This window comes from Blautia sp. DFI.9.10 (assembly GCF_024461705.1).
Lineage (GTDB): Bacteria > Bacillota > Clostridia > Lachnospirales > Lachnospiraceae > Blautia_A > Blautia_A fusiformis.
Genome location: NZ_JANGAA010000019.1, coordinates 1 through 57,671, shown reverse-complemented (window position 1 = coordinate 57,671; position 57,671 = coordinate 1). Strand labels below are relative to the sequence as shown.

Annotated in this window: 54 protein-coding genes, 1 tRNA gene, 4 pseudogenes and 2 riboswitches (1 of these 61 running past the window's edge); of the genes and pseudogenes, 15 read left to right on the top strand and 44 right to left on the bottom strand. The window is 44.6% G+C overall.

Features of this window, described 5'->3' with window-relative positions:
- On the top strand, positions 1-687 hold the end of the coding sequence (locus NE671_RS11850) for an amylosucrase (RefSeq protein ID WP_114002676.1). Its footprint begins 1,149 nt before the window's first position; only the last 687 of its 1,836 coding nucleotides appear in the window; the start codon falls outside the window, past its left edge; the stop codon is at positions 685-687.
- A 101-nt stretch (positions 688-788) separates the two neighbouring features.
- Here the strand turns inward: NE671_RS11850 and NE671_RS11845 are convergent.
- A pseudogene (locus NE671_RS11845) lies at positions 789-1,943 on the bottom strand (FprA family A-type flavoprotein); the annotation flags it as partial.
- Between the two features lie 238 nt (positions 1,944-2,181).
- On the opposite strand from NE671_RS11845, the gene NE671_RS11840 reads away from it, so the two are divergent.
- Together NE671_RS11840 and sstT are read left to right on the top strand one after the other, a co-directional pair.
- Positions 2,182-3,537, top strand: a complete 1,356-nt coding sequence (locus NE671_RS11840; protein WP_021652900.1) for an MATE family efflux transporter — start codon at positions 2,182-2,184, stop codon at positions 3,535-3,537.
- A 235-nt stretch (positions 3,538-3,772) separates the two neighbouring features.
- The gene (sstT, locus tag NE671_RS11835) at positions 3,773-4,981 is read left to right on the top strand and encodes a serine/threonine transporter SstT (RefSeq protein WP_118753261.1); all 1,209 of its coding nucleotides are present in this window, start codon (positions 3,773-3,775) and stop codon (positions 4,979-4,981) included.
- A gap of 61 nt (positions 4,982-5,042) precedes the next feature.
- On the opposite strand, the pseudogene NE671_RS16080 reads toward sstT, so the two are convergent.
- A pseudogene (locus tag NE671_RS16080) lies at positions 5,043-5,186 on the bottom strand (DUF6783 domain-containing protein); the annotation flags it as partial.
- Here NE671_RS16080 and NE671_RS16075 point away from each other — a divergent pair.
- A pseudogene (locus NE671_RS16075) lies at positions 5,124-5,312 on the top strand (DUF6783 domain-containing protein). The pseudogenes NE671_RS16080 and NE671_RS16075 sit on opposite strands and share 63 nt — an antisense overlap.
- A gap of 8 nt (positions 5,313-5,320) precedes the next feature.
- Here NE671_RS16075 and NE671_RS11830 read toward each other — a convergent pair.
- The gene (locus NE671_RS11830; protein WP_092071602.1) at positions 5,321-5,950 is read right to left on the bottom strand and encodes a metal-dependent hydrolase; all 630 of its coding nucleotides are present in this window, start codon (positions 5,948-5,950) and stop codon (positions 5,321-5,323) included.
- Positions 5,951-6,226: 276 nt separating this feature from the next.
- The gene (gene malQ, locus NE671_RS11825; RefSeq protein WP_256164011.1) at positions 6,227-7,735 is read right to left on the bottom strand and encodes a 4-alpha-glucanotransferase; all 1,509 of its coding nucleotides are present in this window, start codon (positions 7,733-7,735) and stop codon (positions 6,227-6,229) included.
- A gap of 393 nt (positions 7,736-8,128) precedes the next feature.
- Here malQ and NE671_RS11820 point away from each other — a divergent pair, with 393 nt between their 5' ends.
- Positions 8,129-9,148, top strand: coding sequence for a LacI family DNA-binding transcriptional regulator (locus NE671_RS11820; protein ID WP_256164009.1), 1,020 nt, complete (start codon positions 8,129-8,131; stop codon positions 9,146-9,148).
- Positions 9,149-9,266: 118 nt separating this feature from the next.
- On the opposite strand, the gene NE671_RS11815 is transcribed toward NE671_RS11820, so the two are convergent.
- The 4 genes from NE671_RS11815 to NE671_RS11800 all read right to left on the bottom strand — a co-directional run bounded on the left by NE671_RS11815 (position 9,267) and on the right by NE671_RS11800 (position 13,430).
- The gene (locus NE671_RS11815; protein WP_015526660.1) at positions 9,267-9,749 is read right to left on the bottom strand and encodes a GNAT family N-acetyltransferase; all 483 of its coding nucleotides are present in this window, start codon (positions 9,747-9,749) and stop codon (positions 9,267-9,269) included.
- A gap of 241 nt (positions 9,750-9,990) precedes the next feature.
- Positions 9,991-11,061, bottom strand: coding sequence for a U32 family peptidase (locus NE671_RS11810; protein ID WP_256164008.1), 1,071 nt, complete (start codon positions 11,059-11,061; stop codon positions 9,991-9,993).
- A gap of 23 nt (positions 11,062-11,084) precedes the next feature.
- The gene (locus NE671_RS11805; RefSeq protein ID WP_256164007.1) at positions 11,085-12,467 is read right to left on the bottom strand and encodes a hypothetical protein; all 1,383 of its coding nucleotides are present in this window, start codon (positions 12,465-12,467) and stop codon (positions 11,085-11,087) included.
- Between the two features lie 87 nt (positions 12,468-12,554).
- Complete coding sequence (locus NE671_RS11800) at positions 12,555-13,430, bottom strand: NifB/NifX family molybdenum-iron cluster-binding protein (protein ID WP_118516071.1); 876 nt, start codon at positions 13,428-13,430, stop codon at positions 12,555-12,557.
- Positions 13,431-13,601: 171 nt separating this feature from the next.
- Here NE671_RS11800 and NE671_RS11795 point away from each other — a divergent pair, with 171 nt between their 5' ends.
- Positions 13,602-14,375 carry an alpha/beta hydrolase gene (locus tag NE671_RS11795; RefSeq protein ID WP_256164005.1) on the top strand — a complete coding sequence of 258 codons (774 nt, stop codon included), beginning with the start codon at positions 13,602-13,604 and terminating at the stop codon, positions 14,373-14,375.
- An 11-nt stretch (positions 14,376-14,386) separates the two neighbouring features.
- Here NE671_RS11795 and NE671_RS11790 read toward each other — a convergent pair whose 3' ends face one another.
- The 11 genes from NE671_RS11790 to NE671_RS11740 form a co-directional block, all read right to left on the bottom strand.
- On the bottom strand, positions 14,387-15,133 hold the full coding sequence (locus tag NE671_RS11790) for a class I SAM-dependent methyltransferase (protein ID WP_015526666.1): 747 nt from the start codon (positions 15,131-15,133) through the stop codon (positions 14,387-14,389).
- A gap of 1 nt (position 15,134) precedes the next feature.
- A complete protein-coding gene (locus NE671_RS11785; RefSeq protein WP_022426108.1) occupies positions 15,135-15,887 on the bottom strand; it encodes a class I SAM-dependent methyltransferase in 753 nt (250 codons plus the stop codon).
- A 3-nt stretch (positions 15,888-15,890) separates the two neighbouring features.
- Complete coding sequence (locus NE671_RS11780) at positions 15,891-17,459, bottom strand: nickel ABC transporter substrate-binding protein (protein ID WP_256164004.1); 1,569 nt, start codon at positions 17,457-17,459, stop codon at positions 15,891-15,893.
- 29 nt (positions 17,460-17,488) lie between these two features.
- Positions 17,489-18,427 (bottom strand): oligopeptide/dipeptide ABC transporter ATP-binding protein, encoded by a 939-nt coding sequence (locus NE671_RS11775; RefSeq protein ID WP_059086421.1) that lies wholly within the window; start codon positions 18,425-18,427, stop codon positions 17,489-17,491.
- 9 nt (positions 18,428-18,436) lie between these two features.
- A complete protein-coding gene (locus tag NE671_RS11770) occupies positions 18,437-19,228 on the bottom strand; it encodes an ABC transporter ATP-binding protein (RefSeq protein ID WP_015526669.1) in 792 nt (263 codons plus the stop codon).
- Entirely contained in the window at positions 19,209-20,072 is an 864-nt protein-coding gene (nikC, locus tag NE671_RS11765) for a nickel transporter permease (RefSeq protein ID WP_021650926.1), read from the bottom strand. The genes NE671_RS11770 and nikC overlap by 20 nt, the downstream gene beginning before the upstream one ends.
- A 15-nt stretch (positions 20,073-20,087) precedes the next feature.
- On the bottom strand, positions 20,088-21,017 hold the full coding sequence (locus NE671_RS11760; protein ID WP_015526672.1) for an ABC transporter permease: 930 nt from the start codon (positions 21,015-21,017) through the stop codon (positions 20,088-20,090).
- A 137-nt stretch (positions 21,018-21,154) separates the two neighbouring features.
- Positions 21,155-21,328: riboswitch (cobalamin riboswitch) on the bottom strand.
- 147 nt (positions 21,329-21,475) lie between these two features.
- Entirely contained in the window at positions 21,476-22,834 is a 1,359-nt protein-coding gene (locus tag NE671_RS11755; RefSeq protein ID WP_195274674.1) for an MATE family efflux transporter, read from the bottom strand.
- A gap of 155 nt (positions 22,835-22,989) precedes the next feature.
- Positions 22,990-23,664, bottom strand: a complete 675-nt coding sequence (locus tag NE671_RS11750) for an ABC-2 transporter permease (protein WP_173761334.1) — start codon at positions 23,662-23,664, stop codon at positions 22,990-22,992.
- Positions 23,661-24,509 (bottom strand): ABC transporter ATP-binding protein, encoded by an 849-nt coding sequence (locus tag NE671_RS11745; RefSeq protein WP_161210077.1) that lies wholly within the window; start codon positions 24,507-24,509, stop codon positions 23,661-23,663. Before NE671_RS11745 ends, NE671_RS11750 begins: the two co-directional genes overlap by 4 nt.
- 2 nt (positions 24,510-24,511) lie before the next feature.
- A complete protein-coding gene (locus tag NE671_RS11740; RefSeq protein WP_015526677.1) occupies positions 24,512-24,886 on the bottom strand; it encodes a GntR family transcriptional regulator in 375 nt (124 codons plus the stop codon).
- Between the two features lie 238 nt (positions 24,887-25,124).
- Between NE671_RS11740 and NE671_RS11735 the strand changes: the two genes are divergently transcribed.
- Together NE671_RS11735 and NE671_RS11730 are read left to right on the top strand one after the other, a co-directional pair.
- On the top strand, positions 25,125-25,763 hold the full coding sequence (locus tag NE671_RS11735; protein ID WP_119239792.1) for a DUF3786 domain-containing protein: 639 nt from the start codon (positions 25,125-25,127) through the stop codon (positions 25,761-25,763).
- Complete coding sequence (locus NE671_RS11730) at positions 25,750-26,331, top strand: TetR/AcrR family transcriptional regulator (RefSeq protein ID WP_021650919.1); 582 nt, start codon at positions 25,750-25,752, stop codon at positions 26,329-26,331. Before NE671_RS11735 ends, NE671_RS11730 begins: the two co-directional genes overlap by 14 nt.
- Positions 26,332-26,419: 88 nt before the next feature.
- On the opposite strand, the gene NE671_RS11725 is transcribed toward NE671_RS11730, so the two are convergent.
- Entirely contained in the window at positions 26,420-26,689 is a 270-nt protein-coding gene (locus NE671_RS11725; RefSeq protein WP_173758432.1) for a DUF6462 family protein, read from the bottom strand.
- 282 nt (positions 26,690-26,971) lie between these two features.
- Positions 26,972-27,073: pseudogene (locus NE671_RS16190) on the bottom strand (methionine--tRNA ligase subunit beta); the annotation flags it as partial.
- On the opposite strand from NE671_RS16190, the gene NE671_RS11720 reads away from it, so the two are divergent.
- The 4 genes from NE671_RS11720 (at position 27,047) to NE671_RS11705 (ending at position 30,022) form a co-directional block, all read left to right on the top strand.
- On the top strand, positions 27,047-27,547 hold the full coding sequence (locus NE671_RS11720; protein ID WP_442863823.1) for a S24 family peptidase: 501 nt from the start codon (positions 27,047-27,049) through the stop codon (positions 27,545-27,547). The pseudogene NE671_RS16190 and the gene NE671_RS11720 sit on opposite strands and share 27 nt — an antisense overlap.
- 98 nt (positions 27,548-27,645) lie before the next feature.
- Positions 27,646-27,846: a helix-turn-helix transcriptional regulator gene (locus NE671_RS11715; RefSeq protein WP_004611564.1), complete on the top strand. Its 201-nt coding sequence runs from the start codon at positions 27,646-27,648 to the stop codon at positions 27,844-27,846.
- Between the two features lie 149 nt (positions 27,847-27,995).
- On the top strand, positions 27,996-28,841 hold the full coding sequence (locus NE671_RS11710) for a MerR family transcriptional regulator (protein ID WP_015530080.1): 846 nt from the start codon (positions 27,996-27,998) through the stop codon (positions 28,839-28,841).
- A gap of 542 nt (positions 28,842-29,383) precedes the next feature.
- A complete protein-coding gene (locus NE671_RS11705; RefSeq protein WP_256164001.1) occupies positions 29,384-30,022 on the top strand; it encodes a DUF1847 domain-containing protein in 639 nt (212 codons plus the stop codon).
- A 124-nt stretch (positions 30,023-30,146) separates the two neighbouring features.
- Here NE671_RS11705 and NE671_RS11700 read toward each other — a convergent pair whose 3' ends face one another.
- From NE671_RS11700 to NE671_RS11595, 22 genes are all read right to left on the bottom strand, one after another.
- Positions 30,147-31,169 (bottom strand): site-specific integrase, encoded by a 1,023-nt coding sequence (locus NE671_RS11700; RefSeq protein WP_330383275.1) that lies wholly within the window; start codon positions 31,167-31,169, stop codon positions 30,147-30,149.
- A gap of 215 nt (positions 31,170-31,384) precedes the next feature.
- Positions 31,385-31,837 (bottom strand): VOC family protein, encoded by a 453-nt coding sequence (locus tag NE671_RS11695; RefSeq protein WP_059086449.1) that lies wholly within the window; start codon positions 31,835-31,837, stop codon positions 31,385-31,387.
- A 224-nt stretch (positions 31,838-32,061) separates the two neighbouring features.
- Entirely contained in the window at positions 32,062-34,101 is a 2,040-nt protein-coding gene (lysS, locus tag NE671_RS11690) for a lysine--tRNA ligase (protein ID WP_118609127.1), read from the bottom strand.
- A 64-nt stretch (positions 34,102-34,165) separates the two neighbouring features.
- Complete coding sequence (greA, locus tag NE671_RS11685; protein WP_015526720.1) at positions 34,166-34,651, bottom strand: transcription elongation factor GreA; 486 nt, start codon at positions 34,649-34,651, stop codon at positions 34,166-34,168.
- A 269-nt stretch (positions 34,652-34,920) separates the two neighbouring features.
- Complete coding sequence (locus NE671_RS11680; protein WP_015526721.1) at positions 34,921-35,871, bottom strand: glycosyltransferase family 2 protein; 951 nt, start codon at positions 35,869-35,871, stop codon at positions 34,921-34,923.
- Between the two features lie 114 nt (positions 35,872-35,985).
- Entirely contained in the window at positions 35,986-36,954 is a 969-nt protein-coding gene (dusB, locus tag NE671_RS11675; protein WP_059086948.1) for a tRNA dihydrouridine synthase DusB, read from the bottom strand.
- Positions 36,955-36,963: 9 nt separating this feature from the next.
- Positions 36,964-37,332, bottom strand: coding sequence for a DUF6145 family protein (locus tag NE671_RS11670; RefSeq protein WP_015526724.1), 369 nt, complete (start codon positions 37,330-37,332; stop codon positions 36,964-36,966).
- A gap of 131 nt (positions 37,333-37,463) precedes the next feature.
- A complete protein-coding gene (locus tag NE671_RS11665) occupies positions 37,464-38,270 on the bottom strand; it encodes a biotin--[acetyl-CoA-carboxylase] ligase (RefSeq protein WP_059086451.1) in 807 nt (268 codons plus the stop codon).
- Positions 38,270-39,268 carry an ornithine carbamoyltransferase gene (gene argF / locus NE671_RS11660; RefSeq protein WP_256164000.1) on the bottom strand — a complete coding sequence of 333 codons (999 nt, stop codon included), beginning with the start codon at positions 39,266-39,268 and terminating at the stop codon, positions 38,270-38,272. The genes NE671_RS11665 and argF overlap by 1 nt, the downstream gene beginning before the upstream one ends.
- A gap of 26 nt (positions 39,269-39,294) precedes the next feature.
- On the bottom strand, positions 39,295-40,236 hold the full coding sequence (locus NE671_RS11655) for an SPFH domain-containing protein (protein ID WP_015526727.1): 942 nt from the start codon (positions 40,234-40,236) through the stop codon (positions 39,295-39,297).
- Between the two features lie 3 nt (positions 40,237-40,239).
- Positions 40,240-40,680, bottom strand: a complete 441-nt coding sequence (locus NE671_RS11650) for an NfeD family protein (RefSeq protein WP_021652591.1) — start codon at positions 40,678-40,680, stop codon at positions 40,240-40,242.
- Positions 40,681-40,696: 16 nt separating this feature from the next.
- Positions 40,697-41,473 (bottom strand): TrmH family RNA methyltransferase, encoded by a 777-nt coding sequence (locus NE671_RS11645; RefSeq protein ID WP_256163998.1) that lies wholly within the window; start codon positions 41,471-41,473, stop codon positions 40,697-40,699.
- A gap of 36 nt (positions 41,474-41,509) precedes the next feature.
- Complete coding sequence (locus NE671_RS11640) at positions 41,510-42,169, bottom strand: potassium channel family protein (RefSeq protein WP_129975155.1); 660 nt, start codon at positions 42,167-42,169, stop codon at positions 41,510-41,512.
- 13 nt (positions 42,170-42,182) lie between these two features.
- Complete coding sequence (locus tag NE671_RS11635) at positions 42,183-43,577, bottom strand: TrkH family potassium uptake protein (protein WP_256163996.1); 1,395 nt, start codon at positions 43,575-43,577, stop codon at positions 42,183-42,185.
- Between the two features lie 8 nt (positions 43,578-43,585).
- A complete protein-coding gene (pfkA, locus tag NE671_RS11630; RefSeq protein WP_059086454.1) occupies positions 43,586-44,575 on the bottom strand; it encodes a 6-phosphofructokinase in 990 nt (329 codons plus the stop codon).
- 68 nt (positions 44,576-44,643) lie between these two features.
- Positions 44,644-48,111 (bottom strand): DNA polymerase III subunit alpha, encoded by a 3,468-nt coding sequence (locus NE671_RS11625; RefSeq protein ID WP_022426228.1) that lies wholly within the window; start codon positions 48,109-48,111, stop codon positions 44,644-44,646.
- A gap of 105 nt (positions 48,112-48,216) precedes the next feature.
- Positions 48,217-49,059 carry a CvfB family protein gene (locus NE671_RS11620; RefSeq protein WP_021652585.1) on the bottom strand — a complete coding sequence of 281 codons (843 nt, stop codon included), beginning with the start codon at positions 49,057-49,059 and terminating at the stop codon, positions 48,217-48,219.
- 178 nt (positions 49,060-49,237) lie between these two features.
- A complete protein-coding gene (locus NE671_RS11615) occupies positions 49,238-50,824 on the bottom strand; it encodes a Na+/H+ antiporter NhaC family protein (protein ID WP_373152707.1) in 1,587 nt (528 codons plus the stop codon).
- 185 nt (positions 50,825-51,009) lie between these two features.
- A riboswitch (Lysine riboswitch) is annotated at positions 51,010-51,180 on the bottom strand.
- 193 nt (positions 51,181-51,373) lie between these two features.
- Complete coding sequence (locus tag NE671_RS11610; RefSeq protein ID WP_015526736.1) at positions 51,374-51,616, bottom strand: helix-turn-helix domain-containing protein; 243 nt, start codon at positions 51,614-51,616, stop codon at positions 51,374-51,376.
- 204 nt (positions 51,617-51,820) lie between these two features.
- Positions 51,821-52,522 carry an L-ribulose-5-phosphate 4-epimerase gene (gene araD, locus NE671_RS11605; RefSeq protein WP_015526737.1) on the bottom strand — a complete coding sequence of 234 codons (702 nt, stop codon included), beginning with the start codon at positions 52,520-52,522 and terminating at the stop codon, positions 51,821-51,823.
- Between the two features lie 64 nt (positions 52,523-52,586).
- Positions 52,587-53,294: an acyl-[acyl-carrier-protein] thioesterase gene (locus NE671_RS11600; RefSeq protein ID WP_015526738.1), complete on the bottom strand. Its 708-nt coding sequence runs from the start codon at positions 53,292-53,294 to the stop codon at positions 52,587-52,589.
- A 146-nt stretch (positions 53,295-53,440) separates the two neighbouring features.
- Positions 53,441-53,512: transfer RNA gene (locus NE671_RS11595), tRNA-Gln, on the bottom strand.
- Between the two features lie 275 nt (positions 53,513-53,787).
- Between NE671_RS11595 and NE671_RS11590 the strand changes: the two genes are divergently transcribed.
- Together NE671_RS11590 and NE671_RS11585 are read left to right on the top strand one after the other, a co-directional pair.
- Positions 53,788-55,248, top strand: coding sequence for a nicotinate phosphoribosyltransferase (locus tag NE671_RS11590; RefSeq protein ID WP_015526739.1), 1,461 nt, complete (start codon positions 53,788-53,790; stop codon positions 55,246-55,248).
- A 72-nt stretch (positions 55,249-55,320) separates the two neighbouring features.
- Complete coding sequence (locus NE671_RS11585) at positions 55,321-55,884, top strand: M15 family metallopeptidase (RefSeq protein ID WP_173761328.1); 564 nt, start codon at positions 55,321-55,323, stop codon at positions 55,882-55,884.
- A 75-nt stretch (positions 55,885-55,959) separates the two neighbouring features.
- Here NE671_RS11585 and NE671_RS11580 read toward each other — a convergent pair whose 3' ends face one another.
- Positions 55,960-56,508, bottom strand: a complete 549-nt coding sequence (locus NE671_RS11580; protein ID WP_015526740.1) for a stage V sporulation T C-terminal domain-containing protein — start codon at positions 56,506-56,508, stop codon at positions 55,960-55,962.
- Between the two features lie 383 nt (positions 56,509-56,891).
- Between NE671_RS11580 and trhA the strand changes: the two genes are divergently transcribed.
- On the top strand, positions 56,892-57,557 hold the full coding sequence (gene trhA, locus NE671_RS11575; RefSeq protein ID WP_110103161.1) for a PAQR family membrane homeostasis protein TrhA: 666 nt from the start codon (positions 56,892-56,894) through the stop codon (positions 57,555-57,557).
- Positions 57,558-57,671: the final 114 nt, after the last annotated feature.

The following is a 57,671-nucleotide window of genomic DNA, read 5'->3' as shown; positions in this document are numbered from 1 at the left end:
GGCATGGATGAGCCATCTCATAAGCGTTACCTGAATGATTTCTTTACAGGAAAGCATCCGGGAAGCGACAGCCGCGGAGAGCTCTATAATGATGACCCGGTAACTCAGGATGCCCGTTTCTGCGGAACTACTGCTTCCATGTGCGGGATCGAGGCTGCTCTTTTTGAAAAAGATGACGAGAAGCTGAAAAGGGGTATCCGCGAGGATCTGATGCTTCACGCATATATGCTTACCCAGTCCGGAATCCCGATGCTTTACAGCTCCGATGAAATCGGACGTCTCAATGATTATTCCTATAAAGAGGATCCGGATAAGGCTGCAGATTCCCGCTATATCCACCGTGGTGCTTTCCAGTGGGAGCTTGCCGGAAAAAGAAACTCCAAATCCTCCGTTGAGGGACAGATCTTCCAGACTCTTAGCCGCATGGAGCAGATCCGCAGCCAGGAATCTGTTTTTGATAAGGACTGTGATGTATATACATACGATGTTCATGATGACAGCATTCTCTGCATCCTCCGCCAGAAAGGAAACGAACGTTTCATCGGAATCTTCAATTTCAGTGACAGCGAAAAAACTGCCTGGATGCAGGAGGAAGGAACCTTCCGCGATCTGATCACTGACCAGACACTGGAGCTTAAGGATGTGGAGCTTCCGGCTTATGGATTTATGTGGTGTAAGAGGATGTAACTGTTACTTGGTAAATAAAAAAGACGTGGCCTTACGGATCCACGTCTTTTTATTATGTTATATCTTTATTTTTTATAAGCTGTTCTGGTATTCAGAAATTACTTGCAGAGCTCCTCTGCCATTGCATCGATCTCTGCCACATTCTCATCGCTGAGGGAAGATATGATCTTTACATTGTTCTCAAGCCATGTGATATTTTTACTCTTCTCGAACATTCCTTTCATGACTTTAGCTGCAGTCGGTGCCCAGCTTCCGTTCTCAATGAGGCCGATGGTGCGGTTCTGGTAATTACGCTCTGTCAGGTTCTCGATGAATGTACGCATAAACGGGAATGCTTCTCCGTTGTATGTAATGCTGGCCAGTACCAGCTTGCCGTAGCGGAAAGCATCCTCCACTGCCTCTGCCATGTCTTCTCTTGCAAGATCGCAGACAACAACCTTCGGGCAGCCCTTTTCCTCCAGCTTCTGTGCAAGAAGCTCTGCTGCTTTCTTTGTATGTCCGTATACAGATGTGTAGGCGATCATTACTCCTTCACTCTCTACTTTATAAGAAGACCAGATATCATATTTCTCCAGATAATGTCCAAGATTTTCGGTAAGGATCGGTCCGTGAAGCGGGCAGATGGTCTGGATATCAAGAGTTGCTGCTGCCTTGAGAAGCTTCTGTACCTGCGGACCGTATTTTCCGACGATTCCGATATAGTAGCGACGTGCTTCGCAGTCCCAGTCCTCTTCTACATCAAGAGCTCCGAATTTACCAAAGCCGTCTGCGGAAAACAGAACTTTGTCTGTGCTGTCATATGTAACCATAACCTCCGGCCAGTGAACCATCGGTGCAAATACGAAGGTAAGGACGTGTTTTCCAAGTGTCAGGGTGTCACCGTTGGCTACAATATGTTTCTTTCCTTCCAGATCCATTCCACGGAAGAAATTCTCCATCATGGTAAAGGTCTTTGTGTTGGCAACAACAGTTGTATCCGGGTATGCTTTCATGAAATTCTCAATATTTGCTGCATGGTCCGGCTCCATATGCTGGACTACAAGATAATCCGGTTTCGCACCATCCAGAACCTCTGCAACTTTTCCAAGCCACTCTTCTGTGAAGCCGGCATCTACAGTGTCCATAACTGCGATCTTCTCATCTTTGATCACATAGGAGTTGTAGGACATTCCGTTTGGCACTACATACTGTCCCTCAAACAGGTCTACCTGATGATCGTTTACTCCTACATAATAAATATCATTTCCGATTTTCATTGTATTGAGTTCCTCCTTAGTCTGCTGTATTTTATATTTCCAATATTTCTGAAAATACTTTCTTATTGCTCTCATTTATTATATCATTGTTCGTACTGAAATCAATGTAGAATCTATAAATAAAAACAAACCTCTGCGCCTGGTAAAAGAGCTATTTTCCCCTCTTTACAAACCTATTCCAACATAGTATTGTATACCTTGGATGAAGGAATTTTTTATAATTTTTATGAGGTAAACTATGTGTGAAAATGAAAAAAAGAAAACGTCTTCCATTGAGATGACCTCCGGCTCTCTCTGGAAAAATATCCTCCTCTTTAGCCTTCCCCTGATGGGGTCCCAGGTGTTGGAGGTTCTTTTTAATTTAAGTGATGTTGCGGTTGTAGGGCGATTTGCAGATTACATGGCACTTGGAGCTGTGGGTTCCACAACTCTGCTGGTCACTTTATTTACCGGAATCCTGATCGGCATGGGCGCCGGAGTCAATGTTCGTGTAGCACACGAGCTTGGTGCCGAAAACAGAAAAGGAACCGAAGAAACGATCCATACATCTCTTCTTCTCTGTGCCATCGCAGGACTTCTGGTCTGTGTCGTCTGTCTTTTGTTTTCCGGACAGATGCTGTCCATGATGAATACGAAACCGGAGCTGATGGACCAGGCTGTTTTATATATGAAGATTTATGCTCTGGGTATGCCGGCCATGGCTGTATACAATTTCGGTAACGGCGTATTAAGTGCCCGCGGCGATACGAAGCGACCGCTGATCTATCTTTCCATTGCCGGAGTGATCAACGTTCTTCTGAACCTGTTTTTCGTTATCGTCTGTCATATGGCCGCCGCAGGTGTGGCAACTGCCAGCGCGATCGCACTGTATATCTCCGCAGCGCTGGTAATGATCCACCTCCTTCGGAGAAAAGACGAATGCAGGGTATCCCTGCGTAAGCTCCGTCTTCACCCGAAGGCCTGTAAAGCAGTACTGCTTCTTGGTATTCCCACAGGTCTGCAGAACGGAATTTTTGCCATTGCAAATCTGTTCGTACAGACCGGTGTCAACTCCTTCGATGCAGTCACGGTTTCCGGAAATGCCGCTGCCGCAAATGCAGACTCTCTGATCTACAACGTCATGTTTGCTTTCTATACTGCATGCGCGAGCTTCATCGGTCAGAACTGGGGTGCCGGAAATAAAAAACGTATGCTGAAGACTTATGGGATCAGCCTTACCTATGCCTTCATCGCAGGTGCGATCCTTGGTGGACTGCTTCTTGTTTTCGGTCCGCAGTTTCTGTCACTGTTTGCCACAGAACCGGCAGTCATCGATGCCGGCATGGAGAGGATCCGGATCATGGGCTTCAGCTATGCCTTCAGCTGTTTTATGGATTGCAGTATCGCCGCTTCCCGTGGCATCGGAAAAAGTATCCCACCGACCATCATCATCATTCTGGGATCCTGTGTATTCCGTGTCATCTGGTTCTATACAGTGTTTGCACACTTCCAGACCATTTCCTCACTTTATCTCCTGTATATTTTCTCATGGGGAATTACAGGCTTTGCGGAGGTTCTGTTCTTTGCTGTAAGCTTCCGGAAAATTCGGACCTGATACTTCAAATATATAGCGCCAGACGAAGCATTGATCTGGCGCTTTTTATATCTTTCTCGCGTTTTATGTACATTTGTCTTTACAAGGCGGACATAATTGTATATAATTATCCTGTTGTGCTTTTACGCGATGCAGTAATACCGGCTTAGAACGATCCGCCCTTTACACTGGATCGTTGCTTTGCAGCTCAGCATTTTTTTAGCACACTCACACAATAGGAAAGAGGAAACTAGTTATGAAAAACCTGATTCAAAAATGGAACAGCATCAACCTGATCAAGCGTATCATCTGTGGTCTGATCGTTGGTATCATTCTCGGACTTGCGATCCCTCAGGCATCTGTGATCTCCATTCTCGGTGATCTGTTCGTCGGTGCTCTTCGTGGAATTGCTCCGCTTCTGGTGTTCTTCCTGGTAATGAGCTCTCTGTGCCACATGGGAAAAGGCCAGAAAACAAACATGAAATTCGTTGTTGTACTTTATCTTCTGGGAAATATACTCTCAGCACTGGCAGCTGTGATCTCCAGCCGCCTGTTCCCGATCATGCTGACTTTTTCCGAAAATACAAATACTTCCGACGTCACTCCGCCAAGCGGTGTTGCAGAGGTCCTCAAAAACCTTCTGATGAACATTGTTTCCAACCCGGTTGACGCACTTGTCAACGCCAACTATATCGGTATCCTTGCATGGGCCATCATCTTCGGTATCGCACTGAAGGCCGCAAGTGAAACTACCAAGACTGTCATCGAAAACATTTCCGATGCAACCTCCACAGCCGTAAGATGGATCATCAGCCTTGCTCCATTTGGTATCATGGGCCTGATCTTCACAACCATCTCCGAGCAGGGGCTTGGCGTACTGTTAAGCTATGGCCGTCTGATCTGTATACTGGTGGGAACCATGCTCTTTGTTGCACTGGTGATCAACCCGATCATTACTTTCATCTGCACACGCCAGAATCCGTATCCGCTGGTTCTGCGCTGCCTGAAGGACAGTGGTATCACAGCATTCTTCACAAGAAGCTCTGCCGCCAACATTCCGGTAAACATGGAGCTGTGCAAGGATCTCGGACTTGATGAGGATACCTACTCCATCTCCATCCCTCTTGGTGCGACCATCAACATGGGTGGTGCAGCGATCACCATTTCCATCATGGCTCTGGCAGCTGCACATACACTCGGTATCAGCGTAGACTTCCCGACCGCTCTGATCCTCTGCATCCTGGCTGCTGCAAGTGCGGCTGGTGCTTCCGGAGTTGCCGGCGGTTCTCTTCTTCTGATCCCGATGGCCTGCAGCCTTTTCGGAATCCCCAATGATGTTGCCATGCAGGTAGTTGGTGTCGGTTTCATCGTAGGCGTGATCCAGGATTCCTGTGAGACAGCACTGAACTCTTCCACAGACGTACTTTACACAGCATGCGCCTGCAGGATCAGAAAGAATAAATGATCACACTTATAAACCGTCAGGCGGATATTCGTAATTGAAACAGGGGACTCCCTTGATTCGGTTAAAAAGAGCAGATCTTCCGTATTTGGAAAATCTGCTCCTTTTTTGGCTTAGAGCGTGTTTGAAAAAGGCTTTCTGCAAGATGTGCGTCACAATTTGTGGGAGATTTTGTCCGGATGAGGGCGCCGTAGCGGGCTACGGCAACTGAATTCGGGTAAAATATACCGCAAAGTGGGGCGTGCAGATTACGGGAATGATTTTTCAAACACGCTCTAACCTTCAGTTCCTGCAATATCTGCCCCATATAAAATTATCCGTAATCGGTAAATAAAACATCCTCTACATTCGAAAAAGCTTCCAGTTCTCTCCCATCTGCACAGCCAGATATACGATCTCAAAGATCACAGCTACAGATCCAAGCTTAAAAAGCAGGGAATCCACAAAGCCTCCTGCCTTACAGAAATCCAGCGCAATGCCTCCCGGCAGCGGATACAGGATCCGTACCCGTTTCCGGTTAAAGCAGTCCAGCACCAGATGTGATGCGAATCCAACCACAAAATAAAGGACCAGCTTCACGGACACCATGGATATGGCTGCACTTAAAATGGCCATAGCCATGATCGAATGCATAAATGACCGGTGCGGCTGATTTTTTCCAAAGGCGCAGACTGCAATAAAAATAATAACTCCCATGGCAACCGGCGCCATAGACTGGTTATTGCGGATCTTTTCCCAGATGGAAAAATCATAAAAATAATTCAATGCGATCTCTGCTGCCACAAGCAGTACCGCGATCAGTGTGATCCTGTCCGCATCCTTATGGGATTTGGAGGTTCCCACATCAATGTCGCTGATCAATGCTCCAAGCATTCCTGTTCCTGCCGCAAGTACCAGACCGGAAACCGTAGAGGGCTGTGTAACTGCCAGCACTGTTCCGAGTCCGACTGCCGCGTGTGTTTTTCCTGTCATAATTCTCCCCTTATTGTAAAAAATCTTCCGTTATTCAGGATTATCCACTGCTACAGATCAGACACTCTCTTCTGATCTTCTGCATATATAAATGTATCACTTTATCATTTACCGCAGATCTGAAAATACAATAAGGCAGCTGTCAGCCTTACCTTTTACTGACAGCTGCCTCCACGAAACAGCATTATATCACATAAAAAATCACGATTCTATCTAAAATCTTTCTACTTTCTTTCACGTCCCGTTTAAATGGAATATGTCTCTTGGATTTCTCTTTTAATCAGACCAGTTCATACGTCCGTAGCGAAGTGCAAGACCTTGAATCTCTTTCTGAAGCTTCACAGTCAGCTCCCTTTTGCGGATCCTCCACTTCCAGTTCTTTCCTACTGTGGAAGGCTGGTTCATTCTGCAGCTGTTATCCAGGCCCATATAATCCTGCATAGGGATCACACAGAGCTTTGCACTGCTTCTCATAACCAGGCTGATAAAGCATTTATGCAGCTCTTTATCCGGTGTATAGTTATCACAGAGATAATCCCTGGCAAGCTTACGCTCTTTTGCCATAATGCTCTTCCACCATCCGGCGATGGTCTCATTATCATGGGTTCCTGTGTATGCCACACTGTTCTCCGGATAGTTGTGTGGAAGATAATCATTGGCACAGCCGGAATCTCTGGAATCAAACGCAAACTCCAGGACCTTCATTCCCGGGAATCCACTGTCATGGACAAGCTGACGCACAGAATCTGTCACATAGCCAAGATCCTCCGCAATGACCTGCTTCCAGCCAAGGGCCTGCTCCACTTTACGGAACAGATCGATCCCGGGACCTTTTTCCCAGTGACCGCCAATGGCATTTTCTGCACCGTACGGAATGGAAAAATACTCGTCAAAGCCACGGAAATGATCGATCCTTACCACGTCATAAAGGCGGAATACGTAGCTCAGTCTGGAGATCCACCACTGATATCCTGTATTTCTGTGGTAATCCCAGCGGTACAGTGGATTTCCCCAAAGCTGTCCTGTTGCGGAAAAACCGTCCGGCGGGCATCCGGCTACAGCCACCGGCACATTCTCCTCATCCAGCTGGAAAAGTTCCGGATGAGCCCAGGTATCTGCACTGTCCATAGCTACATAGATCGGGATATCTCCGATGATCTGAATGCCTTTTTCGTTGGCATATTTTTTCAGTTTCATCCACTGCTCATAGAATTTGAACTGCATATACTGCTGGAATTCAATATCAAAATATAATTCTCTGCGATAGTAGTCCATGGCATTTGCCCAGCGAAGGCGGATATCCTCTGCCCATTTTGTCCACTCAACACCGCCGAACTGATCCTTTACTGCCATAAAAAGTGCATAGTCGGAAAGCCACCAGCTGTTTTCTGCAACAAATTTCTGATAATCCGGATTCTCGCTGATGTTGCTGTTTTCGTAAGCTTTGCGGAGAAGCTTATAACGGCCTTTGTAGATTTTTTCATAGTCTACGCTGTCTGCTCTTTTTCCCCAGCTGACCTTATCACAGTCCTCCTTTGTAAGGACGCCTTCCTCCACCAGTGCCTTCAGGCTGATAAAATACGGATTTCCCGCAAAAGTGGAGAAGGACTGGTACGGAGAATCTCCGTAACTGGTAGGTCCCAGCGGAAGGATCTGCCAGTAGCTCTGTCCCGCTTCCTTCAGCCAGTCCACAAAATCATAGGCACTCTTTGAAAAACATCCGATGCCGTACTCTGACGGCAAGCTTGTGATCGGCATCAGAATGCCGGCTGCTCTTTTATCCATATCTTTTCTCTCCTTATGTTGAGCCCTGCATCTCAGAGCATCTTATCTATTATCCTCTCACGGATGCATATTCATATAATTTACGCAACCGTTTGCGTAAATTATACGTCCATTTTGCATGAAGTGCAATGCGTTTTTGTCTTTTCTACCTTTCTTACAATTTTTACATCCTGATTTTGTGCAGTTTTTCATTATGTCAAACAGAATCTGTCTGCATCTCACTACCTGATTTTCTGTGCATCTGTTTTTACGCAATTTCATGCAATTTTCCGTGCAATATGTTTGACAGTATCCTTGTTATGAACTACAATATCTCTATCAGACTGAGATAAAAAAGCCGGATCAGAGGCATACTTCCGCTTTGATCCGGCATATCCGTGAGGAGGCAAATTTATGGCAGTAACCATCAAAGATGTGGCAGCTCTGGCCGGGGTGTCCCCGTCCACCGTTTCCAGAACCTGCAAAAATAATCCATCTATCAGTGAAGAAACCAAGGAACGTGTACGCAGAGCCATGGCGGAGCTTGGCTATGAGCCGAATTTTCAGGCCAGTAACCTGGCAGCACAGATTTCCCGCTCCATCGGTATCATCCTGCCTCCGTCCCCAAAGGAGACATACGAGAATTCCTTTTACCTTGAGACGATCCGGGGGATCAGCCACTACTGTAACGCACATCAGTATATCAGCACCATTGTTACCGGTCAGAATGAAGAAGAGATCCTTAACGCAGTACGTTCCATGTCCAGAAGCGGTAAGGTTGACGGATTTATTGTTCTTTATTCCCGTGTGAATGATCCTGTTATTGATTTTCTTTTCAGTGAAGGACTTCTCTATATCCTGATCGGAAAACCGGCACAATACACCAATCATACGATCTATATCGATAATGACAACCTTCTGGCCGGACAGGAGGCAACGGAGTATCTTTATGCTCTGGGCCACCGGAAGATCGCTTATCTGGGTGTAGATAATTCCCTGGTCTTTTCCGCAGACCGCAAAACCGGCTACATGACTGCGCTGATCAGTCACGGATTAACCGTACAGCCTGAATACTGTATAGAGGTTTCGGCAGCTTCCCAGGATGAGTTTCAGGAGCTTCGAAAGCTGCTTTTAAGCGAGGATCGTCCTACAGCTGTGCTTGTCAGTGATGATATTCTGGCGCTTTCTCTGGAAAGGATCTGTATGGAAGCAGATATCTCCATACCGGAGGATCTGTCCATTCTTTCCTTTAACAACTCACTTTTTGCCAGACTGACTTCGCCTCAGCTGACCTCCATTGATATTAACTCCGGGCAGCTTGGAATGGAAGCAGCCACGCAGATGATCAGTCATATCGAAAATCCGAGCCTTCCGGCCACAAAGATCATTGTACCTCACCAGCTGATCGAAAGGGACAGCTGCCGGAGGATCTGATCTGCTTTCAAACAAAAAACAGGTATCTTCTCCGCTGACTGTGTATTGACCACCACTTATCGATCTGACATTGGTGGTCGATCTACCACCCGGCAAAAAGATACCTGTTTTTCATTTTTTATAATGCTTTCTCATAACACCAGTACATATGTCCCCAGAGTTCACACTCTCCCACGTTCTCAAAATTCAGCTTATCATAAGAACGGAGTGCTTTTACATTGTCCTTCGCAACAAGAAGATGTACAGCTTTATAGCCCCGCTTCTTCAGCTCTTCCATCACACCCTTAAGAAGTTTCCCGGCAATCCCCTGATTCTGGAATTCCTGACATACTCCCACCCGGGAGACCTCCACTGACGGCACCATGGTTTCTGACCAGCATGTGAGACATTCCACATTTGGATCATCATCAATGGAGATCACACCTGCGATATTTCCCGTATCGTCCCGCATACAGAACAGCGCATCTCTGGAAAGATCAAATTCCACTTCTTTTTCTGAAGGATACTCCTCTGTCCACACACAATAGGGCGTCCCCAGCAATGAACGGTACAGCTTCAGAACTGTATCTGCTTCTTCTCTTTTTACACGCTCGAAATTCATTTTATATCCTTTCTCCTGAAAATACATTCTTTTTCCGCCCGGATCTCGCCAGTATCAGGATCACAGCAAATGTAATGATCTCTGAACTCAGAAAGGAACTCCACACGCCATTGATCCCAAATAATCCGGAAATAGCTTTTTCCCAGGACCGTCAAATCTGCAATCTGCACCATGTCCTTTTCTGATTCTGGTTTTCATCCCATTTATCATTTATTCTAACTCAAAAAAGCTTCTCTTTTTGTTACTGATAATAACATCTTTCGCTACACCCCGCCGGAAACACTATCCGTTTTAACGTACATTTAAATTCCCTCTCATTTTCTGCAGCGTCCAGGATTTCCAACGCTTTTCGCAAATTCCGGATATCTTTTTCCATGTGATCCACATAGTTTCCCCGGCCAACCAGCTTCAGATGCGTGATCCCTGCCTGCTTCAGCTGATACAGTGCACACAGTCCACAGCCTGTCTCACCACAAAGATATCCGGATTCATCATATGCTTTCAGATCCGGTTCCTGATCCCACGCCTGCTCCTGAAGAGCCATTATTTTTTCCGGAACAGCATCACCATTCCGTACAGTTCCAAGCCAATAGGACACCCTGCAAAGATATCCCATCTCATCACAGTGAAGAGAATTACAGAATGCTCCCGTAAACTGGCACATTTCATTCAGCACAAAGGCCTCGAACTCCATTCCCGCCTCCGGTCGGATCCCGGCCTGTTTTTCCACTTCTCTCTGAGATGCAATAACAGACTGCATATCCCGGAACATGTTTTTCCGATGAAAGATCAATCTCTTCAGAGGAAAGCGCCGGAACATCTTCAGCATTTCGCTGTTCACTTCCCCTGTCTCTCCGCTGAGATGGATCTCACAGGAAATCCCCCTGTTTTTCAGATAAACAAGAAGCGCCGGATCTGCAATGATATAGCTTCGAAATCCAATTCCCATGCACTTTTCTATGATATCTCCGATCTCCGGATACTGTTCCGGAAGATAATACAGGGAATTGAAGGTGAGATGCACCGGCTTTTTATATTTTTTTACCATCCGGGAAAGAATTTCCAGCTCACTGTATGCTCCAAGCTGAACATTACAACAGAGAACCTCCCTGCGATTTAACGGCATTACTGTGCCATATTTTTCCGCCCAGGAAAATGGTACATAGCCACAGAAAAATTCATCTGCTCCTGCCTGCACAAAACGTTCATATTCATCTATGGAGCCTAACCCGGCTGTTATTTTCATACTGTTATCCATGTCCTGTTCCTTTTTCTGCAATGTATTCTTGTCAAACAGATATTCGTGCTCCACCTTCACAGCCTGCTCATCACCTGTCATATATTAACAACAATGCGATCCGGCTTTGTGCCTTTTATATTTTTCCACATTTCAGGTATCTCCGGAAATGTTTTATCCACACCGAACAGGGAATTATACCTCCCTGCCATGTGTAAATGTTCCGGATAAAGAAGTGTGTATTTTTCACAAAATTTCGGACAGTGCTCCGCAAGCTGCTGTGTACCACGATCCCCAGTGGTGCACAAAGCATACAATGGACAATACTGCGAAGTGTTTGTCTGATAAAAAGGCAGATGCAGACTGTTTTTTCCCGGGGGAAGCTCCTGTGGATATCCACAGGACTCCCACTCGTATCTGTGGATATGAAATTCTTCAGCCAGAAAATCCCGATAAAACCCCGCATTCAGGCTGTTTTGCTGAAATAATAAGGTATCACCGGATTTATATTTCATTCGCGGATCCTTTTTTCGTTTATTAAGCAATGTGCCCAGAACAGGATGCAGGCGGGATGTTTTTCCACAGAGCATTTCCACCATGGCCCAGTCATTGACTACGATTTCCACATTCACCCCATGAATACAGCACCAGTTATCCACCTTTTCCAGAAGCTTTCCCACAGACAAAAGCATAAATTCCCGGATATAAGAAAATACCAGTGTGATCTCCGATCCCTCCGAATACACTTTATCCATGATAGAAAAAAGCTGCTCTTCTATCGGAAACAGGTTATGGCAGAACTGATTTCCAATATAAAATCTGTCCGGTATCCGGCCTGCAAAATAACTGTGAGTGAGATAATTCTTCTGCCAGTAAGACGCCAGAAAAGCCTGCAGCGGCTGGCACAGATATTCTTCATACAGGGAAGTGCAGTTTAATTCCAGGGCAAACTCTGCATTATCCAAAAGCCTTAATTCTTCTGCACCCATTGTATCCTGTGGATTTCCGGAAGCCTTTTCATTTTCTCTGAAAAACCACCGCTTCTTCTGTTCCTCCAGACTCCTGCAGTGCATCTCATCCAGCTCCGCAGGATAACCGGTCAGTGATTTCGCCAGCTCTCCATCGTCTCCTTCCAGCTTCAGACGGATATATCGGTTGTACTCTCCGGCCAGACGCCGAACCTCCTGTACATAATCCTTCTGTTCCACTCTCACAGAATATTCCCTGTAAAAATATTTTCCGGTTTTCTTTTCAACTGGCTGTTGATCCTGCAGGCATTGCTCCTCTGCTGCACTCATCCCAAACCTCCGGATCTCCACTCTCCTGTACCCGGCTTTTTTCATATCATAAAAACAGATCAGAAACTGCTCCGGTTCCGGGCATTCCTCTGCCAGCCGAAATCGAAATCCATCTTCACCCAGCTCTGTGATCCGGATTTCTTTGCCGTCCATAAAACCGGATAGTAATCCAAATGGTATCATAGAGATCCTCATCAGGAAAGCTTCCTCCCTTCAGGCAAAAAAAGGAGATGCCATATGCTCCCATACAGCACCTCCCACTGTTCCTTCTTATTTCACTTCTACTAATTCAATTCTGAAATTCAGCTCTTTACCTGCCATCTCATGATTAGCATCGAAAGTAATGGTTTTTTCATCTTTTGCGTTAACTTTAACCGGGAACGGCTGACCATACTGATTGGAGAGGTATACCTGCTGTCCTACAGTAAGATCCTCAGCACCCGGAAGCTGTTCGATCTCAAGTGTAAAAATCGCATCCGGATTCGGCATACCGTAAGCTTCCTCAGGCATCAGATGAACATCTACCACCTGGCCAACCTCCATGTTTGCAACTGCCGCATCAAAGCCTTTAATCATCTGTCCTGCTCCGCAGATGAATTCCAGTGGCTCGCCACGGTCATAGGAAGAATCAAACTGTGTTCCGTCATTAAAGGTTCCTCTGTAATGTGTACGGCAGGTTTTTCCGACATTAGGACCTGTGATAGATGGCTGGGAACCGCATCCGCCGCCACAGCCTCCGCAGGAATGTCCGTCTTCATGACCGCCGCAGGAGTGTCCATCCTCATGGCTTCCGCAGGAATGTCCATCTTCATGATGGTGATGATCACAATTCACACCTGTGGATACCAGCTCGCCCTTCAGATAAGCATCCACAGCCGCATCTACGTCACCCTGTGCTCCGGAACATAACTCAACACCAGCCTCAGCAAGTGCTGCCTGAGCGCCTCCGCCGATTCCGCCACAGATCAGAACGCTGATCCCCTGATCTGCAAGAAGTCCGGCAAGTGCACCATGTCCGGTGCCATTGGAGCTGATCACTTCACTGGAAACAACCTTGTTATCTTCCACCTCATATACCTTGAAAAACTCCGTTTTTCCAAAGTGCTGAAAAATGTTTCCATTATCGTATGTTGCTGCAATTTTCATTTGTAAAACCCTCCATTAGTCAGATATGTATTATATTAGTATATCGTGCAGGCAGGATAAAAGCAAGGTTTAACTTCTCTCTGCCGGCTCTTGCTGTCATTCAATGAATCCAGTATAATAGAAGCATCTGTAAAAATAAAAGATTTTTTGAATAAGAAGGTTTGAACTAAAATGAAATCATACGAAGAATTACTTTCAGATATTGAAGAAGACATGGAACTCATGGGTTCCTCACACATTGTTTATTCCATGGAAGAGGACGACATTGTTACCGATTATGATTATCTTCCATCCGATTCCTGTACGATCTCCATTACCTTAAAGGAGCTTCAGGAAAAGCTTCAGCTGCAGATGCTCTATGCAAAAGTTTCCGCTCATACAGCCGGAGCAGATAAAAATGCCCCGAAATTAGCTGTTGTTTTTCCGGGCATCGGATACACTGCTGACAAGCCGCTTCTGTACTATACCAGCCGCCTTGCCAGCAAACACGGCTACAAAATCCGCACTGTATCCTATGGCACCCTCCCGGAAAATGTCAAAGGAGATCCTGAAAAAATGAAACAGGCCTTTGACCTTGCCCTGGAACAAACAGAACGCTCCTTAGGCAGCATCGACTGGAATTCCTATGGCAGCGTTCTGTTTATTTCCAAAAGCATTGGTACAGTCATCTCCTCAGCCTATGCTTCCCGACACGATCTGACTGTAAAAAGCATCCTGTTCACGCCTCTTGCAGAGACCTTTTCCTTCCCACTTGCCGGAAGCATCGCCTTCCACGGCACCGCAGATCCCTGGGCCGAAACCGATTCCATACGGGAACTGGCAGCGCAGAAAGATGTCCCTCTCTTTCTCACCCAAAACGCCAACCATTCTCTGGAAACCGGGGATGTACTGACGGATATCTTTATTCTAAAAACCACAATGGAGCGGGTCCAGCGTTTTATTTAACGCCGGTCCTCTTATTTTTCTCCACCCACTAAAAACTGAGGTGTCAGCTTGTTCAGCTCACGTTCCATGGAAGTTCTGGAAATATCACTGATGTCCTTCAGGGCAAACACTTTGGAAAAGCCGATCTCCATCATGTAATCCAGATCCCATACCGGACGCTTTTTATCACTCATAAACAGCTTACTGCTGAGCTCTTTCCCTGTTTCCGCATCTTCATGAGCATGGATACCTCTTCCATATTTTTCCCACATAGCAGCATCATGTGCCTCGTAAATCTTTTTCTTTTCTTCATCATAAAGATGCAGATACCAGCAGGCGTCCGATACCAAAAGACGTCCGCCTTTTTTCAGTACACGCAGCCACTCCTTGTAAGCCTTCTGTGGATCGTCCAGCGTCCATGTGATATTTCTGCAGATAACCATATCAAATGTCTCATCCGGGAAATTCAGATTGTGGCAGTCCATAGTCATCAGATCTGCGGATAAACCTGCTGCCTTTACATTTTCCTTTGCTTCATGGATCATATTTTCAGTAATATCGATCCCGGTCACATGATGTCCTTCTTTTCCCAGCATAATTTCAAAAAATCCCGGCCCGCAGCCTACGTCCAGTACTTCCAGATGTTCTTTTTCCGGCGCATACTCCAGAATCAGATTCTTCCAGTTTTCTGCTGTTTCACTTTTCAATTCTGCCTTGATCCCTTCGCTGTAAATGCCAGCTTCTCCTTCCCAGTACTCTTTGATCTTATCGTTTTGCATGTCACTTCTCCTTCTTTGTGGCTACTACAATAAATTTTTTTCCCTGATATCCGTATTTCCAGAAATCCATCGTCCATGGTCTGTTTAGCCAGCGGTTCTCTCTGATCTGGATCCTGGCAAAGCGTACCTTTTTTAATATCTGAAAGTCCGCTTCCGGACGCTTCTGCGATGTAAATGGCAGCTTTTCATAAATTCCGCTGTTTTCCTTCACGTCAGATCCATATGTTTTTCTTTCTGTAACATAAATAAGAAAATCAGCAATTTTCATATGGATCTTATTTTTTAATGTGGGTTCGACGGTCCGATAGTCCCCATCAAAATAAATGATCCTTCCACCTGGTTTTAATACAGCCTTCCAGCGTCTGAAAGCTTTTTCCGGATCATATAATGTCCACACCGCATCTCTGGAAAGTATCACATCATAGCTTTGTTCCTGTTCCAATGGCAAAGTTACACCATCTTCCTCACAGATTTCCACCTGCTGATGATACTGCCGCATATTCCTTCTGGCTTTTTCTACCATTCCTGATGAACCATCGATCGCTTTTACATCATGTCCCAGACGCGCTGCTATGATGCTCATAAAACCCGGGCCGCAGCCCACTTCTAAAATACGAAGGGGCTCAGGTCCAAGAAGTCTTTTCAATTCTTTTGTCCAGTAAGATACCGTTCTTTTGTTACTCAATTGTTTTTGGATCATATCATCATAATCACCGGAATCTTCTGTCCATTTATTCTCGATCTTTTCAAACATTTTTTACTCCACTACATCCAATGTTGCCCAGTTAATGCCTTCATAGGCAGTCGGTGCAAGCTCTACATTGGTCAGTCTGGTATTGTTATAGATATAATCACGGTTCGGATAATACAGCGGCACTGTTACTGCCTGATCATTGATACGTGTGAGGATCTTATCGTATAATTCCGTCCGCTTTTCTTCATCCTGTGTCTTTAATACTTCTCCGAGATCTTTGTTCAGCTCCTCATCGTACCAGTTTACTGCCTTTGCTCCATCTTCCGCATAGAACATTGATTTCAGGAATCCATGAGGCATCCAGGAATCTTCATAGCTGCGGTAAATGCACAGATCGTAATCTCTGGTGTTCCAGATCTCATCATAGTAAGCTGCGGATTCTTTTTCTACCAGTTCAATACCTACACCGACCTTCTCATATTCAGATTTCAGGAATTCACAAAGAGATTTCCATGAAGCATATTCTTCAGTCTGGAATACCAGTCTGAGGCTCAGTGGTTCTCCGTCTTTTTCTACAATACCATCTCCATCTGTATCCTCATATCCTGCTTCCTTTAACAGTTCCTTTGCTTTATCCGGATCATATGGATAGCCCTTGCTGTTTTCTTCTGTTACATAAGGAACTGTCGGAGACATAAGTCCGGTTGCCGGATTGCCGTAACCATCCAGCAGATCATTTACAATGCTTTCTTTATTTGTTGCATAATTCAGTGCCTGACGTACGTTTATATCCTGAAGCGCCGGTGTATCATAATTTTCAATCAGATAGTAAGAAAGTGTGGAAACCTGCTGTTCTGTCGATAAATTTTTATCTGCCTGGATAATACTGAAGCTTTCGGATGGAATATCCTGAAGATTCAGATCTGCCTCTCCACTCTGAAGCGCCATCACTCTGGCATCACCGTCTACCACCTGTTTCAGAACTACTTTATCAATATTTGGTTTCTCACCGTAATAATTAGGATTTGGTACCAGGACAACCTCCTGACCGCTTTCATAACTGTCGATCATCCACATTCCGGTACCCACTTCCTGACAAAATTCTCCGTCTTCATCCAGTGCACTTTCACAGGTGAAACGGAATGGTCTTGGATAGCTGAATTCGATCAGCAGTGTATAGCATGGTTCTGCGAACTTAAATTCTACAGTATAATCATCTACCTTTGTAACATTTTCCAGTTTGGCTGAAAAGTTACCGATCACATCCTGTTCCACCCATCTGTTATAATTCCACATCACATTGTCTGCATTAAACTCTGTGCCGTCCGAGAATTTCACATCTTTTCTTAAATGGAACGTATAGGTTGTGCCATCTTCGCTGATATCCCAGGATTCTGCCAATGCCGGTTTGATTTCTCCATTTTCTCCGTAACGTACCAGAGGATCATAGATCATTTCATAAAGACGAAAATCCGGACCACTTTTTACCGGGTCACAAAGTTCAGGAGTCAGATCAATGGATGTCATTGCCGTAACTACTTTTTCCTCTTTTGCCTGTACATTGACACCTGTCAGTAAAGTTGCCGCCACCATGCTCAATGCTATCAATTTTGCTACACGTCTTTTCTTCATTTCTTCCTCTCCTTTGTTTGTTTTATATTTTACAGCATATGACATGCCGCAAAATGTCCTGTTTCAATTTCTGTCAATTCCGGTATATGCTCTCTGCATATATTTGTACATCTTCTGCACCGGTTCTGATATGGGCAGCCCTGTTCCGGAATGGTATCTGAAAATATTTTCTTTTCCTGTGATCCGATTCTTCGCATTTTCGGTTCTTTTACCGGAATGGAATCAAACAGATCTTTTGTATAAGGATGTACTGCTGTCTCTTTTAAGCTGTCCGTATGATCGATAAACTCGACCACGCGTCCCTGATACATAATAGCCACCTCTTTGCAGAGATATGGAACGTTGGACAGATCGTGAGTGATCAGTAAATAAGTCATCTCATATTTTTCCTGCAGCTCATTTAACAGATGCAGGATCTGCTTTCGTATGGAATAATCCAGACTGGATACCGGTTCATCACAGATCACAAGCTCCGGTCTTAATACCAACGCCCTCGCAATATTAGCTCTCTGACACTGACCTCCTGAAATCTGTCCAACATAACGGTTGCGGATATCCGGATCAAGCCCCGTCTGGATCAAAGCCTCCTTTACTCGCTCTTCATACTCACCCTCTTGCAGTTTTTCATGTAATTTCAAAATTTCCAGAATATTTTCTCCAATGGTATAACCGGGATCAAATACCCCGCTGCTGCTTTGAAAGACCATCTGAAGATTCTTGCGATATGGACGAAACTGCTTTTCAGACAAATCCTGCATTTCCTGTCCCTGAAACCAGAATTTTCCATCTGTAGGTTTCTCCAGGCCGGCGATCAGCTTTCCGAATGTAGTTTTACCACTTCCACTTTCACCGATCAGGGCCATGGATGATCCTGCATGGATTTCCAGACTTACATCATCCACTGCCTTCACAATTTTTTTCTTGCCATAATATTTTTTTAAATGTTCTGTCTTTAGTAACGTACTCATACTTTTCCCCTATAAAACTGCATCCAACAGTTTTTTTGTATATGAATGCTGCGGATGATAAAAGATCTCTTCAACCGTTCCGTTTTCCACTATTTCGCCGTCTTTCATGATCGAAACATCATCCGCGATCTCTGCCACCACACCCAGATCATGCGTAATAAATAACACGCCCAGATTTTCTTTCCTGGATAGCTGATAGATTTCTTCCAGGATCTGCTTCTGTACGGTTACATCCAAGGCTGTCGTCGGCTCATCTGCGATCAGATAATCCGGTTTCATGGACATGGCAATGGCGATCATAACACGTTGGCACATACCACCAGACAATTCGTAAGGTTTTTTCTTCATCAGTTCTTCCGGATCACGCAGATTCATCATCCGCAGACTTTCCAACGCTGCTTCCCTTGCCTGTTTTTTGCTCATTCTGCGATGTTTTCTCAGTCCTTCCAGAAGCAGTTGTTCAACTGTAAAAAGTGGATCAAGAGCAGCAGTCGGATCCTGAAAGATCATTCCGATCCTGTCTCCGTATAACTGTCGTTTTTCTTTTCCTGATAACTTCAGAAGACTCTTTTCGTTCAGTGTCACATCTCCGGATATCACCTTTCCATTTCCTGCAAGCAGATTCATGATCGTCAGAGAGGTAACTGACTTGCCGCTTCCACTTTCTCCCACCAGAGCATGGATCCTTCCGCGTTTTACTTCCAGGCTGACATCTTTTACTGCATGAACCATTCCGTGAGATGTCTGAAACTCCACATGTAGTCTTTTTACCCTTAGGACATCATTTTTGGGCTGTTCCATTCTGTATTCCCTCCCCCAGATAATTAAATGCCAGAACAATGATCATGATCAGTATGCCCGGATAAAACATCAGTCTTGGATAAGTCTGGATATAACTTCTACTGTCACTGAGCATGATCCCCCATTCCGGTGTCGGTGCCTGCACACCAAGGCCGATAAAGGAAAAACCGGCAATTGACAGAATGATCGAACCGATTTCCATTGTTGCCAGTGCGATCACAGATGGCAGGATATTTCTCAATACATGCCTAAATATGATCCTTGCGTGGCCGCAGCCGCCGGCTTTTAGTGCGGTCATATAATTTTTATTTTTTTCCTGAAGTGTCAATGCTCGGGCAAGCCTTGCATATTCTGCCCAGGATACGACCGATAAGGACAGAATCAGATGAGCGCCGCTGGCTCCTACGGTTCCTGCAATGGCAAGTGCCACAATAAAGACCGGCATAGCCATAAATACATCAATGATCCTCATAATTATGGAATCGATTTTTCCACCTACATATCCGGCAAACAGTCCGATAGGCACCCCGACACATACAGTAATCAGAAGCACCGTAAAGCTATAGCTCAGTGAATACCGGCTGCCCCAGAGAAGTCTTGATAAAATACATCGTCCCAGCTGATCAGTACCTAAAGGATATGCCGCCGACGGATTCTTTAATTTTATCGAAACATCCACAAGCAGTGGATCATGCGGCGCTAATACAGGTGCAAAAATAGCTGCCAATGCAAAAATTATGACCACCATCAATCCTATTTTTGTTTTCGGTGACCGGAATACTTGTTTCCAGTACAGATTCTGGATCATGCTTTTTTCTGTTTTCTGCTTTCTTCTGCTTCCCATTCTATGATCTCTCCTTTACTTTAACTGGATTCGCCGGTCAATCGCAGAATAGGCGATATCCACAAGAAAATTTAATACTACAATGCCAACAGCCAGAATAAAGATAAAACATTGCAGCACCGGAGTGTCTTTTGAGATCACGGATTTCAATGCCAGATTTCCGATTCCCTGAATTGAAAAAATACTTTCTATCACAGCTGAGCCACAGAAAAAACCGATCACAATTGATACCAGACGTGTCAGCACAGGAATCAGGATATTTTTCAGACCATGACGCAAAATTACATTTACAGATGACAATCCCTTAGCTCTGCTGGCACGTATGTAATCCTGCTTCAGCACCTGTATCATATTGGTACGGATCAATCTCGTCATAATTCCAAAGAAACTGATATCCATGGCAAATGCCGCAAGAATCGGGATGCCTCCGGCATCTCCTCCGATCACGGAAATCACTTTTAGCTTTACTCCAAATATATAGAGCAGCATCAGACCGATCCAGAAAGATGGCATAGATACACTGAGGGACGACAAAATGCGAATGACTTTATCCAGAACTCTGTTTTCATAAATTGCCGACAAAATTCCAAGAGGGACTGATACGATCATCAACAATAAAAACGAAGTAACTGCCAGTTTAAATGTCTGTGGAAAATATCTTTTTAATTCCTCAAAAGCCGGTTTTCTGGTAGAATATGATTTTCCAAAATCGCCATGAAGTGCCTGATCCAGCCATTTCCCGTATTGTACCAGCACCGGCTGATCCAGTCCTTCCTCATGCCGTACTTCTTCTACCTGCTCCGGTGACGGATGCTCATATTTTTTCTCCGCCAGCACTCTGGCAGCATCACCTGCCGATATAAAACTCAGCATAAAAATAATAAATGTAACCGCCAGCACTACCGGAATCATAAATATAAAACGCTTTGCAATTACTTTTCCCATCTTCATCTCTCCTCATTTTTTATCTGTTTATTGTTTTTAAAATAAAAAAAGCTGATATGATCCAGCATCATATCAGCACAAAAAACAAACCTCCACCTCAGGCAGAGCTTATTCCTTCTGTATCCCATCCGAATCAGAATTCTTCTGTCAAAAAGGCAAGTCTCCTGACTCCAGTTCTTCCTACTTACCATCTTCCCGGATCTCTCCAGTGATATTTTGGTTTTCGTCCCTGTCACAGTAGCGGTGGCTGTTCTGGCATTTCACCAGATTCCTTATTAAGTACTTTGTACACCCTTCTGACTATTCAATTTTCATAGTTGCAATGAATAAATATTATAATATCATACTTTTCTTTTTATATAAATAGTTTTTTGTCAAATATAAAATATCTGAACATTTCATAGTGAAACCCGGATATTTTCTGCCTGTATTATTATAGATCCCTTAAGTAAATAACATTATGTATGAACGGTGACTTCTTTATATTTCCGTATAATGATCATATAACTTACGAATAATAAAACAGCTGCACTGCTCCATGCACAGATCTCTGCATAGTATATTCCATCTTCACCGATCAGTTTTGGCAGCAGCAGCGCAACACTGACACGCATGATAAATTCTGCAATGCCGCTGGCAAGCGGAATCAAAGTATTACCCAGGCCCTGGATAGCGGAACGATACACATACAGCAAATACAGCACCCACAAAAAGACAGCCATGATAAACAAATACTTATATGCTATATCCAATACCTGTCGGGTCTGATCCGGTTCACCGGATACAAACAGGGACAGTACATTACGTCCAAACAGTACCATCATGCCGGAAATGAAAGCCGAAGTGAGCACTGCCATATAAGTGCCGCTGCGCACGCCTTTTCGAATCCTCTGGTATTTTTTTGCACCAAGATTCTGGCCCACATAGGTTGTAATAGCATATCCATATGAAACGGCAGCCATCTCCAAAACCCCATACAGCTTGTTCGATGCCGTAAATCCCGCCACAAACAGAAAACCAAATCCATTGATCACATACTGTACCACAAGTCCTCCCACGGAGATGATCACATTCTGTATCGCAAGAGGAACCGCCAGTTCCAAAAGCCGCAGGCTCATAGAGGGTTGCCTGTAAAAGTCCTTCTTTTCCAGGCGGATATCCGGGATTTTACGTAATACGATCAAACAGTACAAGGCTGAAAATCCCTGTGCGATAACGGTTGCCACTGCTGCTCCGGCTATACCCCAGCCAAAAACCGCCACAAATAACAGATCCAGTCCCACATTGATCACTGCTGCCACTGTCATTGCGATCAACGGAGATCTGCTGTTTCCAAGTGCCCGAAGGATCGCTGCAAATATATTATAAGCAGCTATGATCGGGATTCCCGCAAAAATCAGCCGCAAATATAGCATTGTCAGATCAATGACATTATCCGGTGTCTGTAAAAATAAAAGAACATGATAAACTGTACCTTCACTTACTGCGAGTACGACCACAGACAGTAATGCTGTCATGATATAGCTTTTCGCTACTGCACATTTCAGATTTTCCTTTTCCCTTGCTCCATAATACTGAGATACAAGAATAGAAAAACCCTGTGTGATACCTGTCATGATCCCCAACACCAGCCATACCAGCCAATCTCCGGCCCCTACTGCCGCCAGTGCTTCAACTCCTACCACTTGTCCGACGATCATGGTGTCTGCCATTGTATAAAACTGCTGAAAAATATTTCCAAGCATCATTGGTATGGCAAAAGTTATGATCAGTTTTCCGGGAGATCCGGCAGTCATATCTTTTTCATTAGTTCCCATAAGAATCTCCTTTTCTTTTCATCCTTGACCGCTATTTTACAAGGGACTCTTACGAAACACAAGCCTATTTTTTCACAAAGTTTTTCTCATATTTTTGGTAGCTATTACATCTTTATAATCATTATTTTTAATGGATCATTTTTGCCACGCCTATCTTAAAACTCTTTCTTCTTCATGGCGCTCATACTATACTTATACGAAGCAAACCATATAAGCAGACTTAGCACAATGAGGGCAATCCCGATTTCAAGATCCCCTATTCCCCCTATCATATGCAGAATACTTTCTTTTAATCCCAAGTTAGTCTTCACAAAAGATCTAATTGTATAACAAATCGCAAAAATAATTAAAATTGCGATTGGCAGTACAATTCGCCCTTTCTCTCCTTCGAACCTTATCCTGATCGCGATCATAATTCCCGCAATTGCCTGAAACACAAAAAATGTGATCAACTCCATTGCCAGCATTTCCAGATCAAACACCTCTTCAGGATTTATGAGTACCATAATTCCTGCACAGATCATTCCAATGCACCATCCACATACTGTCATGATAAAGGAAAAAATATATTTTTCTCTGACATATATTTTTTTATTTACGGGTAAAGAAAATAAATATGTGTAACCATGGCCATTTTCATCATAACTGATCGTATTACCTGAATATATCGCCAGAACAGATGGGATATACATTGCAATGAAAGCAGCTGCCTTTTTTCCTGTAAGTATAAAAAACAATGCTACAAACACTAACACCAAAAAAAGATTACCACCTTGCCGAAAAAACAATCGAAAATCCTTTTCCAAAAGCCCTCTGATTCCTTTCATCATCTTTCGCCCCCTGTCAACATCAGGATCACCTGATCGAGTGATCCGCTCTCTACTACGATTTCCGGATAATTTTCTATATAATACTGCTTCTCGTTCGTCAGACAGGCAACTCCAAAAAACTCTTTTTTCTCTTTCAAAAGATACCTTTTATCTACTGCCTGATATTGTTCCTCACTGACCTTCAACACTGCATATCTTTCAAGAATCGTATCCATCGCTTCATGAAGTATGATCTTTCCTTTATGTATCACATAAATGTCATCACACAGATGTTCTAAGTCCGAAGAAATATGTGAACTGATCAGGATACTTCTCTCCGGTTCTTCTTCCATATACTCTCTTAAAATATCCAGCATCCTTTCTCTCGCTCCGACATCAAGCCCTGCTGTCGGCTCATCCAGCATCAGGAATTCTGCCTGATGTGTCAATGCAATGATCAGATTCAGCTTTGCTTTCATTCCTGTTGAGTACTCTTTTATAAATTTATCCAACGGAATCTGATATTCTTCACACATCTGATGAAATTTTTCTGCTTCAAACTTTGGATACAATTTAGCAAGAACTGCCTCAACATCTTTCCCTTTCAAGTATCCACTGAATCCGGCTTCTGCCAGGACAACTCCCAGCTCTTCTTTCTCTTTTTCACTTAACTCTTCCGGTATTTTTCCCAGGATCTTTATCTCACCGGCATCATAAGAAATGAGTCCGAGCACTGCCTTGAACAAAGTACTCTTACCGGCTCCGTTCTCTCCAACCAGACCGGTGATTCTTCCTTTTTCTACATTTAACGAACAGTCTAACTGAAATTCACCGTAGCTTTTCTTTACTCCTTTGATCTCCAACATAATCATTCATCCTCCATGATGAGTTCAAACAACGAACGGATCTCTTCCTCCTTCATTCCGCAGCGCCTTCCCTTCTGAATTGCTGCTTCCAGATCCGCCTCAACCTCTTTCCTTCGCTCTTCTTCCATCAGCTGTGTATTCGAAGCCGCTACATACGTTCCTTTCCCATGAACTGTGACTGTCATGCCCTCTGCTTCCAGATTGTCATATGCTTTCTTCACAGTAAGTGCACTGATCTTCAGTTCCTTTGCCATTGTTCTCACGGACGGCAATATATCATTTTCTTTTAACTCTCCGGAGATGATCTGCGCCTTGATCTGCTCCATGATCTGCTCATAAATTGGTACCATCGATGTATTATTGATTATAATCTTCATATGTCCCTCCTGTTGCAAACAGTATATAACAGTGCAATACTGTTGTCAACTGTTATATACTGTTTTGCAGTAGTTGACTGCCGGGATTCTGTCATCTGCCATTAGAAGGTATGGGAAGTCTTAGTCATTTACTTTTCATGATCATTAATTTTTATTTGTTACGCAAAATGTATTGATTTTATAGACCGATTAGTCTATTTTGTAAATAACTACAACAAAAATATTCTTGGAGAAATATATGACGAAAGCTATCAATAATTATGATAAAACAAAAATTTCAATGGCACATGTTTTCCTGCAATATGATCAGGCTACAATGATACATAAATATTCATTAGATTACAATTCTGACTGGTTATATATTACTTTTATTAACCGTACCTATCGTATTAACCGAAAAACGGGAAGTGTTCAGTGGTCAGATAATGATTTTGAAACAGTTCATGAAGCCAATCATAATGAAGCAATGACTATTTATGATGTTTTATGTTATTCAAAGGATAGATGCCATCTGTCACATGAATTTGTAAATATAAACAGCCTTTCCTCTGTCCGAACAGGAAATCTCTCACCGAACAGAGGATTTTTTCAGAATACCGCTGACTTTTTTAACGGAAAAACCGTTGAATTGCGTAATGCCTGTATATCACTTTCCGGAAAGGAACTGGAAAAAGGAGATGTTGCTTTTAAATTAAATCTTTTTCCTTTTTTGCCGATTATCATCCGTTTCTGGGAAGCTGATGACGAGTTCCCGGCAAGTCTTCAAATTCTTGCAGATAGGAATACTTTAGATTACATGCATTATGAAACGCTTATGTTTGCACTTACACATCTGTTTTCCAGACTGAAGGAGGAAATGCGAATTGAAAAAGGGTGAAGAATCCAGACAACGCCTGATCGAGTGTGCTGCTGAATTATTTTGGAAAAATGGGTATTCTGCTACTGGAATCAGCGAAATCCTCAAACAAACAGACCTTCCAAAAGGATCTTTTTATTTTTATTTCAAAAGCAAGGATGACCTGGCAACAGCGGTAACGGAATACTATCAAAAAATCTTACTGGAACAATTTCAAAATAGTTCTCAGGGAAATGACTGGGAAAGTTTTATTGAAGAAATCTTTGATTTTTTATCTGAAAGGACAAATGGACAAACATTTGCAGGCTGCCCGTATGCGGTGATGGGCATGGAAACAGCACTTAGCAAGCCTGCAGTTGCATCTGTATTTATGGAAGGACTGAAAAAATTTGAGCAGATTTTTCAGGAAGTATTGTTATGCTCCGGATTGTCTCCAGATCATGCAAAAATTCTTTCTCAGCGCATGCTTTCTATCTATCAGGGATATTTTCTTCTTGGACGAATCAGCGCCGATACTTCTTATTTGAAAAATGCAAAAAAAAATATGATTGAAATGTACCGGGAATACCGGGCATTTCATGGAATCTGAGAGGAACTTCAGTCCAATGCTGTAAAGCTCTGCCCCTTCCTGATAGCGTACAAATTTCTTTGCCATTTTCTTTGTTTTCTCTACATCTTTACGTGCATATCCCATACACCACCTTATCCTTTCCTGTCGCCAGTTCATGGAATTGTTCCAGATAGGCATCAAAAATATCCCAGTTGATCAATACGGTTCCATCTATTCTGTAAATCGCACCTGCATCACTGGCAAGTTCAAATAATTTCTTATGAGAAATACTGTAAATAATCTCTGCCTGTTGATAACGCAGATACTGTCGGCGCAATTTTCTAAGCTGCTCCGATACTTCCTTCATACTTGTGATTGGTTTATAATTTTTATCCATGATATTTTCGCGTAATTCACTGTTTTACAGAAGTTGACTGCCGGGATATATTTTTTAGTGCGAAAAAAAAGCGCCTCTCAGATTAACTCTAAGAAGTGCTCTTGTTGTCATGCATATCAATCATTGATCCAGTGAATCAATTTTGATTTCATTCTCAAACCTGTGTCCTTTCACCTGAAATTCGTCATGCTTCATAACGATTCATTATTATCCCAAATTTTGTTGTCAAATTGTTGTCAACTGTGGTCTGACATCATGGTTTTAGAGATTTTATATTTAATTTTAGTACAGCTTAGCACATGCCGGAATATGGTTATCAACCATCAGAAGATGAAGCTTTTCTTCGCCTTCTTCTTCATGAATAGCACTGAGGAGCATGCCGCAAAAGCTATGGATTATATCAATCTGCTCCACGCATCCGGAATGTATGAAAAGCAGACTGCTAAGATAATTCCATTCCGTAGCATTGATATTTTTGAAAATGCCGTATCAGCCGGAACCGGTAACTTCCTTGTAGACGGACCGAAAGAGACTGTACACATAGATGAATCTATCCTGCCGGAAGATACTACTTTCGGTGTCCGTATTAGTGGTGACAGTATGGAACCTGAATTCCATGATGGTCAGATTGCATGGGTATTACAACAGGAATCTGTTGCTAATGGAGAAATCGGCATCTTCGCTCTTAACGGAGAAGACTATATTAAGAAATTACAAAACGATAAAGACGGAATTTTCCTTATCTCTCTTAATGAAAAGTATGCACCTATCAAAGTTAGTGAAAATGACCGCTTAGACATATTTGGAAAAGTTCTTGGAAAATCTGATGCTTCTGCTATTACAGGACATTGCCGATAAAGCATTGCCGATAAAATTGCAAGTCCTTTTTATTGGACACATTATTTTGCATAATTGACAATAAGAAAATATCTATAGAACTGAAAGAAGGGATTTTTATGGCGGTTACCAATAATATCAGAGAAATCCGGGAACAGCGTGGCATTTACCAGGATGACCTTGCCGCTGCTATCGGATACAGCACCAAAACTGTTGGCAGGATAGAACGTGGGGACAGCACCCCATCTGCCGAATTTATGCTGCGGATATCAAAATACTTTAATATGCTGGTGGAAGATGTATTCCACGTGGAAGATTGAGTCGGAGCAGCAATCCGGTTCACCTTCTATTTTGGACAGCTTTTCATGTCCTTATCAACAACTATAGTTTTTTGATAAATGCTTGACTGTAAACCTTGTTTATAGCTTATTATTAAGTAAAATAGAGTTGCTCGAAAGGAGGGCATAATATGACTATAAAAGACGTAGAAGAGCGAACAGGTTTATCCCGTTCTAATATCCGTTTTTATGAAAAGGAAAAACTTATTGAGCCTTCGAGAAATGAAAGTAATGGTTATAGAGATTATTCTGAAAATGATGTGGAAAATATAAAGAAGATTGCATATCTACGTACATTGGGAATTTCTATTGAAGATATACGAAGTATTATATCCGAAAAAGTAACATTGCAGGAAATGCTTGAGAAGCAAAAGGAAGTATTAAAAAATCAGATTACTGATTTGAATAAGGCGAAACTCATGTGCGAAAAAATGCTGGATGAAGAAAGTATTAGTTATGAAAAATTACAGGTAGAACAATATGTAACAGATTTGCATGACTATTGGAAAGATAATCGAACTGTTTTCAAACTGGATTCCGTCAGCTTTTTGTATATATGGGGAAGTATGCTTACCTGGACTATGATTACCGCACTATGCTTGATTATTGGGGCTTTGTCTTATTCTAAGTTGCCGACAGAAATTCCAGTACAATGGAGTAAAGGAGTGGCAACATCCCTAGTTAATAAAAACTGGATTTTTATTTGTCCTGTTATATGTATCATAATCCGTTATTTATTAAAACCTTTTATCTATGCGAAATTGCAGATGAACAATTATTATGGAGAAATTATAACAGAGTATTTGACAAATTATATGTGTTTTATTGTGTTGTCAGTGGAAATCTTCTCCATACTTTTTACTTTCGGAGTGGTAAAAAGTGTTGTTGTACTGTTATTTGTGGACACGGCAATTTTTATTGGATTGTTAGTAGTTGGTTTGGTAAAAATGGATTTGAGAGGGAAAGAAGTTTTATGATTCAAATTTTATATTTCAGAAATAACAATAAGATACTATTTTTCCCACGCCTACTATGAGAACGGCGGCTATGAGATAGAAATTGCATATACTGGCAAATAAAAGAACCGCTGTTGCATGGTTTATTGGCTTCCATGTAGCTAGTATTCGGCTGAGGTATTGAAAGAGCTAGGATTGAAATGAGGGAAGTGGATAAATGTTTTGATTGACGAAATAACCTATACATGATAGTATAAATCCAAAGATGATGGTCTATCAGAGAGACTGTTATATATCTTCAAGTTTAAAAAGATAATTTTCAATAATTTTTCAAAAATCAGAATCGACAATTCATGACAAATCAACCCTGAATCGGGGAACGTTTCTCATAGAAAAGAACTACAAAAAATAAGAAAATAAAAACGGAAAACCATTGTCTGTAGTATAAGTATTTGTTATTATGAAGTAAATAGAGGATATTTTACAAAGTAAAGCTTAATCTAGAGAATCTGCCAGTGGCAGGCCTCTGTAGATACCAAGGTATACAAAAGGAGCGTGAAAAAATGAAAAAAGAAGCCATGTCCTGTATCGACTGCGCAGTAAAAAACTGCAACAAAATGGATAAAACCTATCCGGATTTCTGTCTGACAACACACATGGATGAAGAAGTTCTAAATGAAGCTATGGAATGCTACAATGAAGACGAGAACCGCAAAGTAACAATCGCTGCAGCTGAAGTAGAGTATGAGAATTACTGCAAACATACCCGTGTCGAAGAAATCATGGATTTTGCAAAGAAGATTAATGCGAAAAAGATCGGGATCGCAACCTGTGTCGGATTGTTGAAAGAAAGCCGTATCCTGGCAGATATCCTGCGCAGACATGGCTTTGAGGTGTATGGTGTCGGCTGTAAAGCCGGAACACAGAAGAAGACATCGGTCGGCATCCCGGAATGCTGCGAAGGTGTCGGTGTGAATATGTGTAATCCGATCCTGCAGGCAAAGCTTCTGAACAAGGCGAAGACGGACCTGAATGTTGTGGTCGGACTTTGTGTGGGGCATGACAGTCTGTTTTACAAATATTCCGAGGCACTGACTACGACAGCAGTGACGAAAGACCGTGTATTGGGGCATAATCCGGTGGCGGCGCTTTATACTGCGGATAGTTATTATTCGAAGTTGAAGAAGAGTGAAGAAGAGTAATATTTCTAATTTGGGCGTTTAAAGATACATAAAGATATCCCATTCAAGCATTTCTCTTTTTATCCAACGAAAAAAAGAACACACAACACTCTGTATGTTCTCTTTCTGTATGTGAAGTCCAATATTATACTTTGAAGTAGCTATCCAATCCTTTGAACTCTTCCGCTTTCATTTCTTTTGTAACATCAGCATAGATGTTCAGTGTAGTTGAAATATCTGAATGTCCGAGTGCGTCTTGAATGACCTTTATATTTACTCCAGCTTCACACATTCTTGTTGTAAATGTATGTCTAAGCGAGTGGCAGCTAAAATGAGGAAGTAACACATCAGGTTCATCACTGTGCAAAAACTGCTCATCATTGCAATCACGGATAATTCTTCGGATTGCTTTGTTGAGTGTGGCTTGGTGCTGTGCCTGACCAAAACGATTGATGAAAATAAAATCTGTATATCCGTCAATCGTGAACTCGCAATGAAGTCCTAAATATTCCTGCTTCTGTTTCTCATGTTCAAATGCTTCTTTCACAAAACCGAGCATTGGAACCTGCCTCATACTCGCCGGAGTCTTCGCTGTATTTACATTGAAATAACAGCCACTTTTACTTCCCTCGGTTCTGTGGTCATAATATACAAGAGTATGATTAACATCAATCATTCCACTTTCCATATCAATATCACACCATCTCAATCCAGTTACTTCCCCCACACGAAGTCCAGTTCCTATCATTACTGCAAAGACCGGATACCAGTGTTCATATACAGGGTGGGTTTTCAGGAAATTCAGAAATAGCTCCTGCTCCGGTTTCGTCAACGCTCTACGCTTTTCCGACTGAAAACAATGTGCTTTTTTCAATTCTCTCAACACATTATCTGACGGGTTATTTCTGATAAAGTCATCATCGACAGCAATCTGTAAAACCTGATGAAGAACCGTATGTATATTATCAATCGTTGAAGGCTTCAAATTTCTTTCATCAACAAGATAATTGTAGTATTTCTTAATATCCGATTTCTTCAGCGTTGATATTCTTTTACTTCCAATCACTGGTCGCACAAAAGTATTGTACATATATTTGTAATTTTCAAAGGTATTATTCTTCAGCCCTCTTTTCATATTTGCCCAAGCGGTAAGTTTTTCTCCGACCACTCCGAAACAAGTTCCGGATGTACTTCTGCTAAACTGTTATTCATAGCCAAACCTCAACCTCCTTGTGCTTAGAGTATATGAAGTTTTAGCTTTGTCTTGTAGTTTGCGAATATCCGTATAAATAGAAAAAGCCCTTTGAGAAAAGGATTTCTCCTCTCTCAAAGGGCAACCTGACAAACTGAAAGTTGCCGCTTTCCTGTACTTACCATTTTTCATTAAAGCGGCTGCATCAGCTCAAGAATGATTCCATCCGGGTCTCTAAAATAAAAAGCTCTACTTTCCCCAAATCCATCTGCTCTAAAATCGAAATACTGCGGTTCAGACAAGCACTCCACATTATTATCTACGAGATGTTTGTAAGCAGAATCAATATCATCTGTGTAGAAACATACTTCCGAGATAGATGTTGTAAACAAATCAGAGGGAACTTTCTTTACTTCGTTGTTTACAAACTGAATCAGCTCAACTGGCGGTGCTTCAACAGCCTTGGAGCCATTCAAATAAGCGACCCTTGCTTTGCAATTTACTCTACGAAACATTTTATCTGTTTCTTCGCCTTCCATAAAAATCTCTCCTTGAAACTCAAGCCCAAGGACATCTCTGTAGAATGCAATTGAGCGTTCCAAATCAGAAACCGTTAGTCCTACATGATAAATTCTTCCAAACATATATATTTCTCCTGTAAATTTCGATATGTATTTTTGTTTGTTTAAAAAATGGGCAATCCCGATTGGAATTGCCCACTCATTGTACTAATTATGCGATTTTTTCTTGCTTGCACCGATTTCTGCATCAAATGATGTAAGTTTGATGTAAATCGCTGTTTTTTTAGTTTTTTATCAAATGAAGTACGTCCCGTCTATTCGGTAAAACGGTACATCTTTACATCATCTTAATAGAGCTTTGCACCTGCTGGAATATGGTCATCAACCATCAGAAGATGGAGCTTTTCTTCGCCTTCTTCTTCGTGGATAGCACTGAGGAGCATACCGCAAGAGTCAATGCCCATCATAGCTCTCGGTGGAAGATTTGTGATAGCGATAAGCGTCTTTCCAACCAGTTCTTCAGGCTCATAAAAGCTATGAATACCACTTAAAATGGTTCTGTCTGTGCCTGTTCCGTCATCAAGAGTGAACTGTAACAGTTTCTTTGACTTCGGTACTGCAACACACTCTTTAACTTTTACTGCACGGAAATCTGACTTGCTGAATGTGTCAAAATCAACTGCTTCCTCAAACAAAGGCTCAATCTTTACCTTAGAAAAATCAATCTTTTCAGGCTCAGCTTTCACTTCTGCAGCTGCCGGAGCTGCTTCGGAAGTCTTGGAAGCTTTCTTATCAGCGTCCAGGGACTTCATTGTCGGGAACAGAAGTACGTCACGAATTGCCTGGCTGTCTGTCAGGAGCATAACGAGACGGTCGATTCCGTATCCGATACCACCTGTTGGCGGCATACCGATCTCCAGTGCATTCAGGAAGTCTTCATCTGTGTGGTTGGCTTCCTCATCACCTGCGTCTGCAAGGGCATCCTGTGCTTTGAAACGCTCTCTCTGATCGATCGGGTCGTTGAGCTCGGAATATGCGTTACACATTTCCCATGTATTGATAAAGAGCTCGAAACGCTCTACCTTGTTCGGATCGGAAGGTTTCTTCTTGGTCAGCGGAGAGATCTCGATCGGATGATCCATGATAAATGTCGGCTGGATCAGCTCTTTCTCACAGTACTCCTCGAAGAAGAGGTTGATGATATCACCCTTCTTATGGCGATCCTCATACTCGATATGATGCTCGTCAGCAAGCTTCTTGGCTGCCTCATCATCTGCTACTTCGTCAAAGTCGATTCCTGCATATTTCTTGATGGCATCGTTCATGGTCAGACGTGCGAAAGGCTTTCCAAGATCGATCTCGATACCATTGTAGGAAATCTTTGTGGAACCGCAGACCTTCTCTGCAAGGTAACGGAACATGGACTCTGTCAGCTCCATCATTCCCTCATAATCAGTATATGCCTGATAAAGCTCCATCAGAGTGAACTCCGGATTGTGACGGGTATCAACACCCTCGTTACGGAATACACGGCCGATCTCGTAAACTCTCTCAAGTCCGCCTACGATCAGTCTCTTAAGATAAAGCTCCAGGGAAATACGAAGCTTAACGTCTTCGTTCAGTGCGTTGTAATGTGTCTCGAATGGTCTTGCAGCTGCACCGCCTGCGTTGGAAACCAGCATTGGTGTCTCAACTTCCATGAAGTCACGTCCTGCAAGGAAGTTACGGATCTCCTTAAGGATCTGGGAACGTTTGATAAATACATTCTTGCTGTCCTGGTTCATGATAAGATCCACATATCTCTGACGATAACGGGTATCTGTATCTGTCAGTCCGTGGAATTTCTCAGGAAGGATCTGTAAGCTCTTGGAAAGAAGAGTCATCTTCTCTGCATGAATGGAGATCTCACCTGTTCTTGTTCTGAAAGCAAATCCCTCCAGACCAAAAATATCACCGATATCAGATTTCTTGAAATCTGCATAGGAATCGGTTCCAATGGCATCTCTTGCCACATAAACCTGAATGTTACCCTGTAAATCCTGGATATTGCAGAAAGAAGCTTTTCCCATTACACGCTTGAACATCATACGTCCTGCGATCGATACATGGATCGGGCTTGCGTCCATGATGCTTCTTCTTTCTTCATAATCCTTCTTCTGAGCCTCTTTTGCCTGCTCTTCATCAAGACCTGTTACATCAAGCTCCTTGCGATCTTTGAGAAGCTCTGCCTCATGTGCTTCATAGAGATTCTTTACCTCAAGGGAATGATGTGTCTGATCAAATTTTGTGATCTGAAACGGGTCCCTGCCATTTGCCTGAAGGTCTGCCAGTTTGTCACGACGTACCTTAAGCAGCTGGTTTACATCCTGCTTCTTCTGCTCTGCCACTTGTTGGCCTCCTTAATCTATCTGTCGTTCAAGCGGATCTGTGCGATCCGCTCCGTTGTCTGCTTTATACGTTTCTCTGGATCTCAAGAACCTTGTATTTCATGATTCCGGACGGCATCTCAACCTCAACGATATCGTTGGTGTGTGCACCGATCAGTGCTTTACCTACCGGAGACTCATTGGAGATCTTTCCTTCAAGGCTGTTAGCCTCTGTGGAACCTACGATCTTCAGCTCCATATCTTCCTCAAATTCATAATCATGAACCTTAACCTTGCAGCCTACGCTGATTCTGTCAAGATCGACTTCGTCCTCTACTACAACCTCAGCGTTCTTGAGGATCTTCTCGATCTCCTCGATACGTGCCTCGATATCTCTCTGCTCATCCTTTGCTGCATCGTACTCTGCGTTCTCAGAAAGGTCTCCCTGCTCTCTGGCCTCTTTGATCTTTCCTGCTACTTCTTTTCTCTTAACAACTTTCAGATCGTGCAGCTCGTCTTCCAGTTTTCTAAGTCCTGCGTATGTGAGTAAGTTCTTCTTTGCTTCTTCCATTTTGCCTTACTTCCTTTCAAAACCGTGCTGTTTTTTCTGAAAAAAATACAGCTTCGGATATTTCTGTTGCTACCATTCCCAAGAGCTCTTTTTTCTAAAAAAGGGCGTAAAAATCTCAGGATATTCACAATTCCTGTATTATACCGAAAAGCCCCAGTATTGTCAAGCATTCCACGTCGAAAAAGGGTCCCTGAAATATGCAAAAAAAGCCGCGCGAAATCTCAGATTTCAACACGGCTTTTCTATATTATCCTGCCCGGTCTGATTCCTTATTTCTTCTCCGGAAAAAGATCTTTATAACGATTAGTCACCATCTGTGTCTGATACTCAAAATCCTGTTTATGCTGATTGACCAGTGTAGAAAGGATGATCCCGGAAAACCAGCAGATGATAGCTGTCAGGATCACAAACCCGCTGACGATCAGTGTCGGGATCTTTTCCACTGTCCCAACCTCCAGAAAATGTACCAGCACCGGAATAAAGAATACCATTCCCACCACAAACAGCACTGCTGCGATAAGGGAGAAGAACTCCAGCGGCTTGTAATTCTTGAACATTTTCACAATAGTCTTCAGGACCTTAAATCCATCTGCATAAGTATTCAGCTTGGACTCACTTCCCTCCGGCCTGTCACGATATTCAATGACTACATTCTCAACCTGCATGTTCTTATCGATGGCGTGGATCGTCATCTCTGTCTCGATCTCAAAATTCCTGGAAAGTACCGGGAATGTTTTTACAAAGCGGTAACTCATGGCACGGTAACCTGTCATGATATCCTTGATGTTGCTTTTGAAAAGACGGTTAATGGAACCTCTTACGATGCTGTTTCCAAAGTTGTGGAAAGGTCTCTTGTTCTCTGTAAAATATGTAGAAGAAAGGCGGTCACCAACTACCATGTCTGTGCCTTTCTCCAGAACCTTGCTGCACATTTCAGCTGCAAACTCTGCCGGATAAGTATCGTCGCCATCTACCATAAGATAACACTGCGCATCAATATCCCGAAACATACTGCGGATCACGTTTCCTTTTCCCTGCTGATACTCATAACGGACAACTGCCCCTTCTTTTCTGGCGATCTCGTCTGTTCCATCTGTAGAGTTATTATCATATACGTAGATCACAGCTTCCGGAAGTGCTTTTTTCATATCGCGGATAACCTTTGCTACCGTCTTGCTTTCGTTGTAGCAAGGAATTAAAACTGCTATTTTATCTGCCATTATTTTTCTCCTGTAAAACAAAAAACTTTCTGCGGATTCCCGCTAACTGACTGTAGCACGCGCCCCGTTCCTTGTCAATAGAACGTTTCGTTTTCTCCGACATACTTTTCTCTTTTATCGCTCCAGTACCATGTCTGTAAGCTTTTTCAATTCTTCATAGCTTGAAATATTATTAGATTCTCTCCGGATTCCCGCACTGTGCCGCATACCGGCTGTATACCAGGCTACATGCTTCCGCATTTCGCGGATCCCGATATACTCACCCTTTATCGCGATCTGATCTTCGGCATGGCGCAGGATCATCTCGCAGACTTCCTCTGCGGTTGGTCTGGAAAGCTTTTCCCCGGTGCGGAAATAGTGGTTCAGTTCCCGGAAGATCCACGGGTTCCCACGTACTGCACGGCCGATCATCACTGCATCGCAGCCAGTTTCTTTAAACATGGCTTCTGCAGTTTCCGGTGAAACGATATCTCCGTTTCCTATCACCGGAATAGTCACCGCTTCCTTCACCCTGCGGATAGCATCCCAGTCCGCCTGACCGGAATAATACTGCTGTCTGGTCCTTCCATGAACTGCGATGGCTGCTGCACCGGCATCCTCCACCCGTTTTGCGATCTCCACCACATCCACCGGCGTATTTTCATCAAAGCCAATGCGGACCTTCACCGTTACCGGCTTGGAAACTGCTCCGGAAACACTGCGGACGATCTCTTCGATCAGCTGAGGATCCTTCAGAAGAGCTGAGCCCTCGCCATTATTTACCACCTTGGGAACCGGACATCCCATATTGATATCGAGAATGTCAAAGGGACGCTCCTCAATGCTTTTTGCCACCTCTGCCATAAGGTCCGGCTCGCTGCCGAAAAGCTGCATGGATACCGGATGCTCCCCGGGATCGATCTCCATCAGCGCCTCTGTATTCTTATTATGAAAAGAGATCGCCTTGGCACTGACCATCTCCATACAGATCAGGCCTGCACCCTGCTCCTTGCAAAGTCTTCGAAATGCCAGATCCGTAACCCCTGCCATCGGTGCAAGCACAAAGGGGTTCGGTATCTCCACATTTCCGATCTTCCACTGCATCTTCATGGATCATTCCTCAACGGCATCTGCTTTTTTCTGCAGTTCCTCATCCGGGATATCTCCCAGGAAAAATACCTTGTAATACATTTCCAGAGATTCCAGAAGCTCTCTTTTGTCCCGCTGGAGCTCCTTGATCTTCAGTGCACTTCCGATCTCGTCAAAACGGGCATCTGCCTCCAGGGCCTCAGTCTTAAACTGCAGACTGCCGTCCTCATCAAATTCCAGTGTCAGAATCCCGCCTACATCCTCTGTGAAAAGCACACACATGATCTGCAGCTCCTGCTTTACCGTCTCAGGAAGAGACGCAAAATCCTGGTTAAAATAATATTTCTGCTCATAAGAGCTTGCTCCGCAGAGCACAATGTTATCCTGATACATAAAATCTCCTTTATTTATAACTTGACACTCCCTGCAGCTAAAGCAGGGAGATTCTTGTTTTTTCCACTACTGCAATAAAACATCAACGGAAAATCGCTGCCGGAAATTTTATCCGATCTGTGCTGCATGTTTTACACATAGCTGTATAAACCACGTACAGAAACCTCTCCGGAATTTACTTCCTCGACTGTACCGTCTGCACGCTCTACCAGAAGCTCTCCGCCGGCATTGATCCCTCTTGCGATCCCCTCATATGGATCATTCTGATCCAGTACACGTACCGGCTGGTTCAGATTGGCCAGCATTTTCTCATAATCCGGTTTCAGGCCGCTGAGATCCTCTGTCTGTACAAATCTCTCATAATTTTCCTCAAAATGCTTCATCACAAGTCCGACTACCTGTGCCCGGTCAAAGGGATGTCCGCTTTCCAGATACAGAGAGGTAGCCTTATCTGCCATTTCTTCCGGGAAGCTTTCCATATTTACGTTAATCCCGACTCCGATAACTGCACAGCCGATCTTATCCTGCTTCATGGTCATTTCGGTTAAGATACCGCAGATCTTTTTGCGGGAAACAACTACATCGTTAGGCCATTTGATCCCTACCTCAAGACCGAGCTCTGCTACTGCCTGTGCAACCGAAAGTCCCATAACAAGTGTCAGCATCGGCGCCTTCTGCGGAGAAAATTCCGGGCAGATAAGGATACTCATAGTAATGGCACTGTCCGGCGGCGCACTCCATCGTCTTGTAAAACGTCCGCGTCCTGCGGACTGATATTCTGCCACAAACAGCTCTCCGTGTCCTGCGCCTTCTTCCCTCCAGGCACGTTTTCCCCAGAGGTTGGTGGAATCTGTTTCTCTTGCAAAATGGACGGTTTTGCCCGCCCATTTTGTATGTGTTGCCTGTGAAATTATTTCTTCATTAAATAAATCTGACATTATTTCTCCGGCTCTCCTAATGTTGCAACGATCACAGCCTTAATGGTGTGCATACGGTTCTCAGCTTCGTCGAATACCTTGGACTGCGGAGACTCGAATACTTCGTCTGTAACCTCCATATCTGTAAGGTTGAAACGCTCGCCCATCTCTTTTCCGATCTTTGTCTTAAGATCATGGAATGCCGGCAGACAGTGAAGGAAGATCGCCTTTTCACCGGCGTTCTCCATTACATGTCTGGTAACCTTGTATGGTGTCAGGTCGTGGATACGCTCTGTCCATACTTCGTCAGGCTCGCCCATGGATACCCATACATCTGTGTAGATGATGTCCGCATCTTTTGTTCCTACCTCCACATCCTCTGTGAGAGTGATGGTGGAACCTGCCTCTTCTGCCCACTGCTGACACTGTGCTACAAGCTCATCATTCGGGAAATATTTCTTATTGGTGCAGGCTACGAAATCAAGACCAAGCTTGGAGCATACAACCATCAGGGAGTTACCCATGTTGTAACGGGCATCGCCCATGTATACAAGCTTCAGGCCTTTCAGTTTGCCGAAATGTTCACGTACTGTCAGCATATCTGCAAGCATCTGTGTCGGATGATACTCGTTTGTCAGGCCATTCCATACCGGTACACCTGCATGCTTCGCAAGCTCCTCAACAATATCCTGACCGAAGCCACGGTACTCGATTCCCTCATACATTCTTCCGAGAACTCTTGCAGTATCTGCAATGCTCTCCTTCTTTCCGATCTGGGAGCCTGTGGGATCCAGATAGGTAGAACCCATTCCCAGATCATGAGCTGCCACTTCGAAGGAACAGCGTGTTCTTGTGCTTGTTTTTTCAAAGATCATGGCAATATTCTTACCTCTGTAATACTCATGAAGCTCTCCTGCTTTTTTCTTTGCCTTCAGATCTGCTGCAAGGTCGATCATGTAAGTGATCTCTTCCGGTGTAAAATCTTTCAGTGTCAGGAAATTTCTTCCTTTAAGATTCATAATATGTCCTCCTCATGGCTGCAGATTTATTTCTGCTCTGCCGGTTTATCTGTCATGATTTCCTTCAGGGATGTTGCCAGCCCTGCGATGCCCTGTATCTCGGACGGAATGATGATCTTCGTTGCCTTGCCGTCAGCAACCTTTGTAAGAGCCTCCAGACTCTTCAGAGTAAGAACAGATTCATCTGCTCCTGCTTCCTTGATCATACGAAGTCCTTCTGCAGTTGCCTGCTGTACTTTAAGGACTGCCTGTGCCTGTCCTTCAGCCTCTTTGATCATACGCTCCTTCTGAGCCTCCGCATGAAGGATCGCCGCCTGCTTCTCAGCCTCCGCATCCAGGATAGCGGACTGTTTTTTACCCTCTGCAACAAGGATGGTGGAACGTTTCTCTCCTTCTGCTTTCAGAATGGCTTCTCGTCTCTCACGCTCAGCCTTCATCTGTTTCTCCATGGCATCCTGGATGGCTGCCGGAGGAATGATGTTCTTAAGCTCCACACGGTTAACCTTGATTCCCCATGGATCTGTAGCCACATCAAGGGAAGCACGCATCTTGGTATTGATAACCTCTCGGGATGTCAGTGTCTCATCCAGCTCCATATCACCGATGATGTTACGAAGTGTTGTAGCAGAAAGATTCTCGATAGCCATGATCGGATTCTCAACGCCATATGCGTAAAGCTTCGGATCTGTGATCTGGAAAAATACAACCGTATCGATCTGCATGGTTACATTATCTTTGGTAATTACCGGCTGCGGTGGAAAATCCACAACCTGTTCTTTCAGGTTTACTCTTCTTGCAACACGCTCAATGAACGGAACCTTGAAATGGATTCCTGTACTCCAGGTAGCCTTGTAAGCGCCAAGACGTTCCAGTACCACTGCATAGGCCTGCGGTACAATGCGGATACAGGATGCAAGTACCCACAGCACAAGAACGATGACTACAAGCAAAACAACAACTCCACCCATAATTTAGCCCTCCTTGCTAATTTCTTTTACGATCAGCTTCACTCCGCGGATCTCTTCGATTTCAACCACGGCACCTGTTGGAATTTCTTCCCCGTCATCTGCGGTCCGTGCAGTCCACTCGATGTCATTGATCCTCACCTGCCCGGTCTGGGCCAGGTTGTTGACCGGCTGTATCACTACGGCTCTTTTTCCCAGAAGGCTCTCTGCATTGGTCTTTTCCACGCCCTTGTTCATGTAGCGGACCGCCAGAGGTCTGGTAAAGATCAGAAGCACCACGGAAACTCCGAAAAATAAAAGGAGCTGTACAACAATTCCCCCACCAAGCCACGAGGCAATGCACGCCACAAGAGCACCGCCTGCAAACCAGACAGTGGTAAGTCCTACCGTGATTGCTTCAATTACCAGTAAAATTGCCAGTATTCCAAGCCAGGCCAAAGGTGTCATAAAACCCCCTCCTCTCTTATTCTCTTCTCTGTCTTGCAGCTTCGTACATCAGAATTCCTGATGCCATGGCAGCATTCAGCGATTCTACCTTTCCGCACATGGGAATGCGGATCAGACAGTCTGCTGCCTCCGTTGCCTGATCAGTCAGGCCCTTTCCCTCGTTTCCGATGAAAAATGCGGTACCACCCTTATAGGATTCCTGATCATAGGAATTCTCGCCCTTCAGATGAGCTGCAAAACTGCGGATTCCCTTTTCTTTCAGCTTCTTTTCTAATGATACCACATCTTCCACGTATAGAAAAGGCATTCTGTAAATGGAGCCCATGGTAGAACGGATCACCTTGGGATTTGTGATATCCACGCAGGTTTTTGTGAGGAAAACTCCGCTTACGCCGGCGCCCTCACCGGTCCTGAGAATGGTTCCCGCATTTCCCGGATCCTGAAGATCCTCCAGAACCATGACCAGAGGATTTTTTCCCGCCAGTACCTCTTCCTCGCTCCAGGAAGGCAGCTTCAGAACTGTCAGGATCCCCTGGGGAGTCTTGGTATCACACATCTGACGGAATACGGAATCCTTCACGATCTCACAGGGATATTTTTCTGCCTGAGACATCAGCTCTCCATCCCGGGAAACGGCCTCGGAAACAAACACCTGGGAAACCCAGCTTTCCGGTGCTTCCAGAAACATTTTCCGGCCCTCTGCCACAAAAAGTCCCTGCTCTCTTCTGGCTTTTGCCTTCTGGTTCAGCTGCATGACATTTTTTATTTTTGCATTTGATACACTGGTTATCATACTTTTATTTCTCTCCTTCCGGCAATCCGTATTCGGTTAACGTAATTCCTCACGACTTGCATTCAGATCCTTGTTTTTTCCTATGGCGATTATGGAACAGTTGTCCGGAAGCGGTTCGGAAGGATCCAGATCTACCGTGACATTTTCACCCTGCTTGATGCCAATGATATTAATGTGAAAACGCTCCCGTACATTCAGATCTGCCAGATTTTTTCCAATCCAGGATACCGGCATGGAAAACTCCGCCATACTGAACTCCGCCGAAAGCTCAAACACATCCAGATACCCGCCGGACATAAGATTTCTGGCAACCCGCAGTCCCATGGACTGTTCCGGATAAATGATCTTATCTGCACCAATTTTGTCAAGTATACGTCCATGAAGAGAATTCATACTTTTTGCAACTACAAAGGGCACTCCCAGATCTTTGGCCTGCATGGTTGCGGAAATACTGGCTTCCAGATTTTCGGCAACTGCGATAATGGCTACATCCACATTCTGAACTCCCAGAGCCTTCAGGATTCCCGGTTCACGGACATCTGCTTTTACCGCATAGGTTACTTTTTCGGAAATCTCTTCGATATTTTCTTCTTTGTCATCAATGGCAAGGACATCGCAGTCTGACTCTGCCAGCGTCACCGCCAGAGTCATTCCAAACTGTCCAAGCCCGATCACGGCAAAAGATTTATTTTTCATTCTATTCTCCTGTTTAACCGATCATGATATCTTCTTCACCGAGATGCGTGGTGCTTCCCGGCCTGTTGCGTACACGCATCACAACTGCTGTTCCAAGTGTCAGCGGTCCGATACGTCCCAGATACATGGTAAGGATCACGATCCACTTGCCTGCCACATTCAGCTGAGGTGTCAGTCCTCTGGAAAGTCCTACTGTAGCCCCCGCAGAAGTGATCTCATATAAAACATCTGCCAAATCCACTCCCGGCATTACTGCGGACAAAAGCACCGTCATGGTAAAAAGGATCAGCACACTGGTTCCTGCAACAACCATGGCAGAACGGAGATAGCTCTCACGGATCCTGCGGCCGTATACCTCTACATCCTTTTTTCCCTGAAGATATGCTGCAATAGAAAGGATCAGAACCGCAATGGTAGTAGTCTTCACACCACCGGCAGTGCCCATGGGTGATCCTCCGATAAACATCCACAGTAGGGAAATGATCACGGTAGGTGTGGACAAAAGCGACTGATCCATGGTATAAAATCCCGCCGTACGTGTTGTCACTGACTGGAAAAAGGATGCCATGAGCTTTGTTCCCAGTGGTGCCCCCTTCAGCGTGGAAGGGTTTCCGGATTCAAAGACAAATACCAGAAATGCTCCTGAAAATACCAGGATCCCGGTCATCGTAAGGACCAGCTTGCTCTGAAGCCGCAGTACACGAAAAACTCTGGATGGGGAGAGCTCTTTTCTCAGAACCTTGCGGAATTTATCCCACAGATCCCACCAGACGATAAATCCAAGACCTGACACAATGATCAGGCCAATCGTAGTGATATTGACCAGCGGATTGCTCACATATACCGAAAGGCTTGTTTCCCCGAAAAGATCGATCCCTGCGTTGCAGAATGCAGATACCGCCAGAAATATGGCATGCACCAGACCTTTTTTTATTCCAAATTCCGGTACAAAGCAAAACGCATACAGGACCGCACCGATTCCTTCTGCAAGAAACACGCATTTCACCACACTGCGGACTACAGCCACGACTCCACCCATTTCATCCAGGTTGTAGGATTCCTTGATGATCCGCCGGTTTTTCAGGGAAATTTTCCGCCGGAGGCTGATGAATATCATATTCGCCAGTGCGATCAGTCCGATCCCGCCGATCTGTATCAGGCACAGGATAACCGCTTTTCCAATGGGGCTCCACTGGACTGCCATAACAACTGTGGAAAGTCCTGTTACACATACGCTGGTCGCCGCTGTAAAAACAGCATCCGGGAAGGTAACAGCCTGCCCGGGTGCACTGCAGAACGGCATCCACAAAATAAGTCCACCTACAAAAATCACCCCCGCAAAGCCGAGGGCAATTATTTGTGACGTATTCAGTTTATGCAATCCGTCTGAAACTTTTTTTAAGTTCATAAATATCTTTATTTTCTGTAATTATGAGAAAGAGAATTGCAGACCTCCCACATGTAGGAATCTACATTCTTCTGCATTGCAAGAGCCTCATTGATGTCGAAATCGACAAACTCACCATGACGGTATCCAACCACACGGCTGCGTTTTCCGGCAACAAGAAGATCTACTGCAAGAGCACCCATCATGGACGCATATACACGGTCCTTACATGTAGGGCTTCCACCACGCTGCATGTGACCAAGGATCGTTGCACGTGTCTCGATACCTGTTGCAGCCTCGATACGCTTCGCCATAGCCTCTGAATGGCCGATACCCTCAGCATTTACGATGATATGGTGTTTCTTGCCTTTCTTACGGCTCTCTACGATATTGTCAATAAGCTTCTGCTCGTCGTAATCATATTTCTCCGGGATCAGGATATCCTCAGCACCATTTGCGATGCCGCACCATACTGCAAGGTATCCGGCGTTACGTCCCATAACCTCGATGATACTGCATCTCTCATGGGATGTGGATGTATCACGTACCTTGTCAATAGCTTCCATAGCTGTATTTACAGCAGTATCGAAACCGATGGTGTACTCGGTACATGCGATATCAAGGTCAATAGTTCCCGGCAGGCCAATGGTATTGATTCCAAGGTTCGCAAGCTTCTGAGCACCTGCGAAGGATCCGTCTCCACCGATAACAACAAGGCCGTCGATTCCATGCTTTCTGCAGATCTCTGCAGCCTGCTGCTGTCCTTCCTCTGTTCTCATCTCTGCACATCTGGCAGTATAAAGAATTGTTCCGCCTCGCTCAATCGTATCGGAAACGTCCTTTGCTGTCATATCTCTGATCTCTTCATTTAAGAGACCGCTGTATCCTTTATAGATTCCCTTTACGTTCAGTCCGCTGCTTAATCCTCTTCTGACAACAGCACGGATTGCAGCATTCATTCCAGGTGCGTCACCGCCACTGGTCAAAACGCCGATCGTTTTGATTTTGTTCTCTGCCATATTGTTATCCTCCATCTTATGAAACAACCTATTGTAATACACATATTCGGGTATAGTTTATAGCATTTTTATAAGTTTTTCAATACTCTCTCCACAATTTTAACATTGGAACTTCCATATTTTTTACACATGCGCTCCAACCAGGAATCCTCGATATGGACCTGATAAGCAGGGGGAAGTTTCTTCATTGCCTTGACATCTTTGAGATAAATAACCACCGTGCTGTTTCCTCTGGATTCCATCAGATCGTCTACCAGACCGGTCTCGGCTTTTGCGTACTCTTCCCGGCTTTCAAACTGGAGCCACAGTTCTCTTGGCATATCATCAAAAAGACGAACCTTTTCCAGGATCAGCTTGCTGGCTTTGTCGTCTTCTGCGGATACTCTTCCCTGAATAAAGAGCCGGGCATCTTCATTCAGGAACATCTGGCATTTTTCGTAATCACGTGGAAATACCACAACCTCCACGGTGCCTACCAGATCTTCCACTGTAAGGAACGCCATTACCTTATTATTCTTTGTATATTTTATGGTTTTATCCGTGATCATTCCACCCACGATCACTTTCTGGTTATCGTAAACCTCCGGTATCCCTGTTTCATCATCCGGCTGAAAATCAGAAGTTTTTGCAGAGATCATTTTTTCCATCATATTCCGGTAACGCTCCAGCGGATGACCGCTGAGATAGATGCCGAGAACTTCCTTCTCAAAGGTCAGTATCGTCTCCTTCGGATATTCTGCTGCCTGCGGCATACGGATCTCAAATTCCTTTTTATCTTCTTCAGGCGCAATATCAAAAAGACTCAGCTGTCCCGCCATGGTATGCTTCTTATCCTGGTTGATACTGTCTATGATCTGCGTATAAACCGTCATTTTCTGATTCCGGTTTCCCTCCAGGCAATCCAGCGCTCCGGCCTTGATCAGATTTTCCACAACTCTCTTGTTGATCTGGTCGATATTTCGCTCAATAAATGTTTTCAGGGAGGTATATTCTCCGTGCTCCTCACGCTCCCGCACAATCCCCTCGATTACCGGACGGCCGATACTCTTGATGGCAGAAAGTGCATAACGAATGGAACCATTGTCAACAGAAAAGCCATAAACACCATGATTGATATCCGGCGGAAGGATCCGGATCCCCATCTGGCGGCATACAGAAATATACTCGGCAACCTTGTTCGGCATTTCCACAACGGATGTCATCAGTGCAGCCATAAATTCTACCGGATAGTAATATTTGAGATATGCCGTCTGGTAGGAAACCACTGCATAAGCGGCAGCATGAGACTTATTGAAGGCATACTTTGCAAAATCTGTCATCTCATCGTAGATCTTGTTTGCGATCTCCTCGGAAATACCGTTGGCAATACATCCCGGTACTCCCTCTTCCACGTTTCCGTAAACGAAATTCTGGCGTTCTTTTGCCATAACAGAAGCTTTTTTCTTGGACATGGCACGGCGCACCAGGTCACTTCGTCCAAGGGTGTAGCCTGCAAGCTCACGGACGATCTGCATAACCTGCTCCTGGTATACGATACAGCCATAGGTCGGCTTCAGGATCGGCTCCATCTGCGGACAGTCATAACGGATGGTATCCGGACGGTTTTTTCCGCGGATGTACTGCGGAATGAAATCCATGGGACCCGGACGGTAAAGCGAAATTCCCGCGATCACGTCCTCAAGGCTCTGAGGCTTCAGCTCCTTCATGAAGCTTTTCATTCCGGCACTCTCCAGCTGGAACACACCGTCAGTACGTCCTGTTCCGAGAGAATCCAGTACCTTTTTGTCGTTGTAGTCGATCTTTTGCATATCCAGAAGCATACCGGTACTTTTTTCCACCATTTTCACAGCATTCTGGATAACCGTCAGGGTACGGAGACCCAGGAAATCCATTTTCAGAAGTCCCAGCTCTTCCAGTGTTGTCATGGTAAACTGCGTGACAATGGAACCATCCTGTGCTCTGGAAAGGGGTACGTATTCCGATACATCCTTCTGGCTGATCACAACACCTGCCGCATGCATGGAGGTATGCCTCGGAAGCCCCTCCAGACGTTTTGCCAGATCGATCAGACGATGGATATCGTCCTGTTCCTCGTAAGCCTTGCGAAACTCCGGATTCATTCCCAGTGCCTTGTCAATGGTGATATTCAGCTCCTGTGGAATCATCTTGGCGATGGTGTCCACCTGGGCATAAGGCATATCCAGAACACGGCCTACATCACGAATGACACCGCGGGCTGCCAGTGTACCGAAGGTAACGATCTGAACCACGCAGTCATCACCATATTTTCTTCTTACATAATCAATAACCTCCTGTCTCCGTTCGAAGCAAAAATCCACATCGATATCCGGCATGGATACTCGCTCCGGATTCAGGAAACGTTCAAAGAGCAGATCATACCGGATCGGGTCCAGCTGGGTGATCCCAAGTGTATAGGCAACCAGGCTTCCTGCGGCAGAGCCTCGTCCCGGACCGACCATGATATCGTTGTCCCTGGCATATTTGATAAAATCCCATACAATGAGAAAGTAATCTACATATCCCATGTTTTTGATCGTAGACAGCTCATAATCCAGGCGCTTTTTCAGCTCCTCTGTTACCGGATGATAACGCTGCTCAAGTCCCTCATGGCAAAGCTTGTTCAGATATTCCCAGGAGGTAAATCCGTCCGGCACATCATATTTCGGCAGCTTGGTCACACCAAATTCAATCTCCACATGACATCTCTCCGCGATCCTGTGCGTATTTTCCAGCGCTTCCAGCGCATATGGAAAAAGCCTCGCCATCTCCTCCGGCGATTTCACATAATACTGGCCACCCTCATAGCGCATTCTGTTCTCATCGCTGAGCTTTTTCTGAGTCTGCAGACAAAGAAGAACATCATGTGGTTCCGCATCCTCTGCCATAGTGTAATGCACATCATTGGTGGCAACCAGATCGATCCCCGTCTCTCTGTGCATACGGAGAAGCTGCTGGTTTACAGTCTGCTGCTCCGGGATCCCATGATCCTGAAGCTCCAGAAAGAAATTTCCTTTTCCGAAAATATCCTGGTAACGTAATGCCGCGATCTTAGCATCCTCATACATTCCACGTGCAAGATATCTGGCGACCTCTCCCGCCAGGCAGGCACTTAAGGCAATGATACCCTCGTGATATTTTTCCAGAAGCTCCAGATCCACACGTGGCTTGTAATAAAACCCTTCCACAAATGCCTTGGATACAATTTTCATCAGGTTGCTGTATCCCTGATTATTCTCAGCCAGCAGGACCAGATGATAATAACGGTCATCCCCACTTCCCACTTCTCTGTCAAAACGGGAGCCCGGAGCCACATAAACCTCACATCCGAGGATCGGATTGATCCCGGCTTCTCTTGCAGCCCTGTAAAAATCGATTACACCATACATAACGCCATGATCGGTGATCGCCGCACTGTCCATACCCAGCTCTTTTACTCTGGCTACATATTCTTTGATCTTATTGGAGCCATCCAGAAGGCTGTATTCTGTATGGACATGTAAATGTGTAAACTCCAAATTTATTCTCCTTATCGTAAAAAACAGGGCTCCGGATCCTCCCCGCTCTGCACTTTTCTCTGAACGTGCCGGAGCGTGTCTGATCCGGAGCCGGTCAACACCTTGTTATTTTTTAATGTAGATCCTCTTGTCACGGATCTCTACTTTTCCTTCCTTCATCAGATGACCGACTGCACGCTTGAATGCGTTCTTACTGAGGCCAAACTCTCTCTTGATGACTTCCGGTGAGGCATGATCATCAAATGGCAGCACCCCTGCAAATTCCTCGATCACACTGAATACGCTCTCTGCATCCTCATTGATCTGGATGTAAGCCTTCTGGCGGTCACTGACGTTCATCTTGCCATCCTCTTTCACCTCTGTGACACGAAGATCAAGAATAGCTCCCGGTCTGTACTTGCCTGTTGCCTCCCGTGCCGGGATCAGAGCGGAATATTTATCATCTACCGCAACAAAAACGCCGAAATTCCCACTGATCTCATAGACACGCCCCTTTACCGAATCTCCCGGTACATAAGGAGTTCTGGTGGAAAGATAATGATACACCTTCATGGTTGCACAGAGTCTGCTGCTCTTATCTACATAAAGAGCTACCAGACACTCCTCGCCTTCACGGACCCGGTTGGTCTGCTCATGATACGGAAGAAGAAGATCCTTCTCCAGTCCCCAGTCAAGAAAAGCACCAATCCTGGTAACCTGTTTTACCTTAAGGACTGCTGTCTGTCCTACCTGAAGCATCGGCTCACGGGTAGTTGCGATCAGTCTGTCCTGGGAATCCTTATAGATGAATACTTCGATCTCATCACCTGCTTTGGTTCCTTCCGGTACCTGTTTGGACGGAAGAAGCACTCGCTCATTCTGAGGTGCGTTTCGGTCCTCTCCAAGATATATTCCGAAATCCACGGTTTTTACAACCAGTAATTTCTGTTTTTTACCTAATTCTATCATTCTTACTCCTGTTCCTTAAAACTATATATGATCATTTACTATTTGCTGTCTGTCCTGCATTATAACATAAGAGAATTATTATAGAAAGCACAAAAAAGGCAGCTTCGGAAATTTCTTTCCGTCACTGCCTTTTATTTGCCATTCATGGGGGAATCTGCCCCCACATTGGGTCAGTCTGTTATTCTGTTGGTTTCTCAACCGGCATCGGGTTCATCATTTTAATGACAAAAAGTACGATCAGCATCAGCACGATTCCCACCGGAAGAGCGATCCATGCTGTTTTTACAAAGCCTGCAACAATATAAGTTACAAAGGATACTGCCGCAGCCAGGATCGCATACGGAAGCTGTGTGGAAACGTGAGTCACATGATCACACTGTGCTCCTGCGGAAGCCATGATCGTTGTATCGGAGATCGGTGAGCAGTGGTCTCCGCAAACTGCACCTGCCATGCAGGCGGACATGGAAATGATCATCATCTCAGGACTGGATTTCTCAAATACCGCAACAACGATCGGGATCAGGATACCAAAGGTTCCCCAGGAAGTACCTGTAGCAAATGCAAGTCCACATCCAACCAGGAAAATAATGGCCGGAAGGATAACTTCAATACCACCGGCAACAGAACGCATGGCTTCTTCTACGAATACCGCTGCACCAAGTGAGTCTGTCATAGCCTTCAGTGTCCATGCAAAGGTCAGGATCATGATCGCCGGTACCATAGCCTTGAATCCTTCCGGGATGCAGCCCATACAGTCTCTGAAATTGACCACACGGCGGATCATATAGAAAATAATGGCAAACACCAGACCAAAAGCACTTCCCATTGCAAGGCCTGTAGAGGCATCACTCTGTGAAAATGCGGTAACAAAATCTGTTCCGCTGAAAAATCCTCCTGTATAGATCATACTGATGACACAGCAGATAACAAGCATAACGATCGGGATCACAAGATCGATCACCTTTCCTCTCGGATTCGGTGTCTCATCATCCGTTGCATTCTCATACGGTCTTGCAGATGTTGTATAAAGATCTCCGTTCAGAGCATTGATCTCATGTGTTCTCATGGCACCAAACTCGGTTTTCATCAGTACCATGCCAACCATCATTACAATCGTAAGGATCGCGTAAAAGTTATACGGGATGGTTCTTACAAAAATCGCAAGTCCATCCTGTCCCTCTACGAATCCGCTGACTGCAGCAGCCCAGGATGAGATCGGTGCGATGATACATACCGGAGCGGCTGTCGCATCGATCAGGTATGCAAATTTCGCTCTGGATACGTGATGTCTGTCAGTTACCGGACGCATAACGCTTCCTACTGTCAGGCAGTTAAAATAATCGTCAATGAAGATCAGGATTCCAAGGATGATCGCTGCAAGCTCTGCACCCACACGCGTGTGGATCTTTTTGCTGGCCCATCGTCCGAATGCGGCGGAGCCGCCGGCCTTGTTCATCATACATACCACAGATCCCAGGATTACCAGGAAGATCAGGATACCTACGTTATAGCTGTCAGAAAGAACCTTGATGATTCCTCCCTCAAAAATCTGTGTTACCGTTCCTTCAAATTTAAATCCGGAATAGATCAGTGCTCCTACTACAATTCCCACAAACAGAGAACTGTATACTTCTTTTGTGATCAGTGCAAGGACGATCGCAACAAGAGGTGGAAGCAGTGCCCAGATCGTTGCATACAGAGCAGGCTGGTAAGTCTCCTCCGCATCCGCAGCCAGCACAGTCAGGGGACTTGCCAGTGCGCCCATGAATACCATTGCCATAACAGACAATGCTGTTCCTGCTTTTTTACTCATTTTTCTCCTCCCTTTTCGGGGACAAAAAAACGGAGGCTGTCTCTTCTTAAGAACACCTCCGGTTAAATAATCCTTATTTAACTAATAGCCTGTCAGAAAATCTCCATTCAGCATATTAAATGCAGATCTCCCGAAGTGCTACCGATAGCGCTCCACATCCGTGACAGTACAACGCATATTCTGCGTTATCCCAGCACCCTGTCATCTGGCCTTCCAGAGCACTTCGGCAAATTTTCCTTTCTTTATGAACAGCCTGCCAGGGCCTTGCATCCATAAATACTGATAAAATCCGCGCCTCTATCTTCTTATCCGTGACCGTTTGCCCTCCGCAGGACTTCCCGGCCATCTTTTTTTCTTTATACTGTAGCAGTTTCCGACATAAATATCAAGTAGTTTACACAGATTCCTGCCATTCAGACCAATATTGTTACTTTTCACTCCGTTTTCAGTAACACGCTTCGCGGAATATTACCAGCGAACTGTAATCCAATATTGCCTTATTTACTGCTCATTCAGCAGCCACTTCACATCCACTCCCAGCACCTTTGCAAACACCCGCAGTTCATAATCTGCTACAAAACGTTCTCCTCCTTCGATCCGGCTGATACTGTCACGCTCCAGCATCACTCCTTCCACCTGCATTTTTGCTGCCAGCGCAGATTGCGACATCCGTTTCATATTCCTCATCTGGCGTATTTTTTCTCCGGAAACGTTCTTTTTTCCCTGATAAGTGTATATTTTCATCCTGCCACCTATTTTAATAAATGTGTTAATGTTCTGCATTTTTCTTGACATTAGCATATATTTCGGCGGCACCTGTGTTAAAGGTCAGCAAATCTGACATTTTCTGCATTTTTCGACAAAAAATGCCGCGGTACTGTTCCGCGGCATTTCCACTCAGGCGGATATTGACGATCCACCATCGGGTCAAACTGTTTTTTCTTCTGATCAGTCTTCCTGTCCTACCTGACCATAATATGCATTTGCACCATGTTTTCTGTAGTAATGCTTATCCTGAAGCTCCTGCGGTGCCGGTTTTACATCCGGATTGATCAGCTCGCAGCGAGATGCCATCTTGGCAACCTCCTCAAGAACAACTGCGTTATGAACTGCCTCATGAGCATCCTTACCCCAGGTAAAAGGTCCGTGGTTCTTACACAGCACAGCCGGTACTGCTTCATAATCTTTGTTTTTGAAATAATCAGCAATAAGAACTCCCGTGTTCTTCTCATATGCCTCTTCGATCTCTCTTTTGGTCAGATTACGCACACATGGTACTTCTCCGTAAATGTAATCTGCATGTGTGGTTCCATAACACGGAATCGATCTGCCTGCCTGCGCCCAGCTTGTTGCCCAGGATGAGTGGGTATGTACGATACCGCCGATATTCGGAAACGCTCTGTAAAGAACTGCATGTGTCGGTGTATCAGAGGATGGATTGTATCTTCCTTCTACTTTATTTCCATCAAGATCTACCACTACCATGTCTTCCGGTGTCAGCTTGTCATAATCCACACCACTTGGCTTAATCACAAAAAGTCCCTGCTCCCTGTCGATCCCGCTGACATTTCCCCATGTAAAGGTAACAAGACCATATTTGGGCAGATCCATATTTGCTCTGTAAACTTCTTCTTTTAATTTTTCAAGCATAGCGCGCCCTCCTTTTACGGTATAGTTGTTTCAAAAACGATGTACTAATCTCTACCGCCTGTATTTATTTTGTAAACTCAACTACTGCGTAAGGTTCTTTATCCTCCGCGTTGAGAACTACAGCTTCTTTATTTTCTGTCATATATACTTCCGGAATGATAACATTATCCAGTACTGCCTGACGTTTATATTCAACACGAAGCTGACCAACTTTAAAATCCTCAGGCAGATGATCCGCTGCCATCCGGATATACTGACAGTTGTTCACATGATGATTGGTGTCCAGATGATGCTTCTGTACGGAAAAAGCATTCTGCACTTCCCGTTCCTTCGGAAGCGCGATCTTTCTTGGTGCATAATCCATCTCTATTTTTTCGCCCAGATCATAGGGATCTGTATCTGCCGGTGTCAGCTTTTCCGGAAGACCGGTTTCTGTATTGATAAAGGACCAGTAGGAATTGGCCCATGCCAGCTTCTCACCATCCATTGTCTCAAGAATAAAATTACGCATTCCGATAAATCCACGGAATCCATAAGGAATTGTTGTTACTTTTATATTTTCACCAAGCTTCGGATACCGCTTCACGATCACCTGCCATGCAGAAAGTACCCAGGCTCTTTTCTGTTCCTTTAATACTTCCATACCGACTCCTGTCTGCTCGGATTCAAAGGTACAGCAATCCTGAAAATAATCCAGAACTCCCGGCAGCGTCAGACATCCATCTTCTCCGATCTCACTGAATCTTACTCGACTCTCAAAACTGTAACTCATTCATGCCTCCTGTCATACTGTCTATACTTTATTGTAACACTTGGCAGGAAGAAACGCACTTGTTTTTTTTGGGGCGCAGCGGATTGCGAATATCTTCTTATTTTTGAGTACAAAAAAAGTACCTCGCAACTGAGGTACTTAAGAAGCAGGGCTACAAGGATTCGAACCTTGAACTGACGGAGTCAGAGTCCGTTGCCTTACCGTTTGGCGATAGCCCTATGTGTTTTGTTTTTCGCTTGCCTTATCGCTTGCGACGGATGTTATTATATAACAGCTTTTTTGAAATTGCAACCCCTTTTTTTAATTTTTTTTATTTTTTTTCAAAATTTCTTAAACTGCTGTTAAAACTCCTTATTATATGCGGGTTTACGCAGTAAAAAAAATTTTACAATCCACTCCTTTGTGTTATAATAAGCCGTATAATAAAAAGAGCGGAAACAACCGTGTATTTCCCTCCGGTCACAATATCCGGAGGCATCCAAAGGAGAACGCTATGCGAGCAAATAACCTTACTCTGCTCACGGACCTCTATGAGCTTACCATGATGCAGGGATATTTCAAAAACCCTACCAACCAGACCGTTGTCTTTGACATGTTCTACCGCAACAATCCGTGCGATGGCGGTTTTGCCATCTGTGCAGGACTGGAGCAGATGATCGAATACATCGAAAATCTCCGTTTCTCAGAAGAAGACATTACCTATCTGAGAAGTCTTGGCATCTTTGAGGATGATTTCCTTGAGTATTTGAGCAACTTCAGATTCACCGGTGATATCTACGCAATTCCGGAGGGAACCGTGATCTTCCCGAGAGAGCCAATGGTCAAGGTTATCGCACCGATCATGGAAGCTCAGCTTGTAGAGACGGCCATCCTGAACATTATGAACCATCAGAGTCTTATTGCCACTAAGGCAGCACGTGTATGCCACGCAGCTAAGGGCGATCCCATCATGGAATTCGGTCTTCGCCGTGCCCAGGGTCCGGACGCCGGGATCTTCGGTGCCAGAGCTGCAGTGATCGGCGGATGTGCCGGTACTTCCAACGTACTGACCGGCCAGATGTTTAACGTTCCGGTTCTCGGAACACATGCTCATTCCTGGATCATGAGTTTCCCGGATGAGTACACAGCCTTTAAGACCTATGCGAGACTTTACCCGAATTCCTGTACTCTTCTGGTTGACACCTACGATGTCCTGAAATCCGGTGTTCCCAATGCGATCCGTGTATTTGAGGAGATGCGTGAGGAAGGTATCCAGCTGAAGAATTATGGAATCCGTATCGACAGCGGTGATCTTGCATATCTTTCCAAAAAAGCTTACAAGATGCTGGCTGCTGCCGGTTTCGATGATGCTACCATTTCCGCATCCAGCGATCTTGATGAATATCTTATCGAAAGCCTGAAGGCCCAGGATGCCAAGATCAATTCCTGGGGCGTCGGAACCAAGCTGATCACAGCCGATAACAATCCGGCATTCGGCGGCGTATACAAACTTGCCGCTGTAAAGGACGCTGACAGCGATGCCTTCCAGCCGAAGATCAAGCTTTCCGAAAACACAGAAAAGGTTACCAACCCGGGCAACAAGACTGTATACCGTATCTACAGCAAGAAGACCGGCAAGATCAAGGCCGATCTGATCTGCCTTGCAGATGAGAAATTCGATCCGGAAGAAACTATGGTGATCTTCGACCCGGTTGACACCTGGAAAAAGACCAAGGTTCTTGGCGGAACCTACGAACTCCGTGAGCTCCTTGTTCCGGTAATTAAAGATGGTAAGAGCGTTTACAAGTCTCCATCTGTCATGGAACTCCGCGACTACTGCAAACAGGAGCAGAACACACTGTGGGATGAATCCAGACGTTTCGTTAATCCGCAGAAGGTTTATGTAGATCTCTCCCAGTCACTCTATGACATGAAGAAGGCTCTCCTGGAAGAAATGAGTGAAAAAGAGCTCTGATAAACAGAAATAAGCATTCATAAACCCTCCTTTCTTATCATAAGCTTATGGATAAGGAAAGGAGGGTTTTTATTGCACAGAGAATTTTATACCCGGCTGATCAGCAGGGAGCATCCTCTGCCGGAAGCTTTTGTGCCGGAACATCTTATCGATATCGGACTTCCATTTGAAGCAGCACCGGGAGATCCGAAGCGGCTTCTGGAGTATCAGGCTGCAAAAGCCGCTTCCCAGCTTTTCCATGCCTGTCACAGATGCGGTCTGAACCTGTGGGCAGTTTCCGGATATCGTTCCTACCAGCGACAGAAGGAGCTTTTTACAGGAAGTCCTTTCGTTGCAGAGCCAGGAACAAGTGAGCACCAGAGCGGACTTGCTCTGGATGTATCCTGTCCTTCCATCCATATGGAGCTCACCGAAAGGTTTTCCACAACAGGAGAAGGCCGCTGGCTGAAAAAGAACGCTCCGCTCTATGGTTTTATCCTCCGGTATCCCAAAAGCAAAGAGGAGATCACCGGCATCCCTTACGAGCCATGGCACATCCGCTATGTGACCAAACCTCTGGCTTCCTGGCTCACTATCACAAATCTGACTCTGGAAGAATACCACTGCTTTCCTTCCCGGTGTCCGCACCCTCCCTGATCTGCTGCTCCTGGCATCTGCATCTGATGTTTATATCTTGATCTGCACACATTTTTCTGTACATCTGATGCACTTTTACTGCTCCATCTGTCTGCCAAGAAAACCGGCTGCTGTGCGGATAAGGGCACGTTCTGTGTCTCCCAGTGCTGTTTTTTCACTTTTAGTCAGAAGGATCACTGCTCCAATGGCGTCACTCGCACACAGGATCGGCTGTATCATTTTCTGGCAAAATGAATCCATAGCGTCGGAAATGACTGATATATTTTCCCTGCTGTCCTGACTGACCATTCTGCCTTTCCTGCCGGCAATGACTGCATCCAGATCAGAACTGATCTCTTTTCCTTCCAGTTCCCGGCTTCCGCTGCCGCATGCCGCCACGACCTGATCACGATCTGTAATACAGGCAGTCAATCCGGTGGTCTGTACCAGCGCTTCCGCATATTCCGCAGCAAACGTATTCAGCTCTCCAATGGGCGAATATTTTTTCAGGATGATCTGTCCTTCCCTGTCTGTAAAAATCTCCAGTGGCGTTCCTTCCTTGATCCGCAGTGTCTTTCGTATCTCTTTTGGAATCACAACCCTGCCCAGATCATCGATCCTGCGAACAATTCCCGTTGCTTTCATCTTCCTGAATTCCTCCTGTATTTTCTGTTCATTGTACGTCAATGTTATGTTAACTATTTGTTTTTCATATGGTTATTATGCGAAAAACTGGGAGAAATATGCATAAAAATCTCTTATTTATCTGTCGCAGGAGCCGCATTGTCGTATGCCTGCTGCAGAAATAAATCCTGATAAAATTTTTTTCGAAAATAGGGGTTGCATTTTTGAATAATAGTGGTATAGTATTCATATACTTGATATGTAGTTTTGAATACTACATGTTATTTTATCAGTTTCTACATTATTACATCGTAAACTGTCGCAATGATCCGTCATTGATGAACCGATCTTGAAGTTGTCCATATGATATAAACAGCAGATTTTTTTGCAGGAGGTGTTTTTATATGAAATTTAAATTAAAAGATCCAGGAAGCGCCATAACCCACGGAATCGGCATGCTTCTTGCCGTGGCCGGAGCCACTCCGCTGATCGTGAAGGCGGCCAGAAGTGCAGATGTTCTCCATGTTTTTGCAGTAAGTGTTTTTATCCTTACCATGATCCTTCTTTACCTGGCAAGCACACTTTACCATTCCGTAAGCTCCACAGCCAAGGTGAACCGCCGTCTGAAAAAAATGGATCACATGATGATCTTCGTGATGATCGCCGGCAGCTACACTCCTGTATGCCTGATCGTTCTCCACGGACGCACCGGCTATATCCTCTGTGCCCTCGTATGGACCGTTGCCATCATCGGAATGATCCTCAAGGGCTGCTGGATCAACTGCCCAAAATGGCTTTCCTCTGTGATCTACATTGGAATGGGCTGGCTGTGTGTACTTGCTTTTGTTCCGATCTTCCACAATCTGCCCCGTGCAGGCTTCGGATGGCTCCTTGCCGGCGGCATCATCTATACCATCGGCGGTGTGATCTATGCGCTGAAGCTTCCGATCTTCAATGCGAAGCATAAGAATTTCGGCTCCCACGAAGTATTTCATGTCTTTGTGATGCTGGGAAGTGTGTGCCATTTTGTTGTAATGTATTTCTTTGTAGCCGGTATGGCGATCCACTGAGTTACTCTGTGATCAGCTAGATAACAATCTCACCTTTCGGATACCGTGACATGCTCCCCCCACTTAAATCTTACGATTTTGAAGTGGGGGCTTCCTGCTCGATTACCCTTTAGG

Excerpts from the sequence above, each read along its gene's own strand:
- NE671_RS11720 (WP_442863823.1), top strand. The coding sequence starts at position 27,047 with ATGAATAGCACTGAGGAGCATGCCGCAAAAGCTATGGATTATATCAAT.
- NE671_RS11645 (WP_256163998.1), bottom strand. The coding sequence starts at position 41,473 with ATGATAACCAGTGTATCAAATGCAAAAATAAAAAATGTCATGCAGCTG.
- NE671_RS11805 (WP_256164007.1), bottom strand. The coding sequence starts at position 12,467 with ATGATACCATTTGGATTACTATCCGGTTTTATGGACGGCAAAGAAATC.
- NE671_RS11820 (WP_256164009.1), top strand. The coding sequence starts at position 8,129 with ATGGCAGTAACCATCAAAGATGTGGCAGCTCTGGCCGGGGTGTCCCCG.
- malQ (WP_256164011.1), bottom strand. The coding sequence starts at position 7,735 with ATGGATAAAAGAGCAGCCGGCATTCTGATGCCGATCACAAGCTTGCCG.
- NE671_RS11680 (WP_015526721.1), bottom strand. The coding sequence starts at position 35,871 with ATGGCAGATAAAATAGCAGTTTTAATTCCTTGCTACAACGAAAGCAAG.
- NE671_RS11600 (WP_015526738.1), bottom strand. The coding sequence starts at position 53,294 with ATGAGTTACAGTTTTGAGAGTCGAGTAAGATTCAGTGAGATCGGAGAA.
- sstT (WP_118753261.1), top strand. The coding sequence starts at position 3,773 with ATGAAAAACCTGATTCAAAAATGGAACAGCATCAACCTGATCAAGCGT.
- NE671_RS11840 (WP_021652900.1), top strand. The coding sequence starts at position 2,182 with ATGTGTGAAAATGAAAAAAAGAAAACGTCTTCCATTGAGATGACCTCC.
- NE671_RS11580 (WP_015526740.1), bottom strand. The coding sequence starts at position 56,508 with ATGAAAGCAACGGGAATTGTTCGCAGGATCGATGATCTGGGCAGGGTT.
- NE671_RS11745 (WP_161210077.1), bottom strand. The coding sequence starts at position 24,509 with ATGTTGGAGATCAAAGGAGTAAAGAAAAGCTACGGTGAATTTCAGTTA.
- NE671_RS11740 (WP_015526677.1), bottom strand. The coding sequence starts at position 24,886 with ATGAAGATTATAATCAATAATACATCGATGGTACCAATTTATGAGCAG.
- nikC (WP_021650926.1), bottom strand. The coding sequence starts at position 20,072 with ATGGGAAGCAGAAGAAAGCAGAAAACAGAAAAAAGCATGATCCAGAAT.
- NE671_RS11650 (WP_021652591.1), bottom strand. The coding sequence starts at position 40,680 with ATGACACCTTTGGCCTGGCTTGGAATACTGGCAATTTTACTGGTAATT.
- NE671_RS11590 (WP_015526739.1), top strand. The coding sequence starts at position 53,788 with ATGCGAGCAAATAACCTTACTCTGCTCACGGACCTCTATGAGCTTACC.
- NE671_RS11760 (WP_015526672.1), bottom strand. The coding sequence starts at position 21,017 with ATGGGAAAAGTAATTGCAAAGCGTTTTATATTTATGATTCCGGTAGTG.
- trhA (WP_110103161.1), top strand. The coding sequence starts at position 56,892 with ATGAAATTTAAATTAAAAGATCCAGGAAGCGCCATAACCCACGGAATC.
- NE671_RS11815 (WP_015526660.1), bottom strand. The coding sequence starts at position 9,749 with ATGAATTTCGAGCGTGTAAAAAGAGAAGAAGCAGATACAGTTCTGAAG.
- NE671_RS11795 (WP_256164005.1), top strand. The coding sequence starts at position 13,602 with ATGAAATCATACGAAGAATTACTTTCAGATATTGAAGAAGACATGGAA.
- NE671_RS11790 (WP_015526666.1), bottom strand. The coding sequence starts at position 15,133 with ATGCAAAACGATAAGATCAAAGAGTACTGGGAAGGAGAAGCTGGCATT.
- NE671_RS11770 (WP_015526669.1), bottom strand. The coding sequence starts at position 19,228 with ATGGAACAGCCCAAAAATGATGTCCTAAGGGTAAAAAGACTACATGTG.
- NE671_RS11635 (WP_256163996.1), bottom strand. The coding sequence starts at position 43,577 with ATGAACTTAAAAAAAGTTTCAGACGGATTGCATAAACTGAATACGTCA.
- NE671_RS11620 (WP_021652585.1), bottom strand. The coding sequence starts at position 49,059 with ATGATAGAATTAGGTAAAAAACAGAAATTACTGGTTGTAAAAACCGTG.
- NE671_RS11755 (WP_195274674.1), bottom strand. The coding sequence starts at position 22,834 with ATGGGAACTAATGAAAAAGATATGACTGCCGGATCTCCCGGAAAACTG.
- NE671_RS11775 (WP_059086421.1), bottom strand. The coding sequence starts at position 18,427 with ATGAGTACGTTACTAAAGACAGAACATTTAAAAAAATATTATGGCAAG.
- pfkA (WP_059086454.1), bottom strand. The coding sequence starts at position 44,575 with ATGGCAGAGAACAAAATCAAAACGATCGGCGTTTTGACCAGTGGCGGT.
- NE671_RS11725 (WP_173758432.1), bottom strand. The coding sequence starts at position 26,689 with ATGGATAAAAATTATAAACCAATCACAAGTATGAAGGAAGTATCGGAG.
- argF (WP_256164000.1), bottom strand. The coding sequence starts at position 39,268 with ATGAATCTTAAAGGAAGAAATTTCCTGACACTGAAAGATTTTACACCG.
- NE671_RS11715 (WP_004611564.1), top strand. The coding sequence starts at position 27,646 with ATGGCGGTTACCAATAATATCAGAGAAATCCGGGAACAGCGTGGCATT.
- NE671_RS11695 (WP_059086449.1), bottom strand. The coding sequence starts at position 31,837 with ATGTTTGGAAGAATTTATCATGTAGGACTAACGGTTTCTGATTTGGAA.
- NE671_RS11705 (WP_256164001.1), top strand. The coding sequence starts at position 29,384 with ATGAAAAAAGAAGCCATGTCCTGTATCGACTGCGCAGTAAAAAACTGC.
- NE671_RS11655 (WP_015526727.1), bottom strand. The coding sequence starts at position 40,236 with ATGGGTGGAGTTGTTGTTTTGCTTGTAGTCATCGTTCTTGTGCTGTGG.
- NE671_RS11785 (WP_022426108.1), bottom strand. The coding sequence starts at position 15,887 with ATGTTTGAAAAGATCGAGAATAAATGGACAGAAGATTCCGGTGATTAT.
- NE671_RS11800 (WP_118516071.1), bottom strand. The coding sequence starts at position 13,430 with ATGAAAATTGCAGCAACATACGATAATGGAAACATTTTTCAGCACTTT.
- NE671_RS11710 (WP_015530080.1), top strand. The coding sequence starts at position 27,996 with ATGACTATAAAAGACGTAGAAGAGCGAACAGGTTTATCCCGTTCTAAT.
- dusB (WP_059086948.1), bottom strand. The coding sequence starts at position 36,954 with ATGCAGTGGAAGATCGGAAATGTGGAGATACCGAACCCCTTTGTGCTT.
- NE671_RS11665 (WP_059086451.1), bottom strand. The coding sequence starts at position 38,270 with ATGTCAGATTTATTTAATGAAGAAATAATTTCACAGGCAACACATACA.
- NE671_RS11735 (WP_119239792.1), top strand. The coding sequence starts at position 25,125 with ATGACGAAAGCTATCAATAATTATGATAAAACAAAAATTTCAATGGCA.
- NE671_RS11640 (WP_129975155.1), bottom strand. The coding sequence starts at position 42,169 with ATGAAAAATAAATCTTTTGCCGTGATCGGGCTTGGACAGTTTGGAATG.
- NE671_RS11670 (WP_015526724.1), bottom strand. The coding sequence starts at position 37,332 with ATGTATCAGGATAACATTGTGCTCTGCGGAGCAAGCTCTTATGAGCAG.
- NE671_RS11780 (WP_256164004.1), bottom strand. The coding sequence starts at position 17,459 with ATGAAGAAAAGACGTGTAGCAAAATTGATAGCATTGAGCATGGTGGCG.
- NE671_RS11750 (WP_173761334.1), bottom strand. The coding sequence starts at position 23,664 with ATGATGAAAGGAATCAGAGGGCTTTTGGAAAAGGATTTTCGATTGTTT.
- araD (WP_015526737.1), bottom strand. The coding sequence starts at position 52,522 with ATGCTTGAAAAATTAAAAGAAGAAGTTTACAGAGCAAATATGGATCTG.
- NE671_RS11610 (WP_015526736.1), bottom strand. The coding sequence starts at position 51,616 with ATGAAAATATACACTTATCAGGGAAAAAAGAACGTTTCCGGAGAAAAA.
- NE671_RS11615 (WP_373152707.1), bottom strand. The coding sequence starts at position 50,824 with ATGGGCGCACTGGCAAGTCCCCTGACTGTGCTGGCTGCGGATGCGGAG.
- NE671_RS11830 (WP_092071602.1), bottom strand. The coding sequence starts at position 5,950 with ATGACAGGAAAAACACACGCGGCAGTCGGACTCGGAACAGTGCTGGCA.
- greA (WP_015526720.1), bottom strand. The coding sequence starts at position 34,651 with ATGGAAGAAGCAAAGAAGAACTTACTCACATACGCAGGACTTAGAAAA.